Origin of the sequence: Bowmanella denitrificans, assembly GCF_039522935.1 — a bacterium.
GTDB classification, from domain to species: Bacteria; Pseudomonadota; Gammaproteobacteria; order Enterobacterales; family Alteromonadaceae; genus Bowmanella; species Bowmanella denitrificans.
The window spans coordinates 400323-457993 of the sequence record NZ_BAAAEI010000006.1 but is presented as its reverse complement, the minus strand read 5'-3'; the positions used below and the strand labels follow the sequence as shown (position 1 = coordinate 457993).

The 57671-nt window shown below is 50.6% G+C and carries 51 protein-coding genes (1 of these 51 only partly in view); 24 read left to right on the top strand and 27 right to left on the bottom strand.

Annotated features, from left to right (window positions below):
• The 4 genes in view from ABD028_RS05025 to ABD028_RS05010 are tightly spaced (at most 22 nt apart) and all read right to left on the bottom strand, a layout consistent with a single transcriptional unit that may run on beyond the window.
• Positions 1-1100 carry the 5' portion of a hypothetical protein gene (locus ABD028_RS05025; RefSeq protein ID WP_343842494.1) on the bottom strand. 124 nt of this gene lie to the left of the window's left edge, so 1100 of the gene's 1224 nt are visible here — the first part of the coding sequence; its start codon is at positions 1098-1100; its stop codon lies off the left edge, out of view.
• A gap of 1 nt (position 1101) precedes the next feature.
• Entirely contained in the window at positions 1102-1875 is a 774-nt protein-coding gene (locus tag ABD028_RS05020) for an outer membrane lipoprotein-sorting protein (RefSeq protein ID WP_343842491.1), read from the bottom strand.
• Between the two features lie 22 nt (positions 1876-1897).
• A complete protein-coding gene (locus tag ABD028_RS05015; RefSeq protein WP_343842488.1) occupies positions 1898-4216 on the bottom strand; it encodes an efflux RND transporter permease subunit in 2319 nt (772 codons plus the stop codon).
• Complete coding sequence (locus ABD028_RS05010) at positions 4213-4812, bottom strand: thioesterase family protein (protein WP_102797000.1); 600 nt, start codon at positions 4810-4812, stop codon at positions 4213-4215. The genes ABD028_RS05015 and ABD028_RS05010 overlap by 4 nt, the downstream gene beginning before the upstream one ends.
• Before the next feature lie 208 nt (positions 4813-5020).
• On the opposite strand from ABD028_RS05010, the gene ABD028_RS05005 reads away from it, so the two are divergent.
• The 4 genes from ABD028_RS05005 (at position 5021) to ABD028_RS23235 (ending at position 6688) form a co-directional block, all read left to right on the top strand.
• Complete coding sequence (locus tag ABD028_RS05005; RefSeq protein ID WP_343842485.1) at positions 5021-5602, top strand: GNAT family N-acetyltransferase; 582 nt, start codon at positions 5021-5023, stop codon at positions 5600-5602.
• Between the two features lie 16 nt (positions 5603-5618).
• Positions 5619-5984, top strand: coding sequence for a cupin domain-containing protein (locus tag ABD028_RS05000; protein WP_102796998.1), 366 nt, complete (start codon positions 5619-5621; stop codon positions 5982-5984).
• On the top strand, positions 5968-6123 hold the full coding sequence (locus ABD028_RS04995; protein WP_343842480.1) for a hypothetical protein: 156 nt from the start codon (positions 5968-5970) through the stop codon (positions 6121-6123). The genes ABD028_RS05000 and ABD028_RS04995 overlap by 17 nt, the downstream gene beginning before the upstream one ends.
• Before the next feature lie 274 nt (positions 6124-6397).
• Entirely contained in the window at positions 6398-6688 is a 291-nt protein-coding gene (locus ABD028_RS23235) for a GNAT family N-acetyltransferase (protein ID WP_425542061.1), read from the top strand.
• 14 nt (positions 6689-6702) lie between these two features.
• Here ABD028_RS23235 and ABD028_RS04990 read toward each other — a convergent pair whose 3' ends face one another.
• Entirely contained in the window at positions 6703-7125 is a 423-nt protein-coding gene (locus ABD028_RS04990; RefSeq protein WP_343842477.1) for a hypothetical protein, read from the bottom strand.
• A 260-nt stretch (positions 7126-7385) separates the two neighbouring features.
• Here ABD028_RS04990 and ABD028_RS04985 point away from each other — a divergent pair, with 260 nt between their 5' ends.
• Positions 7386-8363, top strand: coding sequence for a hypothetical protein (locus ABD028_RS04985; RefSeq protein WP_343842475.1), 978 nt, complete (start codon positions 7386-7388; stop codon positions 8361-8363).
• 51 nt (positions 8364-8414) lie between these two features.
• Here ABD028_RS04985 and ABD028_RS04980 read toward each other — a convergent pair whose 3' ends face one another.
• Entirely contained in the window at positions 8415-10181 is a 1767-nt protein-coding gene (locus ABD028_RS04980; protein ID WP_343842473.1) for a serine hydrolase, read from the bottom strand.
• A 229-nt stretch (positions 10182-10410) separates the two neighbouring features.
• On the opposite strand from ABD028_RS04980, the gene ABD028_RS04975 reads away from it, so the two are divergent.
• Entirely contained in the window at positions 10411-14478 is a 4068-nt protein-coding gene (locus tag ABD028_RS04975) for a response regulator (protein WP_343842470.1), read from the top strand.
• Here the strand turns inward: ABD028_RS04975 and ABD028_RS04970 are convergent.
• Genes ABD028_RS04970 through ABD028_RS04960 form a run of 3 tightly spaced genes read right to left on the bottom strand, consistent with a single transcriptional unit; the run spans position 14472 to position 18804 of the window.
• Positions 14472-15839, bottom strand: coding sequence for a S41 family peptidase (locus ABD028_RS04970; protein ID WP_343842467.1), 1368 nt, complete (start codon positions 15837-15839; stop codon positions 14472-14474). The two genes, ABD028_RS04975 and ABD028_RS04970, sit on opposite strands and share 7 nt — an antisense overlap.
• A 24-nt stretch (positions 15840-15863) precedes the next feature.
• A complete protein-coding gene (locus tag ABD028_RS04965) occupies positions 15864-18197 on the bottom strand; it encodes an efflux RND transporter permease subunit (RefSeq protein ID WP_343842464.1) in 2334 nt (777 codons plus the stop codon).
• Positions 18198-18204: 7 nt separating this feature from the next.
• Complete coding sequence (locus ABD028_RS04960; RefSeq protein ID WP_343842461.1) at positions 18205-18804, bottom strand: thioesterase family protein; 600 nt, start codon at positions 18802-18804, stop codon at positions 18205-18207.
• 385 nt (positions 18805-19189) lie between these two features.
• On the opposite strand from ABD028_RS04960, the gene ABD028_RS04955 reads away from it, so the two are divergent.
• On the top strand, positions 19190-19825 hold the full coding sequence (locus tag ABD028_RS04955) for a YitT family protein (RefSeq protein ID WP_343842458.1): 636 nt from the start codon (positions 19190-19192) through the stop codon (positions 19823-19825).
• A 28-nt stretch (positions 19826-19853) separates the two neighbouring features.
• Here the strand turns inward: ABD028_RS04955 and ABD028_RS04950 are convergent, their stop codons facing one another.
• A complete protein-coding gene (locus ABD028_RS04950; protein WP_343842455.1) occupies positions 19854-20402 on the bottom strand; it encodes a papain-like cysteine protease family protein in 549 nt (182 codons plus the stop codon).
• Positions 20403-20612: 210 nt separating this feature from the next.
• Here ABD028_RS04950 and gpmA point away from each other — a divergent pair, with 210 nt between their 5' ends.
• Positions 20613-21359 carry a 2,3-diphosphoglycerate-dependent phosphoglycerate mutase gene (gene gpmA, locus ABD028_RS04945; protein ID WP_102796992.1) on the top strand — a complete coding sequence of 249 codons (747 nt, stop codon included), beginning with the start codon at positions 20613-20615 and terminating at the stop codon, positions 21357-21359.
• Between the two features lie 73 nt (positions 21360-21432).
• Here the strand turns inward: gpmA and ABD028_RS04940 are convergent, their stop codons facing one another.
• From ABD028_RS04940 to ABD028_RS04895, 10 genes are all read right to left on the bottom strand, one after another.
• Positions 21433-22158, bottom strand: a complete 726-nt coding sequence (locus ABD028_RS04940) for a hypothetical protein (RefSeq protein ID WP_102796991.1) — start codon at positions 22156-22158, stop codon at positions 21433-21435.
• Between the two features lie 516 nt (positions 22159-22674).
• Positions 22675-23088, bottom strand: coding sequence for an alternative ribosome rescue aminoacyl-tRNA hydrolase ArfB (gene arfB / locus ABD028_RS04935; protein ID WP_102797091.1), 414 nt, complete (start codon positions 23086-23088; stop codon positions 22675-22677).
• 72 nt (positions 23089-23160) lie between these two features.
• The gene (locus tag ABD028_RS04930; protein WP_102796989.1) at positions 23161-23460 is read right to left on the bottom strand and encodes a YciI family protein; all 300 of its coding nucleotides are present in this window, start codon (positions 23458-23460) and stop codon (positions 23161-23163) included.
• A 6-nt stretch (positions 23461-23466) separates the two neighbouring features.
• Positions 23467-24033 carry a septation protein A gene (locus tag ABD028_RS04925; RefSeq protein WP_102796988.1) on the bottom strand — a complete coding sequence of 189 codons (567 nt, stop codon included), beginning with the start codon at positions 24031-24033 and terminating at the stop codon, positions 23467-23469.
• Between the two features lie 353 nt (positions 24034-24386).
• The gene (gene trpA, locus ABD028_RS04920; protein ID WP_102796987.1) at positions 24387-25193 is read right to left on the bottom strand and encodes a tryptophan synthase subunit alpha; all 807 of its coding nucleotides are present in this window, start codon (positions 25191-25193) and stop codon (positions 24387-24389) included.
• Complete coding sequence (gene trpB, locus ABD028_RS04915) at positions 25186-26379, bottom strand: tryptophan synthase subunit beta (protein WP_343842446.1); 1194 nt, start codon at positions 26377-26379, stop codon at positions 25186-25188. The genes trpA and trpB overlap by 8 nt, the downstream gene beginning before the upstream one ends.
• Entirely contained in the window at positions 26379-27752 is a 1374-nt protein-coding gene (gene trpCF / locus ABD028_RS04910) for a bifunctional indole-3-glycerol-phosphate synthase TrpC/phosphoribosylanthranilate isomerase TrpF (protein ID WP_343842443.1), read from the bottom strand. The genes trpB and trpCF overlap by 1 nt, the downstream gene beginning before the upstream one ends.
• 3 nt (positions 27753-27755) lie before the next feature.
• Complete coding sequence (gene trpD / locus ABD028_RS04905; RefSeq protein ID WP_343842441.1) at positions 27756-28763, bottom strand: anthranilate phosphoribosyltransferase; 1008 nt, start codon at positions 28761-28763, stop codon at positions 27756-27758.
• A gap of 4 nt (positions 28764-28767) precedes the next feature.
• Positions 28768-29364, bottom strand: coding sequence for an aminodeoxychorismate/anthranilate synthase component II (locus ABD028_RS04900; protein WP_343842439.1), 597 nt, complete (start codon positions 29362-29364; stop codon positions 28768-28770).
• Positions 29361-30950, bottom strand: a complete 1590-nt coding sequence (locus tag ABD028_RS04895) for an anthranilate synthase component 1 (RefSeq protein ID WP_343842436.1) — start codon at positions 30948-30950, stop codon at positions 29361-29363. Before ABD028_RS04895 ends, ABD028_RS04900 begins: the two co-directional genes overlap by 4 nt.
• A 247-nt stretch (positions 30951-31197) precedes the next feature.
• Here ABD028_RS04895 and ABD028_RS04890 point away from each other — a divergent pair, with 247 nt between their 5' ends.
• The 8 genes from ABD028_RS04890 to ABD028_RS04855 all read left to right on the top strand — a co-directional run bounded on the left by ABD028_RS04890 (position 31198) and on the right by ABD028_RS04855 (position 37136).
• A complete protein-coding gene (locus ABD028_RS04890; protein ID WP_343842433.1) occupies positions 31198-32040 on the top strand; it encodes a PHP domain-containing protein in 843 nt (280 codons plus the stop codon).
• Positions 32041-32128: 88 nt separating this feature from the next.
• On the top strand, positions 32129-32749 hold the full coding sequence (locus tag ABD028_RS04885) for an L-threonylcarbamoyladenylate synthase (protein ID WP_102796980.1): 621 nt from the start codon (positions 32129-32131) through the stop codon (positions 32747-32749).
• Positions 32742-33608 carry a segregation and condensation protein A gene (locus ABD028_RS04880; RefSeq protein WP_343842428.1) on the top strand — a complete coding sequence of 289 codons (867 nt, stop codon included), beginning with the start codon at positions 32742-32744 and terminating at the stop codon, positions 33606-33608. The genes ABD028_RS04885 and ABD028_RS04880 overlap by 8 nt, the downstream gene beginning before the upstream one ends.
• Positions 33589-34179, top strand: a complete 591-nt coding sequence (scpB, locus tag ABD028_RS04875) for an SMC-Scp complex subunit ScpB (RefSeq protein ID WP_343842425.1) — start codon at positions 33589-33591, stop codon at positions 34177-34179. The genes ABD028_RS04880 and scpB overlap by 20 nt, the downstream gene beginning before the upstream one ends.
• A 245-nt stretch (positions 34180-34424) precedes the next feature.
• The gene (gene rluB, locus ABD028_RS04870; RefSeq protein WP_102796978.1) at positions 34425-35270 is read left to right on the top strand and encodes a 23S rRNA pseudouridine(2605) synthase RluB; all 846 of its coding nucleotides are present in this window, start codon (positions 34425-34427) and stop codon (positions 35268-35270) included.
• Between the two features lie 65 nt (positions 35271-35335).
• Entirely contained in the window at positions 35336-36265 is a 930-nt protein-coding gene (locus tag ABD028_RS04865) for a DMT family transporter (RefSeq protein WP_343842423.1), read from the top strand.
• On the top strand, positions 36265-36558 hold the full coding sequence (locus ABD028_RS04860; RefSeq protein ID WP_343842420.1) for a DUF6122 family protein: 294 nt from the start codon (positions 36265-36267) through the stop codon (positions 36556-36558). Before ABD028_RS04865 ends, ABD028_RS04860 begins: the two co-directional genes overlap by 1 nt.
• A 92-nt stretch (positions 36559-36650) precedes the next feature.
• The gene (locus tag ABD028_RS04855; RefSeq protein WP_343842417.1) at positions 36651-37136 is read left to right on the top strand and encodes a VOC family protein; all 486 of its coding nucleotides are present in this window, start codon (positions 36651-36653) and stop codon (positions 37134-37136) included.
• Between the two features lie 94 nt (positions 37137-37230).
• Here the strand turns inward: ABD028_RS04855 and astB are convergent, their stop codons facing one another.
• Positions 37231-38568, bottom strand: a complete 1338-nt coding sequence (gene astB / locus ABD028_RS04850) for an N-succinylarginine dihydrolase (protein ID WP_343842415.1) — start codon at positions 38566-38568, stop codon at positions 37231-37233.
• 559 nt (positions 38569-39127) lie between these two features.
• Here astB and topA point away from each other — a divergent pair.
• Entirely contained in the window at positions 39128-41764 is a 2637-nt protein-coding gene (gene topA / locus ABD028_RS04845; protein ID WP_343844034.1) for a type I DNA topoisomerase, read from the top strand.
• Positions 41765-41844: 80 nt separating this feature from the next.
• Here the strand turns inward: topA and ABD028_RS04840 are convergent, their stop codons facing one another.
• From ABD028_RS04840 to ABD028_RS04820, 5 genes are all read right to left on the bottom strand, one after another.
• Positions 41845-42267 carry a hypothetical protein gene (locus tag ABD028_RS04840; RefSeq protein ID WP_343842412.1) on the bottom strand — a complete coding sequence of 141 codons (423 nt, stop codon included), beginning with the start codon at positions 42265-42267 and terminating at the stop codon, positions 41845-41847.
• 121 nt (positions 42268-42388) lie between these two features.
• Positions 42389-43156, bottom strand: a complete 768-nt coding sequence (locus tag ABD028_RS04835; protein ID WP_343842409.1) for a 3-hydroxybutyrate dehydrogenase — start codon at positions 43154-43156, stop codon at positions 42389-42391.
• Complete coding sequence (locus ABD028_RS04830) at positions 43156-44157, bottom strand: extracellular catalytic domain type 2 short-chain-length polyhydroxyalkanoate depolymerase (protein WP_343842408.1); 1002 nt, start codon at positions 44155-44157, stop codon at positions 43156-43158. The genes ABD028_RS04835 and ABD028_RS04830 overlap by 1 nt, the downstream gene beginning before the upstream one ends.
• The gene (locus ABD028_RS04825; protein ID WP_343844031.1) at positions 44154-45305 is read right to left on the bottom strand and encodes an E22 family MetX-like putative esterase; all 1152 of its coding nucleotides are present in this window, start codon (positions 45303-45305) and stop codon (positions 44154-44156) included. Before ABD028_RS04825 ends, ABD028_RS04830 begins: the two co-directional genes overlap by 4 nt.
• Before the next feature lie 50 nt (positions 45306-45355).
• Positions 45356-46651 carry a GntP family permease gene (locus tag ABD028_RS04820; protein WP_343842403.1) on the bottom strand — a complete coding sequence of 432 codons (1296 nt, stop codon included), beginning with the start codon at positions 46649-46651 and terminating at the stop codon, positions 45356-45358.
• A 250-nt stretch (positions 46652-46901) separates the two neighbouring features.
• Here ABD028_RS04820 and ABD028_RS04815 point away from each other — a divergent pair, with 250 nt between their 5' ends.
• The 7 genes from ABD028_RS04815 to ABD028_RS04785 all read left to right on the top strand — a co-directional run bounded on the left by ABD028_RS04815 (position 46902) and on the right by ABD028_RS04785 (position 55264).
• On the top strand, positions 46902-49160 hold the full coding sequence (locus ABD028_RS04815; protein WP_425542060.1) for a TonB-dependent receptor: 2259 nt from the start codon (positions 46902-46904) through the stop codon (positions 49158-49160).
• 96 nt (positions 49161-49256) lie between these two features.
• A complete protein-coding gene (locus tag ABD028_RS04810) occupies positions 49257-49901 on the top strand; it encodes a response regulator (protein ID WP_343842400.1) in 645 nt (214 codons plus the stop codon).
• A 51-nt stretch (positions 49902-49952) separates the two neighbouring features.
• Positions 49953-50444 (top strand): M23 family metallopeptidase, encoded by a 492-nt coding sequence (locus tag ABD028_RS04805; protein WP_343842398.1) that lies wholly within the window; start codon positions 49953-49955, stop codon positions 50442-50444.
• Between the two features lie 149 nt (positions 50445-50593).
• The gene (locus ABD028_RS04800; protein WP_343842395.1) at positions 50594-50968 is read left to right on the top strand and encodes a DUF6713 family protein; all 375 of its coding nucleotides are present in this window, start codon (positions 50594-50596) and stop codon (positions 50966-50968) included.
• A gap of 12 nt (positions 50969-50980) precedes the next feature.
• The gene (locus ABD028_RS04795) at positions 50981-51403 is read left to right on the top strand and encodes a MaoC family dehydratase (RefSeq protein ID WP_343842393.1); all 423 of its coding nucleotides are present in this window, start codon (positions 50981-50983) and stop codon (positions 51401-51403) included.
• Positions 51404-51786: 383 nt separating this feature from the next.
• On the top strand, positions 51787-53073 hold the full coding sequence (locus ABD028_RS04790; protein ID WP_343842390.1) for a GGDEF domain-containing protein: 1287 nt from the start codon (positions 51787-51789) through the stop codon (positions 53071-53073).
• A gap of 190 nt (positions 53074-53263) precedes the next feature.
• Positions 53264-55264 (top strand): ATP-binding protein, encoded by a 2001-nt coding sequence (locus ABD028_RS04785; protein WP_343842387.1) that lies wholly within the window; start codon positions 53264-53266, stop codon positions 55262-55264.
• Positions 55265-55277: 13 nt separating this feature from the next.
• Here ABD028_RS04785 and ABD028_RS04780 read toward each other — a convergent pair whose 3' ends face one another.
• Positions 55278-57479, bottom strand: a complete 2202-nt coding sequence (locus ABD028_RS04780) for an EAL domain-containing protein (protein ID WP_343842385.1) — start codon at positions 57477-57479, stop codon at positions 55278-55280.
• Positions 57480-57671: the final 192 nt, after the last annotated feature.

The following is a 57671-nucleotide window of genomic DNA, read 5'->3' as shown; positions in this document are numbered from 1 at the left end:
TACGTCAGTGCCAGGCGTACCAGACCATCACCAGCATTGCTGCCGTACCAGCGCATTTCTGACAGCCAGCGCTGGGCGGCAAAGTCACGGCGCAGGGTCAGTGACCAGATGCGATCCGTGGCGGGACGTACCAGGGTTTCTGCGGGCGACAGAACCTGATCCCACACTAGTTGCAAATTAACAAAGGTGTCCCACGGGCCATTGACATCGATGCCCAGTCCTGCCGCTAACTGATGATGTCGCGTGATACCAAGCTGGCCCTGATCATGGGTATTAAAATAACGGGAAGGGCTGAGTAGCAGCTCGGCACGCAGCACCGCCTCGCCTAATTGACGACTGGCCGACGCCCCCACCGTGCCACGCTTTTTGTAAAATGTATTCAACTGAGGTTGAGCATCGGGATTTTGTTGCCAACGGGCCAGAGGCTCAAAATCGTCGCCGTAGCGTGCCTGCACCGACCACTGCCATTCCTGGCTGTAACCTTCGTAACGCATGGCCACTAGGGGTGAACCCGCGGAGTTTGCCACTTTTGCTGTACTGGCGTTGGCCACATAAGGAAAGCCGAAACGCAACCTGGGCGCTTTAAACTCATACCTGTCACCCTGGTGGGGCAGCTTGTGAACCTGGGTTGTGGGTGCAACTAACCATTGCCATTGCCCCTGCTCGGTTGCTCTGGTGGCTGACAGCATCCACTGTCCCCTGGCACTGTCATCGAAGTTGCTCAGAATAAAACGGCTGAAATCCCGTGCAGTGACCTGCTCAAAGTTGACCAGATTATCCAGCTTACTCCAGCTATGTACTTGTTTACCCAATTGCCAGTTAAGACCTTGCCAGGTAAATGAAACAAAAGCTTCACGTAAATAGGCCGCCTGATGTTCTCCGCTGAGATTAGCTTGACTGTCAGACCAAAGATAACCGCTGAACCTCAGATCCAGACTGTCATCTAAGGAAATCGCCGCTTTGCCGTCCCATTGCAAGCGGCTTTCATACAAACTTCCGTCCGACATGCCGCTGTACAGGGATAAACGGTTATCGAACTGCACTGCTGATTCCTGAGCCTGCAATGCCAATGGCAGAAAACTGAGTAACAACAGGCGCATATTACTGCCTCAAACTGGTGACATTGAAGCGCTTAGGATCCATGTCTTTGCGGTACTCAACAGTCAGATAGTCAAAGCGACTGGCATGGCCGCTTTGTACATTGCTGACTTCAATTTGCTTGAGAGTCCAGAATCCATCAATCAGCGCTTTGTCAGTGACTTTCACCGTTTTCAGCGGCCTGTCCTGACGATCCCAGAACTCGACTTGTATGGGCAACCAGCTCTGTTCGTCTACTTTGGCAACAAAGCGACTAAAGCCAAGGGAATCCGCCAGCTCAGGGCTGACCGGAATGCCCTGCAGCAACCAGTACCCCTGTTCTTGTCCCAGCAGGCTGAACTGGTAGTCATGCAGTGGAAACTTCAGTTCACTTTTAACATCTTCGTAGCTGAATTCGCTGCCCATAAAGTGGTCACCGCGATCAGAGGCCGGAATGCGCCGCTCCCTGCGCAGCGCGGGTAAATACATCCATTGCTCGTCATCGTGATTTTCAAGTTGGTAGTCGAAGGTTAAAAATGCCGTGTCTTTTATTCTTTTTGGCGCGGTAAAGCGAATCAGGGTTTTACGAATCTGCTGATCCGTTGTTCGCCACACTTCCGCTTCGCGGCTCATCTTGTTGCCTGAAGGGTCAATTAAGGTCATGCGCAGCTGGCGTTTTACGTGCTGGCCGTCCGGGCGCTGCATGATTTGCTTGGCGACCTCCTGTGCCGTCATAGTCTGTGCCTGAATCGAGCCGCTGATTGTCAGCAGTCCGAGCATAAAAATAGTCAGTTTCATAGGTGTTCCTGTGTTCTTGTTATTACCAATTGATGGATAAGCGGCGTGCGCGATTTGTCGAACGGCGCAGTCGCCATCGGTAGGCCAGGGGGATCATCACTAGCGCGGCAAAAAAGCTGGTCAGGCAGGCAAGGGTGATCATCAGGCCGAAGCGTTGCAGGGTAGGGAGTGATGACACAAACAAGGTAGCGAAACCGCAGGCCAGGGCAGCACCATTAAAGAAACAGGCTCTGGCAGCACTGGGAAACTTATGTTTGATGGCCTCTTCCAGCGACGGGGTGTGCTTGAGGGCGAGTTGCAAGCGTTCAATAAAGTGAATGGCAAAGTCAATTCCCACCCCAATAGCAATGGCGGCGAACATCGACGTAGCTGGTTCAAGGAAGATCCCCTGCCAGCCCATGACCCCATATACCACCAAAATGGCGAAGGCCACAGGCGCCACACAAATCAGTCCGTCAGACAGACTGCGGAACAGCAAACTGGAAAATACCAGAACCAGTAACATAGAAATGCCAATACTACGAAAGTGGCTATCGCCCAGGCGGGTCATCCAGTGGTAGTCGACATTGACCCGGCCTGCCAGCTCTATGCTGACCCCTTGCTGAGTAAATAACCTTGGCAACTGGCCTTGCAGCGCTTCAACGATGCGTTTTTCTTCACTGAACAGATCGGTATTCAAGTAAGCCCGCACCAGCATCTGCTGATATTGGTTGTCTATCTTGTCAGCGTAATCAGTCGGCTTGGCTGAGGATTCAAACAGCAGCAGATATTGAGAAAAACTGTCTTCGTCGCCCTGAAAACGGGAGACCGACGCCTTACCTTCCAGTTGTGCCTGCAGCACGCCCAGTGGATCTAAAATAGACTGGGTTTTGTTCACTCCTTGCATGCTTTGCAAATAGTCCTGCAGTGCTGCGACTTCTTCAAGTAGTGTGCTATTCACCAGTCCCTGCGCACTGTCTGTGCTGATCAGAATGTCCAGATAAGCGCTTCCTGCATAGTGCTGGTTCAAGTGATCATGGGCGATGCGAATGGGTTCACCGGCGGTAAAGTTCTCTACCTGGGCACGGTCAACACGCAGGTGCATGGCACCAGCAGCGGCAATGAGCATGATCAGCAGTAGTATCGTCATGCTGATGCCAGGAGATCGCACTGTCGCCAACGACAATCGGGTCAGTGCTTTGCCCACCAGGTTGGCCCGGTTATCCTGGCGTCTGGCGAAGATACTGGTTTCTGGCAATCTGAGCAGGATCAATAGTGCGGGCAGGACTAACATGGTGAACAGCCAGGCGATAAGCACGCCCAGGGCGGCAAACAAGCCAAAATACTTTACCGGAGGCATAATGGACGCCACAGACAGGCCAATAAACCCAGCCAGGGTGGTAAGGGTGGTCAGTGTGATAGGGCGGGCCATATCCAGCATGGCCGCACCCACCAGCCTGCGCTGTGACCAGTTACCATGTTGTGCTTTGAGCTCATAGTAGGCGGTGAGTACATGGATTGCATCGGCCACCGCAATGGCCGTGATAACCACTGGCAAGGCACTGGTAATGGCATAGTAAGGCACATTGAACCAGGCCATGGTACCTATGGCGCCAAGAGCTGAGGCCAGTATCACCACTAACGGACCGGTCAGTGCCTTAAATTGTCTGAAGGCCAGATACAGCAACAATAAGATGGTGCCGACCACGACCGGCTGCATACGCCGTGAATCCGTGTCAATGTACTTACTGAGATAGCCGCCAACCGCTCCCTGACCGGCCACATAAATATGCTGTGAAGTAGTTTCAAAAGGTGCGACTGTCTGCAATAGCAATTGATAGGTTTCATCGGCCTTGTCTTGCTCTACCAGCTCAACCACCAAGGCCAGAGCACGTTGATCATAGGCAACCAGTGTGCCGATAAAAGGCGGCATCTGCATGGCCTTGCGGCCGATGTCCTCGGCTTGTCGAAGGGTGCTGATTTGCTCTGACAACAAAGGTGCAACCTGTAAACTGCTATCATCTGCCTGTATATGTGCTTCACTGACCAGGCTTTTTACCTGTCTGACATTGGCAAGTGCGGCAAACTGATGATGCAGGTTTAGGAGCAGATTCAGGCTTTGGGGGTTGAATATGGACCCATCTGCGCTGCTGATGGAGACCACAAGTGGGTCCTGCAGTCCGAACACCTGCCTGACTTTGTCGCGCGACAAAATAGATGGGTGATCGGCCGGAATAAAGGCATCCACTGACGTGTTCTTGACCAATTTATGCAGACCCGCTGCGCAGATCAGGATAAACAACAACCCCAGCAATAAGCAGCGTTTGGGATGCTGGATGGCAACAGTTAAGAATCTGCTCATCTGGGTTGATTTCCGGTCAGATAGTCAAATGCTGCCGCCTGGCTATGACGCTCAGCCACATGACTGAAACTTTGCTGTCCTACCAATGTGTCATCAGCATTCAGCCAGGCGGACACTTTGGGACAGTGAGCGGGACTTTGTAAGCCTGGTACTACTTCATCAATGATCGGCTGCGTGCCAGCCCAGCCTTTTTTACTGCGCAGGGCGGCGCGTGTCAGGCAACATGCCACTTCTTTGCCACACATGGTTTCAAACCTGTGCTCGATAAAGAACCAGCGCTCATCCCAGGAGGTGACTCGGGTCACCACCCGGTATTTTTGCCATAGTTTCAGGGCACGGCTATAGCGTATTAAGCTGCCGCCAAGTAATGCCCCCCAGCGGTTACGCAAAATGGCATTTAAGATCCTGGCCTGGCTCATCCAGTCCATACGCGCTACATCAGAAATCTGCAGGTAGCGACCGTTATTCATATGACCCAGCACATCGAGATCCCACGGCATCACGCGGAAATAGCTGACGATGGGTTCAAGTGGATGCTTCTGCTTGGTACGAAAACCTTTCAGCAGGGCCAGCAGCAGTCGTAAATACAGGTTCATTGGTTACTCCCTTGGTTCTACCGGCCTATGGTAATCAGGGTGGGAGCGGCCGGGATATCATCAATGGCGCATGATTTATCAGCCTGCTGACATTAATCAGATAAATGAGCCTTTGGCTCTCTGGCAATACATTTTGCGCGTATGTTGATAGGCCTGCTAATGCCATTTGATTAAGCTATTGATCAAAACAAACAGAGGAGCATCACTGATGCCAGACACTCCGCATTTGTATGGTGTGAAAGTGCGACTAAGGCCGATTGGTGAGGCTGATGCCGATGCCATGTTTGCGTCATTGCATGATCCCTTGCTGCAAAAGCTAACCGGCACTGAGCAAACCTTCAGTCTGCAGCAGGTCAGGGATTACTGCCGACGTGTGGCACAGGCCAGGGACAGATGGGACTTTATGATTGAATCCAGCGCACATCCGAACCGGTTGCTGGGTGAGGCCAGTCTCAATGAATATGACGCTGACGAGCAATCCGCCAATTTTCGTATTGCTTTATATGAATCCGGCCAATTTGGCCAGGGGCTGGGCGGCGAAGCGTCGCTGTTACTTATTCAGTTTGGTTTCACCCAACTGGGCCTGAAACGAATCAGCCTGGATGTATTGGCATTTAATCAGCGCGCCAGGCGCTTATATACAAAGTTGGGCTTTAAACAACGGGTAACAGCTTCACCACGCCCTGACGATGGCAAGGATTGGGTGGAGATGGACTTACTGGCAGAAGATTTTTTTGCTCAGGGAGCGCATCATAGCGACCTTCCCTTGTGGCGTTCAGTATTGGTTTAATCACAGGAACAATTGCATGTTGAATCAAGTCATCAATTTTGCTGAAAAACTGACATTATTTAATGAACATTGGTCGCCCAAGGTGGTGACAGAGATGAATGATTATCAGTTTAAGCTGGTAAAAGTGCTGGGGGAATTTGTCTGGCATGAACACCCAGACACAGATGAAGTCTTTATTGTACTCAAAGGTTGTCTGGATATTGAACTGACAGACAGTCTGGTTCATTTGCAGCAAGGCGAGATGTTTGTGGTCAAACGCGGGGTGATGCACCGGCCCGTGGCCAGACAGGAATGTCATATCTTGTTGGTGGAGCCTAAAGGGGTAATAAATACCGGAGAGGCTGGCGGGCAACTGACGGCCGCCAATGATGTTTGGATCTGAGTTGTGTTATCGCATCCGTCAAGCCGTTCCTGCTGACATTCCGGCTATGTCAGATATCCGGCTGTCGGTACAGCAAAACAAACTGGCAGACCCGGGGAAAATCACAGATGCCATGTATCTGGAGCATATTATGTTGTAAGGGCCTGTTCATCTTTCAAGTATGGATTTTGTTCAAATCCAGCCCCTTCTGGTCACGACGCCGGGCTGCAGGCCTAGTGGACCTAAGTCAAGGCCCGGCAACACAGAGCAGGAGGGGCTGGGTTGAACCCTTCGGGCAGCGCTTGTGGGCCCTTTCTACGGCGTTATTACTCACTTATGTAGAATCACTACACCACGTTCGCGCTGCCTTGTATAAAGGGCCCACAAACTGCTGCAAAATCATACTTGAAGGATGAACAGCCCCTAGAGCGCGGTTGGGTTTGCGAGGTGAATCAATCTGTGGTTGGCTTTATATAGTCAATAAGCTTAAGGCCGAAGTCTGGGCATTATTTGTTGCGCCCGACTTCCAAGGCCAGGGCATTGGCAAAGCGCTGCTAACCGAATTGGTGAGTTGGTGCCACCAAGGTGGTGTTACTTCTCTGCGTCTCAACACCGAGGATGGGACCCGTGCTGCCGTATTCTATGCTCTGCAAGGCTGGCAAAGAGGCCGGAAGACTGGCGACGAAGTGTCTTTTTCCTGCACTTTGACGACAATTCCCGGCTAATTTGCATACTATCTTCAGCAGTCATCAGGTCCGGTTGGTGGCCCGCCAGCCGGGCATACCCAGACCCACTCGGTTCGGCATGAACCTTCTACTACTTGCGTACGCTGCTCAGTGACAAAATATACCGACTGCGATAGCAGCGGTATCGCGCCATGAAATTGTACATATTCCCAGCGGCCTTCCTGGGTGCGTACTTTTTTGATTTTATGGGTTAAGGTTTGCTGCGGACAGACAGCTGGAGCAACCATGGTTTGCAGCACACTGGCCGGTACTGCGCGGATAATATCGTCTACATTGGCGTGAATGGTGCCCGAATAATGACAGTCGCGCTTCTCTACTTGTATTTCAATGGTTTCATAGTCGCATACCTGTTGTTCCTGCCATTCGGCATTGGCACTGCCGGCCAGCATGCTGGCAAATAAAATAACTTTGTGCATTTTTGCTTCCTTCCATATGATTTTGCTTAGCGCTGGCCATCTGCCATCGCCTGGCTATTACAGCAAACTTGCGGGCATCTGTAGGCAAGAGGTAGGTAACATGCAGCTTAAGCGACATACTTTGCTCGATTGAGCATGGGGCCAGTCCGAATGCAGGGTGAGACTGATCGACGGATGATAAATATGTCCCGAAATTTGATAGAGAAGAGATAGGGACGCTGGGTAACATGGACCTTCAAACGCCTGCCGAAGGAAAAATAATGTACCGCCTAGGCCTACCCCCCATATTTTTGATCGCTTGTCTGATTTTCGAGGGCAGAGCTGATGCTGCAGATAAGAAACACGTCACCGATGCCGTGGTGGATCTGGACTACAAAGCCAGTTTTACACCGCTTGCCTATGCCCATGATACTAAAGTGCTGATAGACAGGGTTCATCCAACCATATACCAAAATGAGGGTGATGAGCATGGTGCCCATGCCATGTTGGATATTTTGCAAAGAGATGGTTTTAGTTACGCCTATATAGACAAAGCCTTAGACGCTTCAGCCCTGAGCGGAGATATTCTGATTATCCATGGGCTACCGGATGTTAGTGAAACCTTGTCAAATGGCGCGACATTCTGGAAATCAGGGCTGTCTGCTCAGGAACTACAGGACATCGTGCATTTTGTGGATGGCGGCGGCGGACTCTTTCTAGTGCTGAGCCATCACCCTGGAGGCAGTGGCGCTAAGGCACTGCTGGATGCGTTGGGGGTGGAGTTTCGGGATGGCTATCTGTTTACATCGCTATTTCCCAGCTTTGTTTCTGCAGATGACCGATGTTCGCATTTTTTCGGTATGTCCGAAAAGGATGGGCTGCTGAATACCGCCCACCCGCTGTTAGCCATGGGAGAAACGGTGCGAAAAGTGGACTTTCTGTGTGGCGCAGCGGTGTTTCGCCAGCCCCAGGATGCAGTGCTGCGATTCCCGCCCGGCTCGGCCAATTTCAATCAGGACAATAGTTTTCATGAAAGCTCAGATTATTATGCTGGAATGCTGGCATTTGAATATGGCCGGGGCAGGGTGGTGATTACCACAGACCAGGGCATGTTCCGCAATTTTATTTTTACCTTTGATCACAAAGAAAAAGTCCATGTGACGATCAGCAGCCCGGATAATGATAACGCCAAGTTGTTTGTAAACACTATGCGTTGGCTGTCATCCAGGATTTCTGCTGCTATGCAAGCAAGCCCTTAGCTCTGACCTGGTTCGCTGCTTTAATCAGCGTGGATGCACCAAGTAACAGGCTTATGGACATATGGCCTGCAGGTCATCCGCCAGGTTCAGCATTGACAGTTTGTCATTATTAAAACTGTCCTGATAGCGATACAGCACTATGTCGTTGCCGGGAAACATCAGGTAGTTGTTCCCGTACCCCAGCATAAAAGGCACCATGGGGGCGCAAGTTGCAGATAACGGCATAGGCTGAGCCCAGAAACTATGATGATAACGGCGTCCCAGCGATGGCGTTGCATCGGCAGGTAAACCGGTATCCTGGTTAAAACTAAGGATCTCTTCTATCAGTGCAGATGACAGCAGTTGTTCGCCCTGCCAAATACCTTTTTGCTGTAACAACAAAGCCAGTTTGGCGGTATCCTGCTCGGTGGGATAAATGCCGACGCCCATGATGGGTATTGCTGTCTGTGCATCCGCTTCTGTGGTGTGCATCATCGCAAAGTGTGACATGCCGAGCCTGGCATAGACATCCTCCTGCATCATTTGCCATAACGGCCTTGTGTCTCCCATGCTGGCAAGATAGTGCTGCATCGCCACCGCCAGAACAAAAGTCACAGACGTGTTATAGCGCACTATTTCTCCCGGCCCCCAGGGATAATCGCCAAAGGCCAGGGCATGTCTAAGTTTGTCATTGCTGCTGCGAGCCAGACTGAACAATGTCATGCGGCTGTCGGGTTCGAAGTGTTCGTCTGCAAAAGTGGCAAGGGTATCTGCATCTGGGTAGGCATCACCGGTGCCCGTCGCCATAGACAAGGCCTGAGAAAAGGTCACCTGCTGCCAACCATGGTGTAATCCCCCTTGTGGAATGTGCGCGATGATTTTTTCGTGCAACACTTCTGCGCCATATACCTGTGCGAGCCTGAACAGGGTGAGGGCGGCCGCCATAGACTTGGAAACGGAATAGACACCGTGGCGCATGGCCTCAGGATAAGGAAACGGCCCGTATCGGGTATTTAGCGGCTTAGCGTAAAGCCGTCCCTGATAGATCAATCCGGTGGCAGACAGATTGTGCTCGGCAATGCTGCTGGTGTAAGCGGATAAAGACGCATCTGTGGCAATTTCTGCCAGTGATTGCCAGGCACCCCGCGGCAAGTTCATCTGTTGTTCCCATTGCCAGTGTGTTTTGGCACTTTGCATATCCAACTCTGTCTTGTCTGTCAGCGCCAGCGGCACGGTGCCCCAGAAATCCTGTTTTAACCAGTCCACATTTTCCTGAAAAATCTGCAGCCAGCCCTGACTGATCTGGCCGTCTTTATACAAAAAGGTCAGCACGCCATTGTGCGCATTGGCGTAGTAAGGATTGACCAGGGTCACGACTAACTGGCCGCGGCTCATACCCTGATCATCACGTTGCTGCCAGATACGTCCAGGGGAAAAAATGAGTTGCCAGAACTGCGCATTCTGATGCGTTGCCAAAATGCCGCGCTGCACCGGTATCAGCATGTCGCCCTGGCTGAATATATCCAGTTCAAAAGGCGGCAGTGCGCGATAACTCAGCGAGCCGTTAAACATTTCAGCGCCATTGGTAGCCAGCACCGTGCCCGGTGACGACAGCCTGGCAATCAAGGGCTGGCCATCTTTGGCATCAGATGGGGCTGATAAAAGCCGGGTCTTTACTGGGGCGGCGGGTAGCATCTCTGTACCCATCAGGCCAGCAAAGGTCAGTTGCGTCGGGACCGAAGTGCCGGCAGTCGGTGCAGGGGTGTCACTTGCGCCTCCACAACCCACCAACAATCGAACCGTAATCAGAATACCGACAATCAAATGTACCCGGTGCACAACATTCTCCTTATGCAGGCTTGGCGGACAGGGAAAAGCCATTTTAGGTATAGGTGGCTTCTGTGCGTAGTGTGCAACAAAGTGTTTGTGGCGAGAACAAGGTTGGCTTGTTTGCAGCATCCTATGCATGAATTCTGTTAAATGATGCGCGCTTGATGCCAGGGGCCTAAGGCCAAAACAGGTATGATGCCGGGCGGCTGTCAATACATGTGTGATTTGAGTATAAGTTGTGAATTGGATAACAAAAAACTGGCCGATAGGGCTTTTTTTTCTGGGCTGGCAGAGCCTTGATGTCAACCTTGCCATGGCCACGACAATGCGCTTTGAGCAAGTGGTAGAGGGGCTGACCAGCGAATACACCTGGCAAGTAATGGAAGACCGTAAAAGCAATCTCTGGATTGGTACTATGTCGGGCTTGAATTGGTATGACGGCAAGCATCTGGTGCCTATGTTGCAGGGCAAGGGTTTTGTTGCAGGATTGGACGACAATCTGATAAGAGGGTTACATCAAACCCGTGATGGCAGTATCTGGGTGATGACGCAAAAGGGGGCCAATGTACTCAGGCCTGGAGCAGCGGCCTTTCGCGCAGTGCCGGATTCAACACCAAGCGGTGAAGCCTACCGCCAGGTATATGAGATGGACGATGGCACCTTATGGTTAAGTTCAACACGACATCTTTGGCATATACGTCAGGAGGATCTCAGCGTACTGGCCAAAATTGACAGTCGGGAAATGGGCGAGGTCCTGCATTTTTTGCCCTGGCATAACAAACTGTTGTTGTTCAGTTTAAAAGGGGCATTTCTATGGCAGCCCGGGGAAACGGATTTTACCCCGCTGATGCAGCCTGCTTCCCAAGCCTATCCGGCATTTAATTCTGTACTTGCTCTGAATAGCACACAATATCTGCTCGGTAGCCTGGGCGAAGGGCTGTGGTTATGGTCATTTGAAGGTCAGCCTCAGGCTCCGGTCAGGTTAATCAGCGGTCTGCCTGAATTGGATCAGGCCGCTATATTCGGATTGGCACAAGACAGAAATGGCCTGCTATGGATTGGTGCACAAGGCGGGTTGTTCAAAGCCGGTCTGCAGGGCGGTCAATTGGACGCTGCTCTGGCCATTACCATGTTGCTACCTCAGGGTGAGGCCAGGAATATCTCAGATTTGCAACTGAATACTCAGGACGAACTGCTGTTAGCCACGGAGCAGGGCGTATTGATTGCCTCGGTACATCAATTGGCTTTGCATAGCCTGGCTGAACCTCTGCTTGGCAAAGCCAGTGTCAGTGCGCTGGCGCAGTGGCAGGACGTGATGTGGGTGGGAACCCATGACAGCGGTGTACTGGTGTTGGACAAACAAGAGCAGCAGGTAGGGCATTATCAGGTAGGTGATAGGCAATTTTCATTACCTTCCAACAGGGTGCAGGACATGTACCTTGATCAGTATGGAATGTTGTGGATAGCCACCGATAAGGGGCTGTCCTCGCTGAATGTGCATAGCGGCGAATGGGTTACAGCCTATCCTCTGGAAGCGCATGTAAAGTGCCGCAACTATAAGCGCAGTGGTATACTGTCTATTGCACAAGACCGGGACAGAAACAGGATGTTGTTTGCCGGTACCGGCCTGCTGCATGTTCTTGACAGAACAACGGGGCAATTTAGCACTATTCAGTCACAAGGCGACAATACCCCTATTCCTTGTGGGCAAATGGTGGATGTTGAGGTGGGGCATGATGGCCGCTATTACCTGCTTGCGATCAACCGTGGCGTGGTTCTGGACGCTGATTTTACTCATAGTGAGGCGTTTTGGCTGGACAACACATTACCTAACGCTGCAGTGGCTTTTGTGTCATTTTCTCGCAGACTGGATAATGCATGGTGGTTGCAGGGAGGGCGGGGAACTCTGGCGCTGGAAACAGGTAATTTACAACTACAGGAAGTGTTTCCCAGCTTGTTGCAGGACCGAATGACCGTCAGTGGTATTTCTGATGTCTCTGGGACTTGGCTGGGTTCTACGGCAGGACTGGTTCATATTGATACTACTTCAACGCCACGGCCCAGGATTTACAGTCGTGCTGATGGCCTGGCCACCGATAAATTCAACTTGCATGCCGCTTACCAGCTAGAAGATGGCCGCTTGGCATTTGGCAGTGAACGAGGTTTGTTGGCGTTTAAACCGGACAACCTGGCTGCACAAGAGCCAGAGCCGCAACTTGGTGTTAGCTATATGGCTGCTCGTCGTGATGGTCAAGCCAATCAGGTTATGCTGCATTTTGCTGACCCTGGCAGGCACGCTGCCTTGTTGCTGGAAGCCGATACGGCAGGTTTGGAGTTTTGGTTAAGCGGTGGAGCACAGCGTTACAAAGCCGACTATCAGTACCAATACAGGTTGGCTGGCTATCAAGCCGAGTGGGTGACATTACCTCGCCAAAGTAATCGGATTAACCTCAGTTATCTGCCTTCAGGCAACTATCAGCTTTTTGCCCGGTTAGTTTCACCCACTGGCATGCACAGTAGTGACCAGCAGTTGCTGGAATTTCGGGTATTGCCGCATTGGTATCAACGTTGGTATGCCTGGTTACTGTTTTCAATCATCATGCTCTTCATTTTGTGGTTGGTGGTCAAGTATCGCACTGCAAGTATGCAACGACGTAATCAGTTGCTGCAGCAACAAGTGGCTGAGCAGACTGCCAACCTAAGCAAGCAGAATCGTCAAATTGAACTGCAGCGTCAGAGTTTGGCCCAGGCGCTCAGTTACAAAGAGGAATTACTGGCTAACATTGCCCATGAACTTAAAACTCCCCTGACCTTGATGTTGGGAGTGATCGGTGGTGAAAGCCTGTCAGCGTATCGCCCGTTAAAAAAACTGATTCACCGGGTCAGTTTGTTACTCGACAGAATGTTGGACCTATCCAGTGGTCTCAATCAGGCACAAAAAACACAACCTCAACATTGTTATCGCTGTGAGGAATTTGTTGAGTTTTACTTTCATACTTTCGCCGCGTTGTTACCGACAGGGCGTTTGAATCTGGCTGACAATGCACCTGCTCTGGTATGTATTGAGCAGGATGGGCTGGATAAGATCATTACCAACTTGCTTAGTAATGCTATCAAATATTCATCCTCCGGCAGCAGCATTGAGGTAAGGGCTAAGATAGACTCCGGTCATTGGCAATTCAGCGTAAAAAATCAAGGGCCGGGCTTGGATACCCAGCAATTGGACAGCTTGTTTCAGCGATTTATCCGCGCCAATGAACGGCAGCAATCCTGTGGTCTGGGGTTGGGTTTACCTTTAGTTAAACACTTGGTGGAAGCCGCCAACGGGCAGTTGCAGGTACAATCTTCGCTCCAAGGGCCAACCTGTGTATTGGTGTCTTTACCCGTGGTGGTTGCGGACGCGACGGGCTTGCCAGCCCTTGGGGTGGAGCAGGATGAACCTGTATCCCGTTATCGAAATTGGTTTTTTGCCGAATTGGAGGCAGAGCCCCCTGAGCCCAAAAACGTCGGAACAGCCCTACAAACTGACCATGATGTGCTGGTCTATTGTGTGGACGACAACCCACAGCTTTTGCAACAGCTAAGCCAGCAATTGGGCCAACACTTTCATTTGTGTTGTTTTGATGATGCGCACCAGGCCATCGAGCAGGCGAAAATCGCCATTCCAGATGTTATTTTGTCCGACCTGATGATGCCGGGCATGAATGGTTTAGAGCTTATAGAACAAATAAGAGCGGATGAACTGTTGTCACATATTCCAGTGATTCTGCTGACTGCCAGGAGTGATGCGCAAAGCCGTAAGGAGGGATTGGCCAGATTGGCTGATGATTACCTATGTAAGCCCTATGATCCGGCGCTGTTGGCTGCCAGAATCGACAACCTGATTGGCATTCGTCGTTTGCTTAAGGCCAGTTTTAGCCTGTCATCAGTGCCGCCAACCGATAAGACGGTGAAGATATTGCTTAAAGGCTGTGCGCCGGGGCAACACCAGTATATGCAGAAGGTGATTCAACTGGTTAAGGACAATCTGGGTGAAGAAGAGTTTGGCGTAAAACAACTGAGTGAATTACTGTGCTTATCTGAATCCCAGGTCAGGCGAAAGATCAAAGCCATCAGTGGTTATTCGCCTTTGGAAGTTATTCGTATCATCCGCCTGGAAGCGGTAGCGCAGATGATTCGTCAGGGATTGTCGCTAAAGGCCATCACGCAGGACTGTGGTTTTGCCAGCCAGTCCCATATGGGGGCGTGTTTTAAAGCGTATTTTGGCCTGACGCCTAACCAATACAGACAGAATGCCGGTCAGTAGACCGGCAAAGGAATTGCCAATTGCCGAAGTGCTTCGCTTAGTACAGGGTCGTCGCCTTCACGTATATTGGTCAGGCTGGGGCGAACCAGTACGTCGGGCTGTATACCCACCCCTATGTATTCCCGGCCATCAGGATAGGTATCATGTTTTGTTGAGACCCTCGCTCGCCCGCCGCCCGGCAAGGAAAAATAATAAGGCTGACCAGTAGAACCATGAGTGGGTTCACCGACAAACAGTATATGTGGAATATTGTCTGCCATGATCAGAAAATCCTCTGCAGCCGATGCCGTATGCTTACCAATTAACACCATGGTAGGCGCCTTCAGTTTCTGCCCGGCTGCTGGCGTGCGCAAGGTGGCAGATTCCTGGTGTATAGCGCGTAGGCTGTGAAAATCCTTATATTCATCCCTGACACTGCCCCAAGCGCGATAGGCGGCAATGTGTTTGGGGGTTTGCCAGGCCGTGCCATAAAAGGGCTGTTCGGTAAAATGTGCTAAGATTTCGGCGGCAATTGAACCACTTCCACCGCCATTTCTGCGCAGATCAAGGATGATGCCACTGGCTTTTTGTAAGATGCTTAGTTTGCTCTTAAATGCCTCAACAATCTCAGGGCGAGAGAAGTAATTCAGCGCAATATAGACCACGCCATTTGCCATCATTCTGAATTCCATCAGCGGTTTATCCCGCAGTGGCTCAGCCCAGGAAATTTGCTGATCCTCGGGCAGGTATTGGCTGTCAATTGTGATATGGTCACCGCCCGGTGTCACAAACCCCAGGGCCACCTGTCGGTTCCGCTCGCCAACCAACAGGCCCAGGCCGTGATTTCTCGGGCTTGTTACCGCCATGTCCCAGTATTTATGCGGTGCAGAGGTCGATATCAGCGGAATAATATGTTGTTCGACCAATGTTGCCACAGGAACGCCGTCGATACTTAGTAGTTCGCTGCCGATAGGTACCTTTTTTGCTAAATTTGCTGCAATGTTATCCACTATGGCCCGATGCTGCAGTTCGACAAGCGTCATTGGCAAACGGCCTAACACATTACGTTTCAGATCTTCCGGCAGATAAATATTGGTGTGACCATCCTTTAGCAATGCGCAGAAACGCTGCATTTCGCGATAGTACGCGAGGTCACTTTGCGTCGCCATGATTGTGGGCAAGGCTTGCTGATATGCTTTATCCCAATCCAGATCGGGCACATGTTGCCAATGGCCAAAGTTATAAGTCACTTCCCGCCAGAAATGTGACAACCCGAAAATCTTCTGCTGGGTTGAGATTGTTGAAGATGAATAGGCTTGTGTTGACAACGTCATGACTAATGTCACATAAATAAGGCGCATTAGCCTTGTTGAAAATAACATCTTAGGTCCCTCTGTTTAGCATTTTTATAGTGATTCAGGTGGCAGTGGTGTTTCAAACTGCAAATCAGATGAAGCCGGTTGTTGTGCATACCAACGCCAGGCCATTGGTACCCACACAAGAGCCACGACAAAGCTCGTCACGCAGGCCAGGGTAATCATCAGGCCAAAACGTTGCAGGGTCGGCAGCTCACTGAAAAATAAGGTGGCAAAGCCGCATGCCAGTGCGGCCGCATTAAAAAAGCAGGCCCGGCAGGCACCAGGAAAACGTTGTTGGAGTGTCTGCCATAATGTCAGGCCTTGGTATTTGGCGGTTTGCAAACGCTCCAGCAGATGAATCGGAAAATCAATCCCCACACCAATGGCGATGGCGGCAAACATGGAAGTGGCAGGCTCGATAAGGATGCCAAGCGTACCCATTACTCCGTACATGATCACTATGGTAAACAGCACCGGCACAGCAGCTATCAGGCCAAGAAGGGCGCTCCTGAACAAGCAGCCGGCAATCACACTGACTAATGTCAGGGAAATTGCGATACTCAGGAAGTGGCTCTCTGCCAGACGTTTCATCCAGTAATAACGCACATTGACTCGCCCCCCCAGTGTCCAGCTCAGTTTGCTGTCTTTAAGCAGCTGTGGAAGAAAGTGTTGGGTAGCGTCCACAAGCTGACGCTCCTGACTGGAATAATCGCTGTGCAGATAGACTCTGAGCAAAAGGTGTTGATATTGATTATCAATTTTGTCCGCCAGACTCTGACGGCTTGATGAGGCCTCATACAGAAAAAGGTATTGGGCCAGTGCCTGGTCATCTGGTGGGAAAGAGCGGCGCTCATTTGGGTTTAGAATCTGATGCAGTTTGGTCAATGGGTCTGTAATTGACAATACTTTGCCGACTTGAGGCTGTTGTTCCAGGAAATGCTGTAAAGTGGCGACTTTTTCCATCACCTGAGGTATTAACAAGCCCTCTGCCTGTTTGGTACTGAGCATAATATCCAGATATGACGCCCCGGCATAATCATGGTTTAAGTGTGTATGCGCCAGACGTATTGGCTCGTCTGCCTTAAAATTCTCAATCTGGGAGCGATCAATGCGTATCTGTGATGCGCCCCACAGTGCAGCAAGCAGGATCAGCAACAGCGTGACAGTTACCATTTTGCTATACCGGATGGAAAGCGCTGCAAAATGGGTTAACTGGTTACCGATGCGGTTGCTAACGGTAGCATTGGACAACTGGAACGTTTTTGTTGCTTTTGGGGCCATTAAGACCAGTACGGCTGGCAGCAATAAGAGGGTAAACACCCAAGCCAGTGCGACACCCAGAGCGGCAAACAGGCCGAAGTATTTAATTGGCGGCATAGTCGAAGCGAAGGCCAGCCCGGCAAAGCCGGCGATAGTGGTAAGAGTGGTCAGGGTGATGGGTTTTGCCATATCCAACATGGACTCGGCCACCAATTCAGCCGCAGGCGTATGGGCCGATAACGCTCTTCGTTCGTAATACGCGGTCAGTAGGTGAATAGAGTCAGCAACGGCAATAGAGGTAATGACTATGGGCAATGCCCCGGTAATGGCGAAGTAAGGCACCCCTGACCAGGCCATTAGGCCAATAGTGCCTAACGCAGCCCCAATGACAATCAACACCGGACCGGGCAGGCTCTTAAGCTGACGAAAAGCGAAGAACAATAACAGCAGAATAGTGGCTAGCATAATCGGCTGCATTTTGCGTGAATCAGCGTCGATATAACGACTCAGGTAACCACTGATGGCACCTTGCCCGGCCACATGCAGCTGTAATCTCTCATGCTGGTATGTTTCGACCAGCGCCAGAATAGCCAGGTAGGTCTGATCGGACTTCTCGCTATTAAGCATTTCTACCACTAAGGCGGTAGCACTGCCGTTGTGGCTAATCAATGTACCCTGAAAGGCTGGCATCTGGGCGGCGTGCTGTTGAATCTGCGTTGCCTGTTCCTGACTTGTTACGGGGTTTTCAAGCAATGCTTCAACATAGAGTTGTTCCTCATCGCCATTCACATAAGGTTCGGTGACCAGGCTGCGTACTGACGTGACGTTATCCATCATGGTCAGGCGCTGATGTAATTCACGCACCAGGTTGAGCGCCTCAGGGTAAAAAATATCCCCTTGCGTATCCTGCACGGAAATCAAAATAGGATCTTGTAAACCAAAGATTTGACGTATGGTTTCCCTGGCCTCAAGGGAGTGATGCTGATCGGGGATAAAGGCATCCACTGAGGTGTTTTTAACCAACCTGGTCAGGCCCAAAGCCAACAGGCCTATCAATAGCAGCCCTGCTAGCAAGGCAACTCGGGGTTGTTGGATGGGAAAACGAATCCAAATTTGCTGCATAAAGACCTCAATGACGCGAGTTTACGGCGGTGGCTGTATCGTGGTGGCTGTCATTTGCACTGTCTGCGGGGTTGATTGGTTGCGTGGCCTCTGACAGGGCCTGATCGGCTTTCATCCAGGCACAAACCGTTTTATTGGCTATTGGGCTGCACAGGCCAGGGGCTACGCTGTTAACGATATCTGAAGTGCCCGCCCAGTCCTTTTTGCAACGCAGGGCGGCACGGGTAATACAGGTTGTAATGACTTTGCCGGACAGGGTTTCAAATCTGTGTTCGGTGTAAAACCAGCGTTCATCCCAACACAGCACTCTGGACACCACCAGATAACGGCTGAATACCTTTAGTGCCCTTACGTGACGCACCAGGCTGCCACCTAAAACACCACCAAAGCGACGCTTAAATATAATGTGTGCTGCATTGGTCCTGCACATCAGTTCAATTCGCGCTACATCTGAGATCTGTAGATAGCGACCATTGTTCATATGTCCATATGCGTCCAAATCCCAGGGCCACACCCGGTGATAGGTAACGCCTTCATCTAAAAGGTGTAACTTGCGCCCCAGTAACCCTCTGAGCACGGCCAACATCAAACGTAAGTATAAGTTCATGGCAGATCCCTTTTATTTATCAGATTCCGGCTGTCAGCATAAGAAAATGACTGGGCGCTGACTGTCGAAAACAACGCATCCTTTGTCGAATATCCCGCGAATCGATGTTTTATGCCGGTTAGAACCAGGCAAAATGAATTATCTATATGAAATTTTTAGGTATTTCTGACTTATTGAGTTGCGCTAAGGCAACCGGCTCAGCCGGTTTTTTCATTCTGGCTACATGCTGCTTACCAACAGTTAAAGAGTCGTAAAGTCCACCTTACTTTTTACACTTTGCCGGGCTGTATGATGTGTTTATTGATACTCATCAAAGCGAGGTAGGGCAGGTAAAATACAATGCCAGCTTGTTTCTGCTATTTGTTCTAAAAGCCAAGGAAATACCATGCCCCTGCCGTCACATAAAATCTATGAAGATGCCATTGCCCTGATGGTGGCGGCACTGTTTGTGGCGATTGGCTTACTTTTTTTTAAAACTGTAGGACTGGTAACAGGAGGCACATCAGGTCTGGCCCTTATCGGCGCATACCTGGGGCCTGTCGGTTTTGGTGTGTGTTTTTTCCTGTTGAATCTGCCGTTTTATTATCTGGCCTGGCGGCAACTGGGCTGGCGATTCACTTTTAATACCTTTTTAGCGGTGTCACTGGTTTCAGTTTTTACTGATTATCTGCACCTGGCCTTAAGTATTGAACAGGTGCATCCGGTCTTTGCGGCGGTGGCTGGTGGTGGGCTGATTGGTACAGGTTTGTTAATTCTGTTTCGTCATCAGGCCAGTTTAGGTGGATTGGGGATCCTGGCTTACTACCTGCAACAAAAATACAAGCTGCGGGCTGGTACATTTCAATTAGTGGTGGATTGCCTGATTCTGGCATTGGCAGCACTTTGCTTTGATTTGCAGGCAGTATTTTACTCGGTGTTGGGGGCCGTGGTGGTCAATTTGCTATTGACCATCAACCACAGACCTGGTCGTTACCAGGCCGTGGTAGAAATGGCGCAGCAGGCCAAGTTAAGTCAAGCTTAGTAAGGTCCGGCTGCCCAGCATGGATTGTTCACTGCCTGAATACCGTTAACACCACATTGCCTGTTACGCCCACTGCCGGGTGATATGAACCGTCGCTTTCGATAAAACGTACACCATAGCCCGGATCTGCGACAATAATCCGCCCTGAAGTAGCGTCCCGGTCAACCCCGACCACCACATGTCCGCCGCCGCCAGCCCAGTAGACGCCGATAATCATTTCATTTTTAGGTTTCACTTCCGCCATTTTGTCTTTTAAGGCCTGAGTCGTGTTCGCCTCCCAGATATAACTGGAATTTATTGCAGGTCTCAGGCTTTTCAAAGCCTGAACCATAGGATCCGGGGCGGTTGGTGTGGTAGTGAAGTTATGCCCGGTCTGGGTTACGACGCCGCCGCCGCCCAGCGAACTGGTGCCCCCTTCGGCCAATGACACATAGGCTCTGGTTGTACCTTCGCCAGGGTCAACGCCATTGACATAAATACCCATCATTCTGATACAAGCTGGCGCACAGGAGTTATCCTTTTGCTGGCGTAAAATTTGATACCATTTACCTGTTACTGCCGATCTTTCGTTAGCCATATCCGTCAATCCTTCTGTTAGATAAACCATACGTACCATTTGTCCGAATTAGAGCTTGGCAGACAGATGCCAGAATGGCAAAAATGCCAGGTCCTTTGCTCTGGATTTTTAGGTCCGAATCAAAGAAGATAGCAGGCCTTGTTTGAGGCAGTGAGGCCTGCGGGTAAAGCTGACCTTTTCCATTAGTCACCAAGGGTTGAATCTATTCCTATGTATAAACTAGTTCTTATTCGTCATGGCGAGAGTCAGTGGAACCTGGAAAACCGCTTTACCGGCTGGCATGATGTGGACCTGACCGAAACCGGTGTGGCCCAAGCTGTCAATGCAGGTAAACTTCTGAAAGACGGCGGCTTTGAGTTTGATATTGCCTACACCTCTGTGTTACTGCGTGCTATTAAAACCCTGAATCTGGCACTGGAAGAAATGGGCCAGCACTATCTGGCGGTTGAGCGGCATTGGCGCTTAAATGAACGTCACTATGGTGCCCTGACTGGGCTGGATAAGGCCGAGACTGCCGCCAGACATGGTGAAGACCAGGTGAAAATCTGGCGTCGTAGTTTTGATGTCCCACCACCTGCGGTTGAGTTGGATAGTGAGCATTTTCCAGGTCATGATCGTCGTTACAGCCATGTGGATCCTGCTATCCTGCCGCGTGCTGAAAGCCTGAAGCTGACCATAGAGCGTGTATTACCCTATTGGCATGATGTGATTCGCCCCAGTATCCAAAGTGGTAAGCGAGTGATCATTGCTGCGCACGGCAATAGCCTGCGTGCCTTGGTTAAGTATCTGGACAATATGTCTGATGAAGCGGTGCTGGAACTGAATATTCCTACCGGTGTGCCGTTGGTATATGAACTGGATGCAGAATTTAACCCTGTTTCCAAGCAGTACCTGGGTGATCCTGAAGCGATTAAAGCCATGATGGACGCCGTGGCCAAGCAAGGCAAAGCCAAATAACCAACACAACCTTTAATGCCCAGTCGCTAAGTAATGGCTGGGCATTAACAACTTTGTTGATTGCCTCAACTGTTTAGTGCGGCTTAAATGCCGGCAATTTGCGGCGGATGGTGCTCTGCAAAGCAGGGAGTAGCTTGGCATGCTTGTTATGAATAACATGATGCATGCTCAGCTTTTTCACCTCAATCAGGTTAAATTCTGCCTTCAACTGCCTGACTTCTGCTTTCGTTGTTCCATACAGCAGAAAATCTACCCGGCCATTTCTCAACATGCTGAGTGAATCGGTCAGGCTGCTCTCAAAGAACAATTGTGACTTCACGCCCATTGTCTGAATCGTTGCTATATCACCAAGGTTGGTGAAAATGGCGTTATCTTGACTCTGTAGCACCGACAAATCACAAGTGTCTTTGCGTTTACAAAGCAGCACCAGGTCGGCCTCATAAATGGCGGGCTCAACAATGACGAGGTTCTTGTGGGCCATGGCATTCTCTTTTACCAGTAGTACCGCAGCGTCGGTTTCTCCTCGTTCCAGTAAGGTAAATTCATCAACACTGGGCACGGCTTGAGTGGTAACGTCAATGCCAAGATCCTGATACACGGTGGTAATAAAGTCGATAAAAGGCTGCTTCTGGGAATGCTGAATATGTGTCAGCAGCATTTTTTGTGACGCTGGCGTCAGCTCGGTAGCGATGGACATATAAGGGATCAGCAAAGCCAGGCCGATTATCCACTGCCAGCGGTTAAATGCTGAATGTAGCCCAGTGTGCCAAGACCAATCTTTGCGTTGTAACGCACTCATTTTTAACCATCCTGCCTTAGCGGCTGCTTATACTTTCGAGTATAGATTTTGTTCAAACCCAGCCCCTTCTGACCACGACGCCGGGCTGCTGGTCTAGTGGGCGCAAAGCGCAATGCATTGCTGACAGAAGGCATGGCGGATGCGCCTGTGCAGCAACGACTCTCCTGGTGGAGTGAATGCGTGGCAGGTTCATTGCATCAAATATGAATGTCAATTTCAAAACGCGGATGTTTGGCTAGGTGCCAAAATTGGCGATAAGTATAAAGATAACTGGTCCGATCACAATGCTCTGCAGGGGCTGACTCTGGTCAAATCGCACAGATATACAGCCTGATACTTTTAGCATCTGAATCCATGCTTAGCTACTGGATTAACCGCCTGTTTTGTCGGCATTTATATGCTAAGAATTCAAAACAGGTATCAGACTGTTGCAGATTGCCCCAATATTGGGCATGAAATCCAATACGAATTTTCTGCCTATACAGCTGGCACTAATTAGTGGTGGAGGTATGCGGATTAGTAATCCACTTTCCCTCGTAAGCTTTTTTTCGCCCCAGCTTTCTTTTTGCCTTCCACCCGGCGTTTTTGCGAAGCCTTGGTGGGCTTGGTGGCGCGGCGTGCCTTTTGGGTTTTTCCAGCACTTTGAATAATCTCAGTCAGTCGATTCAGGGCGTCCTCACGATTTTGTTCCTGGGTACGATAATTCTGCGCCTTGAGAATGAGGATGCCGTCATTGCTGATACGGCTGTCAGACAGTGTCAGCAGGCGTTCCTTGTAGAAGTCGGGCAGCGAAGAGGCGCGGATATCAAAGCGTAAATGAATGGCGCTGGACACCTTATTGACATTCTGGCCACCGCTACCCTGAGCACGGATGGCGGTCAGTTCCACCTCGGCAGGATCTAATTGTACGTTTCGACTGATTTGTAGCATGTCATTGGTTTTCAACTGAAAGTGATCAGATGGCGTCATACGCTGACGAGGGCCATCTGTAAACTGGCAGCTTTAAGGCAGTACCTTTTTATAAGGTTTAACGATAGTACGCTGATAGACACCGGCAGCCATATAAGGATCGGCATCGGCCCAGGCTTGGGCTTCCTGCAGACTGGCAAACTCCGCTATTACCACTGAGCCACTGAAACCGGCTTCACCAGGGTCCTCACAATCAATGGCCGGGCAGGGGCCCGCCACCAATAACCGCCCCAAGTCTTTAAGCGCCTGTAGACGGGCCAGATGGTCTGGCCTGGCGGCTTTGCGCTTTTCCAGACTGTTGGCCACATCTTCGGAGAAAAATACATACCACATGGCTAGTTATCCCTGCTTGTTATCGTCAATTTGCTCGTCTTGTTTTTGCTCTTCCGGCATATAACGGTAAGCATACATAATGGTCAGAATAGTGAACACCAGGGTTACACCGGTCATACCAAATACTTTAAAACTCACCCAGGTGTCCTGACTGAATTCATAGGCCACGTAAATATTCAGTACGGCACTGGCGACAAAAAATACCGCCCATCCGGTGTTGATACGCTTCCAGATCGTTTCGGGTAGTTCCATGGCGCTGCCGAGCAGCTCTTTTAGGGCGGGGCGCTTCATGATTTGGCTACCAATCAGAATGGCCGCAAAAATCAGATAAACAATGGTGGGTTTCCACATAATAAAATGTTCGTCATGCAGGGCGATGGTCAAGCCGCCAAACACCACAATCATGGCAAAAAACACCCACTGCTTTTTGGGGATTTCTTTGGTCCGTAGGTAGGTCACCAGCATTTGCACTGCAGTAGCGGCCATCAGCGCGCCTGTGGCCCAGAAAATATCGACAAACTTATAAACCAGGAAGAACACCAGCAGGGGCAGAAATTCCATCAGAAATTGCATAGTCGCGTATACCTCTTTATCGCAATGCTGGGATAGTACCGATTTTTACTGTGGCTGGACAGGGCTAGGTAGTGACTTTCTTCAGGCGCCTTGGTGTTCTTCATAGGGTTTTGCGGTCAAATCCAGCTCTTACCACGAAAAACACGAAAATCTCTCTCGCAGAGCCGCCAAGAACGCTGATTTTGCAATAAAATACTCAGAAAAATTTGTGTATTTCTTCGTGCCCTCCGTGTCTCTGCGATGAAAACACTTCAATTCAAAATATAAATAACCACAGAGGCGCAGAGAACACCGAGATTACAATAGGTTAAACTGTATTCTCGGCGGCTCTGCGGTGAATCTATCTTCGGTTATTAGCGGTTGGTAGCGGCTTTCATGCCAGCCACAAATTCGGTTAAACGGGTGAGCATCATGGCTTTATTTTCCAGGTGCTGTTCAATAATTTTCACCGTGGCTGAACCGGCAATCGCACCTGCCGCGCCAGCTTCAATGGCGGCTTTAACCTGTTCCGGTTTGGAGATACCAAAGCCCAGAATCGGCCGGGCCGCACCTACCTCATGAAGCTTGCTTATCAGGTTGGATGCTGGCATATCGGCGGCTGTTTCTGTTCCGGTGACACCAGCACGGCCTAACAGATAGGTGTAACCGCTGGAAAGTTCACCAATTTGTTGCAGGGTCTGCTCTGATGCATTGGGGGGGGCGATCAGTATCTGGTGAATACCCTGTGCTTTGGCAGCGGCCATAAACGGCTCACCTTCACGAATGGGCACATCTGCGACCAAAATGGAATCCACCCCAGCTTCGGCACACTGACGATAAAACTCATCAATTCCAGGCGCCAGTACCAGATTGCTGTAGAGCAACAAGCCGATGGGGATCTCGCGGTGGCGCTCCCGAATGCGGCGGATAATGGCCAGGCAATCCTTGGGGCTGACACCTTTATCCAGAGCACGAATGGCGGATTTTTGAATTGTGGGGCCGTCGGCAATAGGGTCAGAAAAAGGGATACCCAGTTCCAGTGCATCGGCGCCACCTGCTATCAGGGCTTCAATCACCTCCAGACTGGTTTCCATATCCGGATCGCCCAGAGTCACGAAGGGCACAAATGCGCCTTGCTTGTCGTTGTCCAGGCGCTGGAACATCTGTGCATATCTATCCATTGTGGGAATCCCCTTTTAAAAACTGCTGTACATGGGCCAGGTCTTTATCACCGCGGCCTGACAGGTTAACGACAATTAAGGTTTCTTGTTCTGCCGCGTCGGCCATATTCAGCGCATGGGCCAGCGCATGGGACGATTCCAAAGCAGGAATAATGCCCTCTTTGCGGGCCAGGATCTGAAAGGCGTTCAGCGCTTCTTCGTCGGTGACTGACTCGTAGGTAGCGCGGCCAATATCATGCAAGTAAGCGTGTTGGGGGCCTACTGCCGGGTAATCCAAACCAGCAGAAACGGAGTAAGATTCTTCAATCTGCCCTTCCGGTGTTTGCATAATGTAGCTGTAGGCACCGTGCAATATCCCCTTGGTGCCTTTGGCAATCGCCGCACCATGTTCGTGGGTATGCAGGCCTTTGCCGGCAGGCTCAACACCGATTAACTGCACCTCTGGGGTGTCAATAAAATCCGCGAAGGCGCCAATGGCGTTGGAGCCGCCGCCAACACAAGCTACGACTGCATCGGGCAAGCGACCTTCTTTTTCCAGGATCTGGGCGCGGATTTCTTCGCTGATCATCTTGTGGAATTCCCGCACTATGGTGGGGAAGGGGTGCGGGCCGGCAGCCGTGCCAAGCAAATAGTGCGCATCCTGATAACTGGCAGACCAGTCGCGCAGGGCCTCGTTGACCGCGTCTTTCAATGTCCCGGAGCCGGCATTGACCGGAATAACCTCAGCGCCCATTAAGCGCATACGAAATACATTAGGTGCCTGGCGTTCAACATCTTTGGCGCCCATATAAATACGCGCCTTCAAGCCAAGCAATGCGCAGGCAAGGGCGGTGGCCACACCGTGCTGACCCGCACCGGTTTCGGCGATCACCTGGGTTTTACCCATGCGCTTGGTTAGCAGCGCCTGCCCCAGCACCTGGTTGGTTTTATGGGCGCCGCCGTGTAACAGATCTTCACGCTTCAGATACAGGGTGACCTTGGGATTGCTGACCAGATTGCGGGTTTTGGTCAATGGTGTGGGGCGGCCGGCATAGTCATTCAGCAGGCTTTTGAATTCCTGTTGAAACTCCGGGTCCTGCTGGGCGTCAATAAATGCCTGTTCCAACTGGTCGAGGGCCGGGATCAGCAGCTCTGGAACATACATGCCGCCATAGTCACCAAATTTGGTGGATAAATGTTTGCTCATTAGTAGTCTCTTAATTGTGCGAATAGTTGCTGTAATTTGTGTGGATCTTTTACCCCAGGGCGACTTTCTATACCGGAGTTCACATCCAGTAGCCCAACACCTGTGGCAGCGGCCTGACGGATATTGTCTGGGTTGAGCCCGCCAGCCAGGGCAATGTGGGACTTATCTTTAACGTCGCTTAGTATGGTCCAGTCAAACTGTTGACCTGTGCCACCAAAGTCATTGCCGACCTGACAGTCGAGCAGATATTTATCTACATTAGGGTTGTGCATGGCGGGCAGCATATCCGTTACGCCCAGTGCTTTCCATAATTGGCAAGCATGGGGCAAGATGCTTTTCAGGGCGGCAATATAGTCATCGCTTTCCTGACCATGCAATTGCACGGCGCTTAAGCTCAGACTGTCGGCAAGCCTTGCCACCTCCTCTAAGGGCGAGTTAACAAATACGCCGACATAATCAAGTGGCACCTGTTCCACCAACTGCCTGGCCTGGGTTTCGCTGATACGACGCTTAGATTGTTCGGCAAATATCAGCCCGCCGTAACTGGCGCCACTGCGTTTTACCGCCTGAGCGTCCTGGATATTGGTCAGGCCACAGATTTTTATGTTGCCAAACAGCAGTTGGTGCACTGCCAGGGGCAGATTCTGCTGCGCCATTAATGAGCTGCCCACCAAAAAGCCATCCGCCAAAGGGGCCAGGCGTAATACATCCTGGTGAGTATAAATGCCGGACTCAGAGATAATCAGGGCATCTGCAGGCAGTAGCGGGGCCAGTGCCTCGGTGGTCGCAAGGTCGGTGGTTAAATCACGCAGGTTGCGATTGTTAATGCCAATGATCTTGGCACCCAGATTGGTGGCGCGATGTGCCTCTTCCTGATTAGACACCTCGGTCAGCACATCCAACTGATAGTGGGCGGCGAGTTCCGCCAGTTCCAGATAACTGGCATCATCCAGTACCGACAACATCAGCAGAATCGCATCGGCATGATAATAGCGAGCCAGGTGTACCTGATAAGGGTCGATAAAGAAATCCTTATTCAGCACGGGCTGGCTGACCCGCTCGGTCACATAGCTTAGATAGTCGTAGCTACCCTGAAAGTATTTTTCATCCGTCAGCACTGAAATAGCGGCGGCATGGGGTTGGTAGGCGGTTAAGATCTCATCCAGGTCAAACACCGCTCTGATTAATCCCTTTGAAGGCGACGCCTTTTTACATTCGAAAATAAACCCTGCCTGCGGCTGGTTTAAAGCCTCATACAGGCTTTTGTCTGACGGGGTCAGGTTGTTGACAAAGCTTTCCAGTGGCAGGGCCTGCTTGCGGGCAATCAGCTCCTGACGCTTATCTGCAACAATTTTTTCCAATACGTTGGCCATCTGTTACTCCTGGCTGATTGTTGCGCTGCGCTGAATCAGATCGAGCGCCTGGCGACCTTGCATCATATCCATGGCCATCTCTGCTCCCTGGGCAAAGCTATCCACTTTACCCATCAACATCAACAGCGCACCGGTATTGATTGCTACAGCCTGACAATGGGCGGGCTGCCCGTTGCCGCTCAGTAGCGCTTCAATCATGTTTTTATTTTCTTGTGGTTCACCGCCGGTAATGGCACTGATAGGCTGCTCGGGCAGGCCGAAATCGGCCGGAGTCAGCATTAATTCCTGGATCTCGCCATGTTCCAGCCTGGCAACCTGACTGGGTCCATGCAGGGCAAATTCATCCAGCCCGCTGCCATGCACCACCAGGGCCTTTAGATAACCCAGCAATTTTAAGGTTTCGGCAAAGGGCCGTACCAGCTCGGGCAGATACACACCAATTAGCATATGACTGGGCTTGGCCGGGTTGGCCAGCGGGCCAAGCAAATTGAACAGGGTGCGGGTTTTTAGCGCGGTTCTGACCGGCATAGCATGGCGAATGCCGGCATGGTAGTTAGGTGCGAATAAAAAGCACAGACCCGATTCATCCAGGCAGCGACGCGCTGTATGCGCACTCATGGTCAGATTCAGACCAAACTCTCGAAACAGATCCGCCGAACCGGATTTACTCGACACGCTGCGATTGCCGTGCTTGGCCACTTTAACACCACAGGCCGCTCCCACAATGGCACTGGAGGACGAGATGTTCAGGGTGTTAAAACCGTCGCCTCCGGTCCCGACAATATCGGCAAAGGCGTAGTCGGGACGGGGAAAATCCGCCGCATGACTGACCAGGGCTGACGCTGCTCCGGCTATTTCTGGTGGAGTTTCCCCGCGCACTTTCAGTGCGGTCAGCACTGATGACAAAACGATCGGGTCCATATTGCCCTGCATCACCTGGCTGAACAGGCCGAAGCTCTGTTCCTGACTGAGTGGCTGCAAAGCGTATAGTTTTTCCAGCAGTTCCTGCATCTTGTTATCCTTTTGCTTGGCACAGATAGTCAATGCTTTGGGTCAGCAATTGGCTACCTTGCGAGGTGAGAATGGACTCAGGGTGAAACTGAAAACCCAGCATCTTATCCTGCGCCTGATACACAGCCATAGGCACTTGGTTGTAGCTGGCCAGGACATCTAATCCATCTGCCAGTTGAGTGGCCATCAGTGAATGGTAACGGGCCACAGGTAACGGGTGGGGCAGATTGGCAAACATTTTGTCCCGGCAATGCTCGATGGATGAAGACTTACCGTGCATTACTTCTGCGGCCCGGCCCACCTTGCCGCCATAATGTTCAACAATGGCCTGGTGACCCAGGCAGATGCCCAATACCGGAAAGCGCCCTTGTACCCGTTTTAATAGTGCCGGCATACAGCCTGCCTCGGCCGGCGTTCCCGGGCCAGGCGATAACATCAGCAGCGCATCGCCAGCACAGGCCAGCATCTGCTCATACACAAAGTCGGCCTGCAAATGGTTGCGATAGACGGTCAATTCAAAGCCCAGGCAACGCATTTCATCCACCAGGTTGTAGGTGAAGGAATCAAAGTTATCGAGCAAAAATACATGAGGCTTGTTCATGCCAGCTTCTCCTGGTGGGCGTCCACAATTGCACGCAATACCGCCTGGGCTTTACTGCGGGTTTCATTTGCTTCACTTACAGGGTCTGAGTCGTACACCACTCCGGCACCAGCTTGCACATAGGCGGTGCCACCCCTGACAAAGGCGGAGCGAATGACAATACAAGTGTCCATATCGCCCTGACTGTTAACATACCCCACCGCGCCGCCATAACTGCCGCGCCGCTGCTTTTCAACCCTGCGGATCAGCCTGGCGGCCGACACTTTAGGCGCGCCCACTAAGGTACCCATATTCATACAGGCCTGATAGGCATGCAGGGCATCCAAATCGGGGCGTAACTGGCCTACCACCCGGGAAACCAGGTGCATCACCTGGGAGTAGCGGTCTACTTTCAGCAAGTCTTTAACAAAGCGGCTGCCGGGCACTGATACCCGGGCGATGTCGTTACGGGCCAGGTCGACCAGCATCAGGTGCTCGGCCTTCTCTTTTTCGTCTTCACGCAAGTTCAGCTCAATGCGGCTGTCCAGATCCCTATTAATCGTACCGTTGGGGTTAAAGCCCCTGGGACGGGTGCCCGCGATGGGGTACACCTCCACCTGTTTGCTTTGGCTGCAATACTTCAGCGCTGATTCAGGGGAAGCACCAAAAATACAAAATGCCTCATCCTGCAGGAAAAACATATAGGGGCTGGGGTTTTGTTGTTTAAGTTTGGCGTAGGCAAGATGCGGATCGGGGCAGGGCAGACTGAAGGTTCTGGAGGGCACAACCTGAAAGATATCGCCAGCCAGAATATGTTCCTTCAGTGCCAGCACATCCTGTTGGTAGGCTTCATCACTCTTGTCTACCGCCAGCTGCTCGCGGCTGACCCTGGGCACCGCCTGCTGCTGATACTGCTGGCCTTGTTGCAACTGCTGATGAAGGTGTTCCAGACGCTGGCTGACAGCAAAATAGTTTTGCGCCACATTTTGACCAGAGAATACACTGCCAATAATCTCAGTGTTTTGCGTTTGATGGTCAATCAGGATCAGGGTTTCAGCCAGGTAGAACACAAAATCCGGACAGCTATTGGCCCCTTCAGGCACCTCTGGCAGATTTTCAAAACCGCCCAGCAAATCGTAGGCAAACGCGCCGCCTAAAAATACCGCATGAGGGTGCTGACGCAGCGGTTGTACCCAATTAAGCAGGGTACGCAAGCTGTCAAATACCGATTTGGCTTTCAGGCGGCTGTCTTCATCCAGGTGCTCATCGGCGGCTGCGAAAACCAGGGTCAGAACATTGTCACCGGATTGTTGCACCTTAGTGGCCTGACTGTGGCTGACCAGCAGCGGCAATAAGGCCTTGCCGTTATCGGTGAGCGCTTCGATAGTGACCGTTTGCCCGTTACAGGTTAATTTTAATGCGGCGTCTACCAGTAGCAGGCTTTTCAAATCGTCTTTACTGTCGATTTCAGCCGATTCCAGCAATAGGCTGTTAGCCTTGTTGTGGCACAGAATCTGGTAAAGATTCAGTGGATCTGCCTGATATCGGCTCTGAACAATCAGGGTCTCGACTTTCCCTGGCTGGTCACTTAGTTGCGCTAAACTCATGTTGCCATTCCAATAGTATAAAAACAAAAAAGGCCCGCAGATGCGGGCCTTCAGAATGCTTTTCCAAGCACAAACGCACACAGCCCGCTAGTTCGGGTTGTGCCACCACCAAATGATGTTGATTGCGTTAATGTTCATGGAATCTTTGCCTGAATTAAGTACGCTGTGCGTACCAAATTGTTATAATCTCGATGCTTTATAGAAGAAAACAAAATAGATGTCCTGTCAATAGCTAATGCGGGAAAAGATGAAAATAGATTTGCACAGCCATACTCACCACTCGGACGGTGCCTTGTCACCCAAAGAACTGGTGGACCGGGCGCACAATATGCAACTGGATGCGCTGGCCATTACCGACCATGATACGGTGGCGGCCATTGATGAAGCTCGCAGTTATCAGCAAAGTCAGAAACGGCCGCTGTGGATTATTGCCGGCGTAGAGATATCCACCCGTTGGCACGGCTTTGATATTCATGTGCTTGGCCTCAATCTGAATCACCAGGATGCAGGCTTACTTGCCCGTCTTGCCACGCAAAGCCAGGCCAGGGAACAGCGGGCGCAGGAAATGTCTGCCAAATTGGCAAAAGCCGGTATTGAGGGCATTTATGCTGACGCAAAAGCCCTGGCTGGAGTGGGACAACTGACCCGCTCTCATTTTGCCAGGGCACTGGTTAAGCGTGGCGCGGTAAAAGACCATGAAGAGGCCTTTAAGAAATACTTAGGCAAAGATAAGCGGGCTTTTGTTAAACCGCAGTGGCCGGAAATTCCCGAGGCCATCAGTTGGATACGTGAAGCGGGCGGCAAGGCGGTGTTGGCTCATCCGGCCCGCTACGATCTGTCGGCAAAATGGCTGCGCCGGTTGCTGGTGTTTTTTGCGGAGTCCGGCGGCCAGGGGATGGAAGTAACCCACCCGCAATTGGCCCCGGATTTAAAACGACAACTGGCCAGCTATGCCATGGAATATGGCCTGGAAGCCTCGGCAGGCTCGGATTTTCATTTCCCTGGCCGCTGGACGGAGCTGGGCCGCAATCTGCAATTTGACTCACAACTTACACCGGTATGGAACGACTGGCAACGTCCTGCGGCTTAAGCAAGTGGCTGTTTAAATGCGAAAAACCATTTGCCATGCCAGGCACTTATGCCACCATTAGGGAATAAAGTCCTTACTGAGCTGGTAAATGAGTCAGTTTTTCTATGTCCATCCGGATAACCCCCAACAGCGTCTGATGAAACAGGCTGCAGATATGGTTAAAAATGGCGCGGTGGTGGTGTATCCCACTGACTCTGGCTATGCCATAGGTTGTCATCTGGATGATAAGCAAGCCCTTGAGCGTATTATCCGCATTCGGGAGTTGGGTAAAGAGCATAATTTTACCCTGATGTGCCGGGATATGTCGGAGCTGTCAGTGTATGCCAGGGTCGACAATCAGGCATTCCGCCAGATTAAAAACAATACGCCGGGTGCCTATACTTTTATCCTAAAAGCCACCAAAGAAGTGCCTAAGCGCCTGCATCATCCTAAACGTAAAACCATCGGTATTCGGGTGCCGGACAATCGGATTGCCCTGGCGCTTTTAGAAGAGCTGGGCGAACCCCTGATGTCCACGTCGTTGATTCTGCCGGGTAATCAGCTTGCCGAATCCGATCCGGAAACGATCCGCGATATGCTGGAAAAACAGGTGGATTTGATTATCAATGGCGGCCATCTTGGCGAACATCCCACCACGGTCCTGGATCTTTCCGAAGGGGAATGCATTGTGATCCGTGAAGGTGAAGGGGACGTGTCAGCCTTTGTCTGAAGCTCTTGATAATCAGGCCGAGCCAATAGGAAAAACGCCGGTGCAGCAGCCGCTGCCACTGGCGTTTGTGCATGGCGAGGCGGTGATTGAGCGCCCGGAAGATTTGTATATTCCCCCTGATGCGCTGGAAGTCATTCTGGAAAGCTTTGAAGGTCCGCTGGATTTATTGCTGTATCTGATCCGCAAGCAAAAATTTGATATTGCCAGTCTGCCCATATTGCAGATCACCCGCCAGTATATGGAATACGTGGATCTGATGACCGACCTTAAGCTGGAACTGGCCGGTGAATACTTGTTAATGGCGGCGATACTGGCCGAGATTAAATCCAGGGTGTTGCTGCCTAAACGCGAAGATGCAGCAGATGACGAACAAGACCCCCGTGCCGAGCTGATCCGCCGTTTACGCGAATATGAAGCCATCAAGCAGGCGGCTCAGGAACTGGATGGGTTACCAAGGCAGGAGAGGGATTTTTATCTGGCTGAGGCCAGGCCCAGTGATAACTGTCAGCCCATTCGAATTCTGCCTACGGTGACCTTGCAAGAACTGGTACTGAGCTTTCAGGATGTGCTTAAGCGTGCCGCCGCCTTTGAACATCATCAGATTCAACGCGAGGCGTTGTCAACCCGTGAACGGATGAGTGCGATTCTGGCCAGGCTGGATGGTGAGCAGCAGTTTGTACCCTTTCAGGCACTGTTTAGGCTGGAAGAAGGCCGTGCTGGCGTGGTGGTTACCTTTTTGGCGGTGCTGGAACTGGTTAAAGAGTCGCTGATCGAATTGGTTCAGGCCGCTCCTTATGCACAGATTCATGTAAAAGGCAGGCCAATGCAGGAGGATGCCTATGGCGCGGATATCGGATGAGCAGCTAAAACAACTGGTGGAAGCGGCCATTTTTGTGGCCGACGAGCCACTGAGTCTGGAACGCTTGCAGGAAACCGTACTGCTGGATATTAAGGTCAGCCAAAAGCGCCTCAAAGCCATTTTGGATGAACTGCAACTGGATTATCGTCCGCGCGGGGTACAACTGGTAAAAGTCGCCAGTGGCTACCGTTTTCAATCCATGGACAGTCTGGCCCCCTGGTTGTCTAAACTTTGGCAGGAGCAGGCGCCGCGCTATTCAAGGGCTTTGTTGGAGACCCTGGCGTTGATTGCTTATCGTCAGCCCATTACCCGCGGTGAGATTGAAGATGTGCGCGGGGTATCGGTCAGTACCCATATCGTTAAAACCCTGACCGAACGCGGCTGGATTAAAACCGTCGGCCACAAAGAAGTGCCGGGCAGGCCTGCCTTATATGCCACCACTAAAGCCTTTTTGGACTACTTTTCTCTGGGCGGGCTGGATGAATTGCCATCCGAGATAGATTTTGCCGCCCTGGCGCAACTGCCCATCGACGAGCTACCTTTGCCTGATGAGAGCGAGCAGCAGACATAAACAGCCAATACACTATGCATAGAGAATTTTACCGCAGAGACGCTGAGAACCCAGAGGGAACAGGGTTCATCTAATGAAATATCTGCGTTCTCAGCGTCTCGGCGGTGAATAATACAGTAGGTCTTTGCCATCAAGCGCTATCAGGCTATAGCAAGTTTAACGCTGGTGCCGGAAACGGGACGCGAGTAGAATAGCCGCCTTTTTCAGACTAATGTTGAAACAGGCATAATAAGGGCAAAACGCACGTGAGCGAAAAACTGCAAAAGGTACTGGCCAACGCCGGTATCGGTTCCCGTCGGGAGATGGAAAAGTGGATCACTGAAGGACGGATTTCCGTCAACGGCCAACTGGCTACCCTGGGGCAAAGGGTGAGTGCAGAGGACAAGGTTCGGGTGGACGGTAAGCTGGTGGATATCCAGACCGAAAAACCCATCTGTCGGGTGTTGATGTATAACAAGCCGGAAGGTGAGCTTTGCAGTCGTAGTGACCCTCAGGGGCGTGCCACCGTATTTGACCGTCTGCCGAGAATAAAACAGGGCCGCTGGATTGCCGTTGGCCGTCTGGATATCAACACCAGTGGCTTGTTGTTGTTTACCAATGACGGTGAACTTGCCAACCGCCTTATGCATCCCAGTCACGAAGTAGAACGCGAATACGCGGTAAGGGTGTTTGGCGAAGTAACCGACGATATTATCCGGCGTCTGAAAAACGGCATCAAGCTGGAAGATGGCGATGCCAAGTTTACCAGTATTCGTCGTCATCAGGGCGATGAGGAAAGCATGAACCAGTGGTTCAACGTAACCTTAAGTGAAGGGCGCAACCGCGAAGTGCGGCGCATGTGGGAGTCTCAGGACGTTAAGGTCAGCCGCCTGATCAGGGTGCGCTATGGTGATATTGAGCTGGCCAAGCGTTTACCTCAGGGTGCCTGGGTGGAGCTGCAACTGAAAGATGTTAATGCACTGCGCAAGCTGGCGAAGTTGCCCGCCGAAAAAGAAAGCCTGCTTGCGGTGGATGATAAAAAGCGTCTGGATCATGTGCGGATTTCCCGCATGCGCCGCGCGGTACGCAAGCACCAGATTAATAAAAAGTAATAAGCCATCGGCTTTATCCTTAAGGCCGCGCTTCAGCGGCCTGTCTAATCCCTGTTGGAGCTGTTATGCAAACAGTTGTTGTCAGACATTGGTATGGGTTTGGATTGTCTTTGCTGACCGCCGTGCTTTGGGGAATGCTGCCGGTGGCGTTAAAGCTGTGCCTGGAAGTGATGGATGCCATCAGTATTACCTGGTATCGCTTCAGTGCCGCCGCCCTGGTGGTCGGGCTGATGTTGTATAAAAGCAAAGCGCTGCCGCCGCTGCGGGCCATCAGTCGCAGCAATAATCTGCTGATTGCGGCAGCAGCCATCGGCCTGATTGCCAACTATGTGTTGTATTTACAGGGCTTGGATTATCTGAACCCGGAAACCGCTCAGGTTGTGATCCAACTTGCACCATTTTTACTGATGGTGGGGGGGATCCTGCTATACAAAGAGCGCTTTAACCGTCTGGAAACCCTGGGTGCGTTGATTTTGCTATCCGGCTTGATGCTGTTTTTTAATGATCGTCTGCCGGTGCTGTTTAGTTCGCTTGGCCAGTATACGCTGGGGGTGATTCTGGTGGTGATTGCTGCTATCACCTGGGCCTGGTATGCCCTGTCGCAAAAAGTGCTGCTTAAAGCGGTTACGGCCAAACAACTGACCCTGATTTTATACTGTGCAGGCAGCCTGGTATTACTGCCTTTCGCTGATTTAAGCTCAGTCATACAGCTGAACAGCTTGCAGGTCTTTGCGTTACTGTTTTGCTGTGCCAATACCGTGGTGGCCTACGGGGCGTTTACCGAAGCATTGAATATCTGGCATGCCTCTAAGGTCAGTGCTGTTATTGCCCTGGCACCGCTATTTACCTTTACCAGCATGGAAATGGCGGTATGGGTATGGCCGGCGCATTTTTCCGCCAGTGATCTGGATAAATGGGCTTATATCGGCGCTGGTATGGTGATGCTTGGCTCGATGCTGGCCGCAGCCGGAAAAGCCAAGGCACAGCAAGCCTGATGCTGCATATTCTGCTGCATTTTGCCATTCCATTGGCGCTGGCACTGAGTCTGGCCGGTAAGGCCTGGCAACGTGCCTTTATATTGATGGCGTTGACGATGCTGGTGGACCTGGATCATCTGCTGGCCACGCCCATTTATGACCCGGATCGTTGCAGTATCGGTTTTCATCCCCTACATCAATGGCCCTGGTTTATTCTTTATGCGGCATTGATGTGGTTGCCCAAGACTCGCTGGATTGGCGTTGGTCTGGCGGTGCATATGTTGCTGGATTGGCAGGACTGCTATTTCTAAAAAATCACTGTCTTACTATGTCGAAATGGTCGCTCTTCATTCGTCTAACAGATGACAAAGCTTACAATCTGTTATCAACAGGAGAAAAGATTATGACCATGACGGCCAGAAACACAGTATGCCTTTGGTATAACCACAATGCCGAGGAAGCAGCAAGATTTTATGCTGACACCTTTCCTGATTCATCGGTTGTTGCCGTGCATTACGCTCCAGGGGATTATCCATCAGGTCAGAAAGGGAATGTCCTGACCGTAGAGTTCACCGTGCTGGGTATTCCCTGTTTAGGGTTAAATGGCGGCCCGGGAATGATTCACAACGAATCTTTTTCCTTCCAAATAGCTACCCAAGATCAGGCAGAAACGGACCGCTACTGGCACGCGATTATCAGCAATGGTGGGCAGGAGAGTATGTGTGGCTGGTGTAAAGACAAGTGGGGAATTTCCTGGCAGATCACCCCTGTGGCGCTGACCAAGGCTTACACCAGTCCAGACCGCAAGGCCGCCAAGCGAGCGTTCGATGCCATGATGACCATGAAGAAAATTGATATTGCTACTATTGAGGCGGCTTTTCGCGGCTAACTAAGAAGCGGAAAAATTAATCGGTAATTGAGTGTTCGAATAGCCGACGATACAGTAAAACAAGGGGGCGTTTGGTGCCCCCTGGTCTATCTAACTAGCGCTGGAAGGGGTAAACCGAGCCCAGTTTCATAATTTGGGTGAGTTCGTCGAGCGCACTGCGGGATTCTGTCAATAGTTGCGGGTCACGCAAATCATCGAAGGTCAGCTCGTCCCGGTAATGCTTGTCTACCCATTGGTTGAGGCGGCTAAACAGGCTGTCATTTATCAGCGTATTGGGGTTAACTGCATCTACTTCCTGGTCAGTCAGGGCAACACGTAACCTTAAACAGGCCGGACCGCCGCCGTTACGCATGCTTTGTTTCACATCGAAGAAGTGCACTTGCTTAATTGGTGTGCCGAGGGTCAGCAACTTATCCAGATATCTGGATACCGCAGGATTCTCCTGACACTCTGTCGGTGCGATGATAGCCATTTCATCATTTGGCAGGCTGATTATCTGTGTATTGAAAAGATAAGTCTTTACGGCATCTTCAACACTGACATCCTGAGTGTCTACCTGAATAAAATGCAGTTTCTCTTCACCATACTTGCGCTGAATCTCGTCAAGGGCCGACTGGGTATTGAAAAAGGCCTGCTCGTGATAAAACAGCACGTTGCGGTTGCCCACGGCAATCACATCATTGTGGAATACACCCTGGTCAATAACATCAGGATTTTGTTGCACATACACCACGCCTTCATCACTCAGGCCGTGCAGTCTGGCAATGGCCTGACAGGCCTCTAATGTCTGACGGGCCGGAAACCGTTTAGGGGCAGGTTTGCTGGCATCAAAGGCATAACGGCCAAATACAAACATTTCCACCCCCGCATGGCCATAATCGCTGCATAAACGCGTATGGTTAGCGGCACCTTCATCACCAAAATGTTCATTGTCCGGCAGGTGACTATGATGTTGAAAATAACGCTCATCCGCGAAAGTTGCCTTAAGAATGCGCCCTGTGACTTCGGGTTCTAGCGAGCGGTGGAACTTATTGGTTAAATTGGCCGGGGTGAAATGTACGCGGCCATCAGCAGTATCGGCACTGGGTGATACCGTTGCGGCGTTGGCGGTCCACATGCTGGAGGCCGAACAACAGGCCAGGAAGATGGCCGGAGCCTGCTTAGCCGCTTTTTCCAATACCTGCGCGTCGGTACCGGTAAAACCCAACCTGCGCAGGGTCAGAATGTCAGGACGCTCCTGTGGCGCCAGAACACCTTGTTGCATGCCCATGTCGGCCAGCGCTTTCATTTTTTTCAGGCCTTGTTTGGCGGCTTGTTTGGGGCTGCTGTTGGACTTGGCATTGTTCAATGAGGCCACGTTACCGAAGGACAGGCCAGCGTAATTATGTGTAGGACCCACCAGTCCATCGAAGTTTACTTCAAACTGTTTCATGGTCTTTTCGATTCCAAAAGAGGGTTATGTTTTCCTGCTTTGATTTCGCTTCGGCAGAATGCTGGCAGGAGACCGGGGCCACTATACGGCTTTCTCCGGTGACTGCCAAATCAGCCAGGGCGCCAGTCTGCCGCGGCTGCCTTAAGAGTTGCATAAAGCCACTGTCATCGCGCATAACTAACATTGCATCTTCTGACTATTCAATAGTTTAGACCTTAGATGACGAATAACTCTGCAGAGTAAAAAAATTTAAAGATAATTCTGAAACCTGGTTATTTTGGGCAGAAATCAACAGGTGATTGGCAATTTCCTGTAACCAGCACTTGCGTTATGGTCCCGGGTTAACGAGAATCGCCCCCATTGATAAAACATGCCTGACGAATGCTAGCCCCTTGAATAACACTCAGTTGGCTACATAGTGACAAACGTGCGGAAAGGAACTAAATCTTGTTTTCCGCCAATATTGTGGATATATGTAAAAAACATCCCGCGTTGCGCAGGCGCACCCATTGCTTCCTTTGGATAGGAAGCCAGCATGAAAATAAAGAGCAAAGGTTATATGGCAAAGTCCCTGGTAATAGTCGAGTCCCCTGCAAAAGCCAAAACAATCAATAAGTACCTGGGTAATGATTTTATTGTTAAGTCCAGCGTCGGGCATATTCGAGATCTGCCCACCAAGGCGTTGGGTAAGGTGCCGGCTAAGAAATCCAGCAAAGAACTGAAGGCCATGTCCGATTCCAAGCGTGAGGCTTACTTGCGCCATCACGAGTACCTGAAGCTGGTGGACAGAATGGGAGTGGACCCGGAAAGTGACTGGGAAGCTCATTATGAGACGCTGGCGGGTAAGGAAAAAGTGGTCAGCGAATTGAAGAAGCTGGCAAAAAATGCCGACACTATCTATCTGGCAACGGACTTGGACAGAGAAGGAGAGGCCATCGCCTGGCATTTACGTGAGCTGATTGGCGAAAAAGACAAAACCTTTAAACGGGTGGTGTTTAACGAAATCACCAAAAATGCCATTAAAGATGCGTTTTCACATCCTGGTGAAGTGAATATGGACAGGGTTAATGCCCAGCAGGCTCGTCGTTTCCTCGACCGCGTGGTGGGTTTTATGGTGTCACCGCTGCTGTGGAAGAAAATTGCCCGGGGCTTGTCGGCGGGTCGGGTGCAATCGGTGGCCGTGCGTTTGGTGGTGGAACGCGAACGCGAAATTAAAGCCTTTGTGCCGGAAGAATACTGGGACGTGCATGCTGATTTGCACAGCACAGCTAAGCAGGCGCTGCGTATGCAAGTGGTTAAACAGGCTGGCAATGCCTTTAAACCGGTTAATAAAGCACAAACCGAAGCAGCGATTGGACTGCTGGAGAAAGCCCGCTACGAGGTCATCAGTCGCGAGTCCAAGCCGACGCAAAGCCGTCCGTCAGCCCCATTTATTACCTCGACGCTGCAGCAGGCCGCCAGCACGCGCCTGGGCTTTGGCGTGAAAAAGACCATGATGATGGCGCAGCGGCTGTATGAAGCTGGCCATATCACCTACATGCGTACCGACTCCACCAACCTAAGTGGTGAAGCGGTCAGCGCCTGTCGGGATTATATAGAAGATAACTTTGGCAAGGCCTACTTACCCGATTCTGCCCTTCGTTATGGCAGCAAGGAAGGTGCCCAGGAAGCCCACGAAGCTATTCGTCCTTCCAATGTGCAGGTCAAGTCTGATTCTCTGTCAGATATGGAGCGTGATGCGCAGCGTTTGTACGAGCTGATTTGGCGCCAGTTTGTCGCCTGTCAGATGACACCGGCTAAATACGATGCCACCACCATTCGGGTACAGGCAGGCGAATTTGAACTTAATGCCAAAGGTCGGGTATTGAAATTTGATGGTTGGACACGCGTACAACCACAGGTCAGGGGCAAGGGCGATGACGACCTGACTTTGCCAGATGTTAAAGAAGGCGAAGTTCTGGCATTGGATAAACTTGACCCAAGACAGCATTTTACCAAGCCACCAGCGCGCTTTAGCGAAGCTTCCCTGGTTAAAGAACTGGAGAAGCGTGGGATTGGCCGACCTTCCACCTACGCCAGCATTATTTCTACTATTCAGGATCGTGGCTATGTGCGTCAGGACAACAAGCGTTTCTATGCTGAGAAAATGGGGGAAATCGTTAATGACAGGCTACTGGAAAACTTCCAGGACCTGATCAGCTATGACTTCACTGCCAATATGGAACAGCATCTGGATGAAATTGCCGAAGGCAAGCTGTTCTGGAAACAAGTTCTGAATGAATTCTATGGGGATTTTTATCAGAAGCTGCTTCAAGCTGAAAAGCCAAGCGAAGAAGGCGGAATGCGCGCCAACGAAGCGGTACTGACCGATATTGCCTGTGCTAAATGTGGCCGGCCAATGACTATTCGTACCGCCAGCACAGGTGTGTTTCTGGGCTGTTCTGGCTATGCTTTGCCGCCCAAAGAACGCTGCACCCATACCATGAACCTGACCTCTGGTGATGAAGTGGTCAAGGTGGACGACGATGAAGAACTGGAAACCGAAGCGTTACGGGCCAAACGTCGTTGCGATCTGTGCGGTACCGCCATGGACAGCTATCTGATTGATGAAAGCCGCAAGCTGCATGTTTGTGGCAATACCCCATTATGTAAGGGCTTTGCCGTAGAGCAGGGTACTTTCAAGGTGAAAGGCTATGATGGCCCGCTGATTGAATGTGACCGCTGCGGTGCCAATATGGAACTGAAGAATGGCCGGTTCGGTAAATACTTCGGTTGTACCAACGAGGCCTGCAAAAATACCCGTAAACTGCTGCGTAATGGCGAAGTGGCACCGCCGAAAGAAGACCCAGTGGATTTACCGGAGCTGCCCTGTACTAAGTCGGATGCCCATTTTGTGCTACGTGACGGTGCGTCAGGAATTTTCCTGGCCGCGCATAATTTCCCTAAATCCCGCGAAACCCGGGCACCCTTTGTGGAAGAGTTGGCCAGATTCCGGGACAGACTGCCGGAGAAGTTTTTCTATCTGGCTGATGCACCCAAGCAAGATCCGGATGGCAATAAGGCGCTGGTGCGTTTTTCACGTAAAACCAAGCAGCAGTATGTGATGACAGAGACATCTGATGGCAAAGCCACCGGTTGGAGTGCCTGGTATAAAAATGGCAAGTGGTCTGCTGAGGATAAGCGCAAGAAGGCCTAGCTCAGAAAGTGGGGAGATACTGCCGACCAATTGATGGGTCGGCAGTGACCGACCCATGCAGGTGGATTTGGCATACTAAGCTATTGATGTTTTTGAATAGCGGTCAGCTTGCCGTCAGCTTGCACGTAGAATACGTCATCTTGCAGACGAAAAATGTTTTCCGGAACCAGAGCTCGATATTCCTGTTGCTGCGCATTCAAAATAGTGATTTCATCAACGGTGCGACCGTAAAGTTCATCAGCAATATCGCCGCCAATAAAAAGCCCGAAGGTGCTGCCCACATCTCCGTCCACTTTATGGCCAACCGCCATGCCCAGTGCTGCACCTGCCAGGCCATGCTTCCAATCTGCGCTGAGTTTAACCTGCCGGATATTCACAACCTTTGCAGTAAATGCATTATCTTGGGTTAATGCCTGGCTTTCACTCAATATCGTAGGGGTGCTCTCACAGGCACTCAAAAAGCAAACCAGCATGCTGGCAATCATTAGGTTAAACAGCCTCATATATTCCTCTCATCAGTTAGGCGACGTGGAAATAATGCGGAATTTAGCGGGGTTTGACTGTATGAAAGTGTTGGTAAAGTGTTAAGTCAGCAAAACAGGGCTGTCCTTGCCCAATATTCTGTTATCTGGCCGTCCAGCCGCCATCCAAAACCAGTGTTTGACCACAGATATTGCGCGCTGCATCAGACAGCAGAAATTCAGCGCAGCCAGCTAATTCACCAATGCCAATAAAGGCCTTTTTGGGCATGGGTTCAAGCATGATTTTATTTACCACATCGGCTTCGCTCATATGGTTTTCCCTGGCCTGGGCTGCAATCTGTTGCTCCACCAGCGGCGTTTTGACATAAGAAGGGCAGAGGGTGTTAATGGTAATGTTCTGCTCCCCCAGTTCCAGTGCCATGGTTTTGGCAAAACCAAGCAAGCCATGTTTGGCAGCCACATAAGCTGATTTAAAAGGCGAGGCCACCAAGGAGTGAATTGAGCCGACATTGATAATCCGGCCAAAATTTTGCTCCCGCATAGCAGGCAGAAAAGCCTGGGTGAGCAGTGCCGGGCCCACTAGCATCACGTTGATCAACTGCTGCCATTTGGCGGCAGGAAAATCTTCCAGGCGCGATACATGCTGAATGCCGGCATTGTTGATTAATACATCCACTTTTAACGGCGCAAGACGTGCCGTCAGCGCCGCAATCTGCCCGGCATCTGCTACATCCAGGGCAATGGCGCGGGCGCTGATACCTTGCTCTGCAAGCTGTAGACAGGCATGCTCAGCGGCCTGCAACTTTATATCGGCAATAATGAGCTGGTGCCCCATGGCACCCAAATGCTGGGCAATGCCCAGCCCAATACCACTGGCACCACCGGTAATAAAGATATTTCGTTGTTGCATTATTGTTCTCCAGCCAGTTGCCTCACCATCTGGGCGACGGCCTGAATTTGTTGGCCTGCTTTGGTGGCGTATTTGTCATCGGTGTAGCCCCACCAATCCCAGCAAGCTTGCGGATTTAATGGCATTAAGGTGGATTTTCTGGTTTGCGGGTAAAGCACAACAGTATGATGGGTGTCGGCCCATTGATTGATACCGGTGAGTCTGGCGTAGTCATTCCCCACCGCCTCAACGTTCTGATTACAGCCATGAAAACTGATATGCAGTTGGCATGTTGCACCTGCTGCACAACTTGATGGTACGTACAGGAAAGCTTGGTCTGCCAGACCTGAAGCTGCTTCACCACCTAACTGCTGCTGATTGATGGCCAGTAACTGACCCGGCTTTGCATCACCGCCCTGTCTGGCTAGTGCAGCGATATAATTCAGCATCTCTGCTGCGGCGTTATAGCCACAGTTGCCAATGAAAGGTGGTTCAGATTTGTCGCAGGCCGTGCCCTGTGCCTGGGTGGGGAAATGATGGGCAAAGGCTTTGTCCTGAACAATATGCACATTTTGTTCACCTACCCAGTCCTGGTACTGTTTAGCCAATGCATCTGCAACGGGTTGGATGATTTTTTCGTCCAGCGTACCGCGTAGCAGCCAGACTTTGTCACCTTTAAGGCCTTGCGCAGCATCCACCAAGTTGTCGGCCCGCCAGCCATTCAGCGTTTTTTCGATCTCGGCCAGTGGAATATCGCCATCCTGTTTATTAACGCATTGGCCAAGAGCGGTGAGTATGCTGTTTCTTGCACAATAATAGGGCCCCGCCGCAATGATGCCGACGCCAGATACCCAGTTGCTGTGGGCGATATGAAACTGATTAGCCATATAGCCACCGCTGGAAAGCCCGGACAGTGTTAATTGTGTGGTATCCAGGTTCAGCTTGGGCATGTCGGCCACTGCGTGGGTGCTGGCTAACAGCAACGTGGCCAGGCCCAGCGAATTAAGTAGGGTTTTGTTCATAATGCTTCCTGAGTTAAAAAGGCCTGAATGTCTTCAGCGGCCTGGCTGATATTGGTTACACCGTCCAGATGCCCCATTGGCCCGACAATCAATCCTAGGTTTGATGTCTTGCCCGCCTTAAGTAAGGCCTGATGCGCCTGTTTGGCAAGATAAGGCATCAGCAGCAGATCGTGGCTGGCAGGAATAAACAGGGTCCTTGCTTTTACCTGCTGCATGGCCTGGGCAAGAGGCTTATCCTGTCCGGCCAGAAACAACTGACTGGCGCGGATCAGATACAACATGTGGTTGGCATCGGTGATGGTGGCACGTGTGGCAGCCATATCCCGCAGCCAGTTCACCACCTGATGGGACTGACGGATATCGTTAAGCGGTGCCGCTTCTAATGGGTTGTGATCAGGGTTACTTTGATTGAAAAAATCAGGGTAGAGCGCCTGCTGGGTCAGCAGCATCAGCGCGGCAGTCAGTCCGGCCATGGGTGGTTCACCGGCGTAGTAATTGCCCTGTTGCCAGTTGGGATCGAGTTTAATCGGTTGTGCCCAATGCTCCAGAGCGGCAACTGTCCATGCATCTGACTGACCAGCGCCTATCACCGAGATCATTCTTGGTACCCAGTCTGGGTAGGCGGTTGCCCATTCCAGTGCTTGCATGGAGCCCATGGATGCCCCGGCTACGGCATACAGGGATTGAATTCCCAATGATTCCAGTAAGGCTTTTTGCACATTGACAAAATCCCTGATGGTGACCACCGGAAAGTCCAGCCCCCAGGGTTTTCCGGTGTCTGGATTGATACTGGCAGGCCCGGTGGTAATCACTTTGGGGTCATGCACATTGAAGTTCACCAGAGTATCCACACTTAAGACAAAGAATCGACGGGTATCGATAGCTTTGCCCGGCCCTATGATGGCGTCCCAGTAACCAACGGCTTCATCGGATGGCGCATATTTACCGGCGGCATGCGAACTGCCCGAGAAGAAATGGGTAATCAAAATGACATTAGATTTGTCGGCGTTAAGCTCTCCATAGCTTTCCCAGCCAACTTGCAGCTGTTTAATGGTTTTACCGCCAAAGGTGGTAAATTCCGGTATTTCAAATCGTTGCTTGTGGGTTATCAGGTCAGATGCCTGAACCTGCGGTATGATTAAAAACATCAGGGCTATCCAGTATTTTCCTTGGGGCAGTATGTTTTTCATGATGCGTCCTACAGCCAGTTAAATAGGGCCACAGCCATCGCCAGACCTATCAGTGGCACCACCACCGTAAGGGCACCTACCGCCCAGTAAGCGCGCTGATGGGTTTCATTACAAATGGCGCGGATGGTGGTAACGACATAACCGTTATGGGGCAGGGAGTCGAGTGCACCGGACGAAATCGACACAATGCGATGCAATTGTTCCGGGTTAACACCCTGGTCAAGATAGTGTGGTGCTATCAGCGGCAGCGCGATGGCCTGTCCGCCGGAGGCCGAACCGGTCAGGCCAGCCACTACACTCACCGCCACGGCAGCACCGATCAGCTCATTACCTGGCAGACTGGTCATCACCTCAACCGCCGATTGAAATGCCTGGGTGGACTTGGCAATAGTGCCGAACCCCACGACGGCTGCGGTGTTGCCTATGGCCACCAATGCACCGGTGGTTCCCACACTGATGGCGGCGCCAAGATTATGAAAATGTTTGAAATTTATCGCCATCAGGCTTAACACGCCGCCGCCAAGGGCCACAATCAGCGCCATCTGCTGCAGGCTTTCATGCAGGGTAAAAGACAGAACCAATACAACAACTAGCGGCACGACGCCTGTTAATGGATGGGGATAATCACGCTCAGCAATTTCAGGATCGCCCGCATGGCTTTCAAAATGTTCCCCGCGGCTGACGGCCTTGGCAATCATATGTTTTAGCCAGTAAAAGCCCATGGTGGCCATAAACAGGGCAACTATCAGACTGACTTCCCAGGCCGCAAAAGGGGAGGTACCCAGATATTTGATTGGGATCCAGTTTTGAATTTCCGGTGAACCTGCCGAGGTCATGGTGAAGGTCACAGAACCAAAGGCCAAAGCGGCGGGAATAAAACGCCGCGGTAAGTTAGCATCTTTAAACAGACTCAGTGCCATAGGGTAGACAGAAAAGGCCACCACAAAGACACTGACACCGCCATAGGTCAGAATGGCACAGGCCAGCACCACCGCGACCACCGCATGTTGCTTGCCCAATTTGTTGATTATCCAGCGTGCGACGGCATCGGCTGCGCCGGTATCTTCCATAAACTTGCCGAACAATGAACCCAGCAGGAACATAAAAAACCAGGCAGCAATAAAACCAGAAAAGCCATTCATATAGGTAACCACAAAATTACCCTCGCCGATAAACACCGGCAGGCCGCTGGTCAGCGCCACAATAAGGGCGCATAAGGGGGCGGCAATAAACAAATTCATCCCGCGAATGGTCAGGATAATCAGCAGCACTAAGCCGCCCACCAGACCTGTCAAACTCAACATAAGCTGTCCTTTAATTTACTCCGGGCCTTAGCCCGGTTTGTTAACGCTGGAGTGCGCCGGTTGACGCCAGACTCCTGTGACCTTTGTTAAGCAAATACAGGACCTCTGCATTGTGAGCCAGCAGAGCGGATGCGCCCATAGTACTATGGTACAGAATACCTTTTGGTCACTTTGTTCTAGAGTACCCATGACCTTGTTAACAAATGCAACAAAAAATAAACAACTCTGTATTGCTCAAGCACGAGAAGGTATGAATATGAAACGCCCGAATAAAACAGCCTGTACCCTGGCAGTGGCTGCTGCACTAGCCAACTTAGCCACTTATGCGCAGGAACCGGACAAGGTGGCTAAAGGACTGGAACGCATTGAGGTAACGGCCCGTAAAACCGTTGAGAGTCTGCAGGAAGTGCCTGTTGCGGTCACCTCTATTGGTGCCACGGAGTTGGCGGAAAAAGGTATTTCAGTGCTGACTGAAGTGCAGCAGTTTTCTCCTAACACCACATTGCAAACCAGCCGCGGCACGAACTCAACCCTAACAGCCTTTATTCGTGGGGTGGGGCAGCAAGACCCTTTATGGGGGTACGAACCAGGTGTTGGCATTTATGTGGACGATGTGTATATGGCCCGTCCACAAGGCGCGGTACTGGACTTGTTAGATGTACAACGAATAGAGGTACTGCGGGGACCGCAAGGTACGCTGTATGGTAAAAACACCGTGGGCGGTGCGGTTAAGTATGTGACCAAAGAAATGTCCGGTGGTGCTGAATTCAATGCGCAGGCGACATTGGGCAGCTATAGCCAGCGAGACATCAAACTGACGGGCCAGATACCCCTGGTAGAAGACAAACTGTTTCTGGGTTTTGGCTATGGCAACCTGAATCGGGACGGTTATGGCAATTTTTTGGTGGCACCGAATGGCCAAGACCAGGAAAACTACAACAAAGACATCAAGGCAGCCCGGTTGACATTAGAGTTTCATCCTGCTGATAACTGGTTTATGCGTTTGAATTGGGACAAAACCACCGACGATTCCAACGCCAAAGGCGGTTATCGTTTGGTACCCAGCCTGTTGACCGACGCCCCCATTCCAGACAGCAAATATGATTCTTACACCAGCTTGCCGACCTGGAACAAGGTTGAACTGGAAGGCCTCAGCTTGACGGTAAACTGGGATGTTAGTGATGCGTTATCGGTTAAATACATCGGAGCCTCAAGAAAGAGTGACTCACCGACCAACATCGACTTTGACAATACTGGTATCAACCTTTTTGATGTGCCAGCGGTGTATGATGATGAGAATACCAGTCACGAGTTGCAGGCAAATTATCAGGGAGAGAGCTTTACCCTGGTGAGTGGCTTGTATGCCTATGATAGTGAATCCTGTGGCTTGTTTGATGCGATTCTTGGCGGGTTAGGTGTCACCCTGGAAACATCGGGTTGCAATAACAGCGAAGCATATGCCGCTTACGTGCAAAGCAGTATTGATATGACCGACAAGCTGTCGTTGACACTGGGCGCCCGTTATACCCGTGAAGAGAAGCAAGCCACTGTGTTTTATGGCTTCCTACCCGGTGCCGCCTACCCTTACAGTGGTTGGGTCGATGGCTATACCAGAGCCGATGGTACTGGGGTACCCATGAGTCTGGGTGTGGATACCGATGGTGACGGCGTGTTAGATGCACCGAAAAAGGCCAGTTGGAATCGGTTTACCCCGCGCGTGGGGCTGGAATACCAACTGGACCGTGACACCATGTTTTACGCCAGCTACGCGCAGGGTTTTAAGTCCGGTACCTTTAACCCCAGAGCCAGCACCAACGAACGAGCCGCTGACCCGGAAATTGCCGATTCTATTGAGTTGGGTATGAAGAAAGACTGGAATCAGCAGTGGCGAACCAACATTACTCTGTTTTGGTTGGATCACAAAGACCGACAATACATAGTGGTGGAAGCAGACCCTAATGACCCTACCATATTGGGGCAGAACCTGGGCAATGCGGCAAAATCCAAAGTCCAGGGCCTGGAAGCAGAAGTCACCTATGTTGCCACTGATAATCTGACGTTTGATCTGGCGCTTGGTTATCTGGATGCCGACCTTGAACAGGATGAAAGCATAGGAACACCATTGGTTGGGCTGTCAAATACACCAGATTATACCCTTGCCTTGTCAGCTAAATACGTTATGGATACAGACTTTGGACCGGTTATGTTTAACGGTGGTTATTACTACCGCGATGAGTATATCCTATTTGAAGACAATGCCATCCTCAAACAGGACGGGTACGGTATGGTTAACCTCAGTGTCAGTTGGGAAAGCCTGGAAGGCAATTGGTATGCAGGCTTGCATGCTAAAAATCTGACCGATGAGGAATACATGGTGGGTGGCTATTCTTTTGTTGGCGGCATAAATCCGGATGGTGGCTACTTACCCGGTTTTGGTGGCGATACCACATTGGCAGCATACTACGGTGATCCCAGAACGGTCAGCCTGACCGTTGGTTACCGATTCTAAACAGGCACAGGATATCAGGGGCGGGGAACCGCCCCTTCTTGATCTGACTGACAACCTGAAAGATAGTAAAGGTCTATGGAGCCAGGTATTACCAATATGACCCAACCAATCAGAGCGGTTATTGCCGACGATCACCCGTTATTTCGCAGTGCTATGAAGCAGGCGTTATTAAATAGCCTGGGTGGTGACATTCTGGAAGCCGACAGTCTGGACAGCACCCTGACATTATTGGCCCGCTACCATGATGTAGAACTGGTGCTGTTGGATTTGAATATGCCTGGTAATCAGGGCTTAACAGGCCTAACCAGCTTGCGAAATGGTTACCCGGGAGTGCAGGTGCTGATTGTGTCCGCGGAAGAAAATCCGGACACCATTCGTCGTGCCCTGGATTTTGGTGCCAGTGGCTATCTGCCAAAGTCTGCGCCGCTTGAATGCATTGAGCAAGCAGTGGCATCGGTACTGGACGGCGAACAATGGGTGCCGGAAAACCTAAAAGCTGTGCTGACCCAAAATTCAGCCAGTGCGGAGCGGGATTTTGCCGATCAACTTAGTCAACTTACCCCACATCAGTTTAAAGTGCTGAAAATGGTGGCCGACGGTCTGTTAAATAAACAAATTGCCTGGGAGCTACAGGTTCAGGAAACCACCATTAAGCAGCATGTTTCTGCTATTTTGCGTAAGTTGAACGTAATTAATCGTACTCAGGCGGGGGTACTGTTTAAGCAGTTTATGCAGCAATAACGCTATTCGGGAAGGGAATGTCAGGATGTTAAAGGTTAAAAAAGTGTTTTATTGCTGTTATTGCTTCTGGGGGCAGGCTTTTTTATACCTGAGCCGGTGAAAATTCCGGTCAAGGGCGCAAGCAAAGCAGACTGGCATCCACAGTCGTTCTGGTATGAGCCTTGGGGGTTATCCGGCGTACACAAAGGTATTGATATCTTTGCCGAAACTGGCCGTGCTGTAATCAGCAGCACAAATGGCATTGTGTTATACACAGGTACATTCAGCCGGGGTGGCAACGTCGTGGTGGTATTGGGGCCCAAATGGCGTTTTCACTATTTTGCGCATTTAAGCAGTATAGAGACAGCGCCGTTGCGTTTTGTCGGTGTGGGTGACCTGATAGGCAAAGTGGGGGATAGCGGCAATGCTAAGGGTAAAGCGCCGCACCTGCATTACGCCATTTTACGTCTGCTCCCGGTGCCCTGGGCCATTGACGGTGCAACTCAGGGATATAAAAAGGCGTTTTTTGTTGACCCGCATACTTATTTGTCCGGCGCTGACTAAGAGCGGCTGGTATCGTTGTTTATTCCGCTTATCTATGTTTCGGGGCTTGGAATGTTGAAACTGCGGTTGGCGTCGTGACTGTTTATTATCAAAAGAGATATAGTTAAGCGAATGCTAAGAATGGTAGAAACCAGCAACGGAAATGTGGGATGCGCTTAGATAATGTTTATTTAATGACCCTGAGCCTGCTAATTTTTCACCAAATAGATGCGGCTTATTGGCAGGAATGGCAGATGTTTCATCTCCCTGGCGGTACTCAGGGCTATCTGGTATTTAACATTGCGGTGTTACCCTTTTTGCTAATTGGGTATGCCAATGTTATCAAGGGACATAAATCAGGTTTTTTATGTTCTTATATCTGTGCTGGTCTTGGTGTGCTGACCGGGTTGATTCATGCCACTTTTGCCCTGTTTGAATCGCAAAGATTTAACCTGCCATTGTCTATGTTGATTATAATGCTGTGCCTGGTGTCGGGAATGATTCAACTGGCTGTGACCTGGCGTCATGCTGGTTCAAAAACATAGGATATGGCCATCATGGATACGGTACTTTACCCAGGTTATCGCTTTTTTAAGACGTTGACCTTAGCAGAAGAAGATATCCGCCAAGGGGCATTGGCCTGTGGAGATATGAACTATATTCACCATGATGCCGAGCGAGCTGCAAAGACGCGCTTTGGCGGGCTGATTGCCAGTGGTAGTGCGATATCTGCTTTGTTTTCAGCTATGCTTCCCAGCCATTTCTCTGTATTCAGCCCCATGCTGGGTTTAGAAATGAACTTTAAATTCTCCGCACCTATTCTTGCCGGTCAGACAATCACGATGGAATGGCAGATTGAGCAGATTAATCCAAAGGCAGGCGGCAAGAAAACGCTGACGTTAAAAGGCAAGATCGTTGATCTGGAGGGTAATGTTTTGGTATTGGCTGCAGCCACAATAATGTTGCTCCCCTCGCTGTAAACAGCACGTTTTGTTTGTCATTGCTCTTTGAGCTGTCAGGGAGAATCGTCAATGGAGAATTAAATCGCGTCTTACGACTGGAACGGTTTTCAGCGTGTTGAATCTGGTATTGTACTTCCTCAAATTTTAATAAGGGACAGATGCGCTGTGGTATGAGCCGATAGATATAGTCACAATAACGCCGTATGCTATAAATAGTAGCTTCTTTGATGTGTTGTAGCCTTAACGTGACCTGGTTAAAATTACAATTCTTACCTCATAGTACGCAGGCATATATTGCCTTATTTCTATTGGTTCTGTTCGGGTGTTTTTTAGGGATCTGGACGCGCCCGATAGGTTTGCTTGCCAGTGTCTGGCCCGTTAATGCATTGATGCTTGGTTTTATGCTTAGAGTGCCGGGTACCGCGAACTGGCGAGGTTGGTTAACCGGTGCAGCCGCATTAATGATGGCGGATTTATTGACTGGCTCAGGCTGGATCCAGGCGGGTATTCTTAATAGTGCTAATTTGATTAGCATCTGGGCGGCTTATCTGATTTTGTCACGCGTCTCTGACCATGTTCTGGGACTGCACCATCCCATCTCTATATTGTATTTGCTGTTAGCCGCAGCCGGTGGCGGGGCCGCTGCGGGTCTGGTTGGGATGCTGGCTAATCCCTATTTGTTTGATGGTAGCATGCTCAGCGGCTTTACTTTCTGGTGGATAACCGAAGTGGTTAACTATGTGGCCATTCTACCTATTTTTCTGACGGCGCCGATAAAACGAGAGGACTCAGCGGGATGTCACTGGCAGTTTAGAAAACAAGACATCCTGCCTGCTTTGGCTGTATTGCTGTCATGTCTGGCTATGTTGACTATTGGTGGGCCAGGTGCCGTCGCTTTTCCAGTTCTGGCGCTGCTTTGGTGTGCGCTGGTGTATTCGGTATTTCCCACCGCTATCCTAACCTTGTTGTGTAGTTTACTGGCGCTGCTGACACTCTCCGATAGCGGCTTTCATCACAATGTGTCTGGTATTGATGATGCTGCGCTGTTCTCGATCCGACTGGGTGCGGCGGTGGTGGCCATTGCACCTGTTATGTTGTCTATCGTCACTAATCATCGTAATGAACTGATGGCGCAGTTACGTTATGTGAGTATGCATGATGCATTAACAGGTGCAGGTAATAGAGCTGCATTTTGCCAGGAAGCGGAGCGGATTTTGGCGCAGAACCAATTTCCGCATGGTGTACTGATGATTGATTTAGACCATTTTAAGCAGGTGAATGACCGATTTGGCCATGCAACAGGTGATCAGGTGCTCTGTGAGGTTGCCCGGCGCATTCAAAACTGTTTGCGCCCAACGGATCAACTGGGTCGAATGGGGGGTGAAGAGTTTGCTGTGGTGCTCAATGACTGTCAGGTACAAGTTTGCAAAGAAATTGCCGAGCGAATCCGTTTGGCTGTTGCCACACAGCCCGTTACGCTTAGCGATAGCCGACAGATTAGTGTGACAACCAGCGTAGGTGTCAGTTTCGTTGATAAAGGCCAGAGCAAAAGCCTGGAATTCTTGCTGGCAGAAGCTGACGGCGCACTTTATCAAAGTAAGGAAAGTGGCCGAAACTGTACGCGCTTGGCCGATACGCTGGATAACACTCAGGTAAATGAGGCTAAACCAGCTAAACAGAATGCCTGAGGGGTGGGGTTTCTTACCGATTCGAATATTTGTTTTTTTATTGCTTTTCACTTGTTATTTCTTTTGAATTACTGCTTATCATTGTGTTAGCCGAGGACGCAATACACTGGCTTTGCCGACCAATTGCCTTAAGGCTGTTCTTATGGAAAGTGGGCGGGGGCAAGCACCTCACTGAATTAGGATACCGATAATGATAGCGCGTTTGATGCTTGTGCTTGTTTTGCTTTACTCTGGTTCGGCAGTGGCCATTGGCGAGAATGAATTTGATGCACTCCGGCACAGCTTACGCGACCTTTTCAGCCACTCACCGCTTGAAGCCGTTACTGAGGTAAAGGCGCAACTGGGGGCGCCCGAAGGTCAATTCAGTGTGGATCAGCAAGTCCAGTTACTTAATTACCAGGCCTGGTTTCTGGCCGAGTTAGATCAGTTGGAAGAGGCGATTATCACGCTCGCCAGGATGAAAGAGTTGCTGAGTGAGGCGTCCGATCCTTTTCTTAATTACGCTTACCATAATCTGACTGCTTATACATTCGAAAAGGCTGGGTTATATGAACAGTCCTTGCAGTCACACCAGCAGGCTCTTGCCCTGGCCAGGGAGTCTGATCGGCCGCGATTTGTGCATCAGAGTCAGAACAATATTGCCGGGCTCTACCTTGAGCTGGGACGTTGCGCCGAAGCCGCTACGTTATTGCAGGGCTATCTGACCTACCTGCAGACGCATCCCGATCCACTAAGTCAGTCGATTGCCCTGATTAACATGATCAGGGCGGCGATTTGCCAGAATCAACTGCAGGTCGCTCGAACCTTGTTGATTGACGCTCAGGCAATCCAAAAAAAGCACCAGCTCAAGCAATACTTGCTGCGCACCATGAAGCTGCAGGGGGAATTACAGATGCGCAGCGGTGAGCTTGCTAAGGCACAAGCGTCGTTTGAGGAGGCGTTACAAGGCTTTGCCGGGGAAGAGCTCAAAGATCCTATGCTCGAAACACTTTTTTTGCTCATCGAGTTGCATTTAACAAAAAGCGAGCTGACACAGGCGAATAATCGATTAGTACAGGCCAGGCCGTTATTGGAATCGCTGCAATCTGAAAGGTTATGGCTGAGATATTATCAACTGCAGCGCCATCTTGCCGAAGTGAACGGCGAGTATCAACAGGCGTTGGCTGCTTCTGATGCGGTGGCAGTCGCGAACAAGAATGTGATGGCGCGGCAAAACAGCATTAACCTGGCCTTTGTTATGGCACAAATCGATCTGGCCGACCGCGAAGCACAGATAGTCCGTATGAAAGGGGAGTTAGCCCTGGAGGAAGCAGAAGATAGAGCGTTTCGTATCGAGGTGGGTATTGGCGCAATTGCGGTGTTGTTATTGTTATCTTTGAGTTGGTGGTATATCGCCAGTATCCGGCGCAAGAAAGATAAACTGACGATGGCCCTGCATGAGCTGCGTGAAACTCAGCGGCATTTGGTGGAGTCAGAAAAAATCGCCGCATTGTCAACATTGGTGGTGGGGTTAGCACATCAGTTGAACACACCATTGGGCTCTATAACCACCTCAGTTAGCTGTTTTGATAATCAGTTGGATATGCTCAAAACACAGTTTGACGCTAAAAAAATCAGCATTAAGCAAATGCAGGATTTTCTGCATCAATCGCGGGAAATTTGCATGGTGATTCAAAAAAGCACCGGCAGGGTGGTGGAGATGGTGGAAAAATTTAAAGCCATTTCCGCGTCCATGGAAAAATCTGAACCTGAGGCCCTGCAACTTAAGGCTTTTCTTGGTAAAAAAATTCCCTTGATTGAAGATTACAGTAAAGTGCCAATTCTACTGCAGGGTGAGGATGTGCAGGTGGTAACCTTTCCTGATACCTTGTTAAAGGTGATTTACCTGTTAGTGGAAAATGCCATGGAGCATGCCTTTGCTGATACCGAAGCGCCACAAATCTGCATCAGGCTAAGCCAGGATGACAGGTGGGTATACCTTGAATTCAGGGACAACGGTTGCGGCGTGGCAAAGGAACACCAGAGTAAGATTTTCACGCCCTTTTATACCAGTAAGCTGGGGCAGGGTAAGCTGGGGTTGGGCTTAAATGTGATTTATAACTCGGTTTTTCATATCCTGACCGGCCGTATAGAGCACAAAGGGCAGGAAGCCGGTATGGTATTTGAGATCCGCTTACCGAAGCATAGTTAATCTAATGCTGTGGTTATACGAGCTGAGCGGCATTGGCGGTCCAGTATGCCAATGGCATCGGCTTACCCAGCAGATAACCCTGAAACCTGTCACAGCCCATAGATATCAGTAAATCCAACTGTTCGTTTGTTTCTACTCCTTCGGCTATGGCTTGCAAATTAAGTTTTGTTGCAAGTTCCAGAGTGGCTTGGACTAATTTCAGGTGTCGCTGAGAATGAGGGATACCATTAATAAATTCACGATCTATTTTCAGCGTCGAAGCTGAAATATCAATGAGTTGTGACAACGAAGCATGACCAGTGCCAAAGTCATCGATAATCACACACACACCTAGCTGGGCCAGACAAGTCAGGCGTTTGCGGGTTTCATCATGACTGGCCATGGCTGAGGTTTCGGTAATCTCCAGTTCCAGGCGCTGGCGTAGCATACTGCTTTCGGTATAGTAGCGAAGTAGCCTGGCATAAAAGTTGTCATCCAGAATTTCTGGTCCTGCCAGATTGATCGCCAAAGGCACGGCCTTTAACTGGGGTGGCCAGTGACTTAGCATTTCAATGGCTTTGCTCAGGACCTGACTGGAAAATTGTACATGCCAGTCATGTTGGTCAATCTGCGGCAGAAATTGCTGTGGGGTGAGTACCGTTTGGTTTGCTTGCTGGCGGATCCTGGCCAACGCCTCATAACCAATGACCTCACGTTGTACGTTAAATTGCGGTTGTAACCAGAGCTCCAGGGCGCGTTCATCCAGATATTGTTTCACCTTGTCGCGAAGCAAACTGTTCTTATGAATAGAGCGGCTGTAGATCTGTTCGTATTCCACCACCGGATGCTTGCTGTCTGTGCGACTCAGAGCGATAGCGCACTCTTCCATCAGCAGGTTGGCAGGGCTGCCCTGACGGTGTTGACTGATACCGGCACGCCAGTCCAGTAGCAAGTCAAGGTAACCCTCGTTGATCGACAGGCTGATAAAACCGGGTAATTGCTGGGTTAGCCAACTCGAAGGCGCAATATGATGAAACAGTTCAGACGGCACCGCCAACATCAGTTTTGCGCCGGGGAAGCGGTAAAAATGGACTTGCTGGGGTAGTTTGCGGCGTAATTGCCGGGTGAGTTCAATCAGTAACTGATCGCCAATATCCAGGCCATGTTGAATATTGACTTCCCTGAGGTTTGTCAGTTTCAGCAAAAAGAGCGCTTTTGGCCGCTTTAAGCGTAAAAAGGCCCGTTCATACCAGAAGTTGTGATTACGCAGCCCAGTCAGGCTGTCGAGAAAGTACAAGCGTTTGAAGCTATCCTGCTGCGAGATGTTATGGCAGTGGATGAGTTGCTTTTTATGATGGACGAGACTGGCTGGTTGCAATTCATAATGATCATGGGGTGGCACCTTGAGTTTACCGCGGATTTTCTTGTTGGCACTTAGGGGCTCGTCAAACTGAAATAGTTGTTGCAGCGAGTTTCGCTGACCACCGGCTTGTTTAATCAGATCACGGGCCGCCTGATTAGCCTGTAGTATTGTGCCATGCTGATCGCAAAAAAAAGACGCCGTGCCACCATTGTCAAAAATCTCCTGATAGCGATTAACCACAGCGGCAAGCTTGCTGCTTTGTCGTGCCAGAACCTCGGATTGCTTATCCAGGGTGGTCAAAAAGCGCATCAGCGCAAGAGGTAAGCAAAAATTGAAAAACAGAAACACCAGCGAGCTGAGATAGGTATGAGTTTGCGGCAGACTGATATCTATGTCGAATAGTTGTGGCAGTGGGGCGTTGCGTATTAGTAAGGCATAAGGGATCAGGTTCAGCATCATGGCGACAAGTGCCGCTTTGTTGCTGAAAAACAAACGCACGAATAACGGCAACGTGAAAAGAAACAGTAATCCGAATTTTGCTGCTTCAAAGTCCGGCACAAACAACAAGATTGAGATACAAGCCAGCACCACCATCAACAGCAGACCCGCTGCGGCCAGATGGGTTAGTGATTTTCCCATGCATAGGATGGCAACGAGCAGCACGAAAAAAGTCGAGGTAATGGCCAGTACAAAGGGCATGTCCAGTGAGTAGGCTACGTAGGATGAATGGGTTAATATCAGTAGGGTCAGTATCGTGCCGCTAAGCAAAATGACTCTGAGGGCACTGAGCTTCCATGTTCTGTTGTCGGAGTCGGTAAAATGTCCCTTTTCCAATAACAAATAGTGCTTTATTTGTTGATACAAGAAGTTCAAATTTGTAATTCCAACCTGTCATGACGACTAAACAGACAGAGCTGTAAACGATTACACAAGCAATGCATCTGTGCAACAGTTTAATAAGGTACTAGCCCGACTTTGGTTACTTTTCTGTTAGTCTTTTTTCGTAGGCTTTTCTTTGTTTTGTCTTACTTTTAATCTTCGCTAAATACAAAAGTAACTAAAAGT

Bases quoted from the DNA above. Each gene is read 5' to 3' on its own strand.
- ABD028_RS05020 (WP_343842491.1), bottom strand. From the start codon at position 1,875: ATGAAACTGACTATTTTTATGCTCGGACTGCTGACAATCAGCGGCTCG.
- ABD028_RS05015 (WP_343842488.1), bottom strand. From the start codon at position 4,216: ATGAGCAGATTCTTAACTGTTGCCATCCAGCATCCCAAACGCTGCTTA.
- ABD028_RS05010 (WP_102797000.1), bottom strand. From the start codon at position 4,812: ATGAACCTGTATTTACGACTGCTGCTGGCCCTGCTGAAAGGTTTTCGT.
- ABD028_RS05005 (WP_343842485.1), top strand. From the start codon at position 5,021: ATGCCAGACACTCCGCATTTGTATGGTGTGAAAGTGCGACTAAGGCCG.
- ABD028_RS05000 (WP_102796998.1), top strand. From the start codon at position 5,619: ATGTTGAATCAAGTCATCAATTTTGCTGAAAAACTGACATTATTTAAT.
- ABD028_RS04995 (WP_343842480.1), top strand. From the start codon at position 5,968: ATGATGTTTGGATCTGAGTTGTGTTATCGCATCCGTCAAGCCGTTCCT.
- ABD028_RS04990 (WP_343842477.1), bottom strand. From the start codon at position 7,125: ATGCACAAAGTTATTTTATTTGCCAGCATGCTGGCCGGCAGTGCCAAT.
- ABD028_RS04985 (WP_343842475.1), top strand. From the start codon at position 7,386: ATGTACCGCCTAGGCCTACCCCCCATATTTTTGATCGCTTGTCTGATT.
- ABD028_RS04970 (WP_343842467.1), bottom strand. From the start codon at position 15,839: ATGTTATTTTCAACAAGGCTAATGCGCCTTATTTATGTGACATTAGTC.
- ABD028_RS04965 (WP_343842464.1), bottom strand. From the start codon at position 18,197: ATGCAGCAAATTTGGATTCGTTTTCCCATCCAACAACCCCGAGTTGCC.
- ABD028_RS04960 (WP_343842461.1), bottom strand. From the start codon at position 18,804: ATGAACTTATACTTACGTTTGATGTTGGCCGTGCTCAGAGGGTTACTG.
- ABD028_RS04955 (WP_343842458.1), top strand. From the start codon at position 19,190: ATGCCCCTGCCGTCACATAAAATCTATGAAGATGCCATTGCCCTGATG.
- ABD028_RS04950 (WP_343842455.1), bottom strand. From the start codon at position 20,402: ATGGCTAACGAAAGATCGGCAGTAACAGGTAAATGGTATCAAATTTTA.
- gpmA (WP_102796992.1), top strand. From the start codon at position 20,613: ATGTATAAACTAGTTCTTATTCGTCATGGCGAGAGTCAGTGGAACCTG.
- ABD028_RS04940 (WP_102796991.1), bottom strand. From the start codon at position 22,158: ATGAGTGCGTTACAACGCAAAGATTGGTCTTGGCACACTGGGCTACAT.
- arfB (WP_102797091.1), bottom strand. From the start codon at position 23,088: ATGCTACAAATCAGTCGAAACGTACAATTAGATCCTGCCGAGGTGGAA.
- ABD028_RS04930 (WP_102796989.1), bottom strand. From the start codon at position 23,460: ATGTGGTATGTATTTTTCTCCGAAGATGTGGCCAACAGTCTGGAAAAG.
- ABD028_RS04925 (WP_102796988.1), bottom strand. From the start codon at position 24,033: ATGCAATTTCTGATGGAATTTCTGCCCCTGCTGGTGTTCTTCCTGGTT.
- trpA (WP_102796987.1), bottom strand. From the start codon at position 25,193: ATGGATAGATATGCACAGATGTTCCAGCGCCTGGACAACGACAAGCAA.
- trpB (WP_343842446.1), bottom strand. From the start codon at position 26,379: ATGAGCAAACATTTATCCACCAAATTTGGTGACTATGGCGGCATGTAT.
- trpCF (WP_343842443.1), bottom strand. From the start codon at position 27,752: ATGGCCAACGTATTGGAAAAAATTGTTGCAGATAAGCGTCAGGAGCTG.
- trpD (WP_343842441.1), bottom strand. From the start codon at position 28,763: ATGCAGGAACTGCTGGAAAAACTATACGCTTTGCAGCCACTCAGTCAG.
- ABD028_RS04900 (WP_343842439.1), bottom strand. From the start codon at position 29,364: ATGAACAAGCCTCATGTATTTTTGCTCGATAACTTTGATTCCTTCACC.
- ABD028_RS04895 (WP_343842436.1), bottom strand. From the start codon at position 30,950: ATGAGTTTAGCGCAACTAAGTGACCAGCCAGGGAAAGTCGAGACCCTG.
- ABD028_RS04890 (WP_343842433.1), top strand. From the start codon at position 31,198: ATGAAAATAGATTTGCACAGCCATACTCACCACTCGGACGGTGCCTTG.
- ABD028_RS04885 (WP_102796980.1), top strand. From the start codon at position 32,129: ATGAGTCAGTTTTTCTATGTCCATCCGGATAACCCCCAACAGCGTCTG.
- scpB (WP_343842425.1), top strand. From the start codon at position 33,589: ATGGCGCGGATATCGGATGAGCAGCTAAAACAACTGGTGGAAGCGGCC.
- ABD028_RS04865 (WP_343842423.1), top strand. From the start codon at position 35,336: ATGCAAACAGTTGTTGTCAGACATTGGTATGGGTTTGGATTGTCTTTG.
- ABD028_RS04860 (WP_343842420.1), top strand. From the start codon at position 36,265: ATGCTGCATATTCTGCTGCATTTTGCCATTCCATTGGCGCTGGCACTG.
- ABD028_RS04855 (WP_343842417.1), top strand. From the start codon at position 36,651: ATGACCATGACGGCCAGAAACACAGTATGCCTTTGGTATAACCACAAT.
- astB (WP_343842415.1), bottom strand. From the start codon at position 38,568: ATGAAACAGTTTGAAGTAAACTTCGATGGACTGGTGGGTCCTACACAT.
- topA (WP_343844034.1), top strand. From the start codon at position 39,128: ATGGCAAAGTCCCTGGTAATAGTCGAGTCCCCTGCAAAAGCCAAAACA.
- ABD028_RS04840 (WP_343842412.1), bottom strand. From the start codon at position 42,267: ATGAGGCTGTTTAACCTAATGATTGCCAGCATGCTGGTTTGCTTTTTG.
- ABD028_RS04835 (WP_343842409.1), bottom strand. From the start codon at position 43,156: ATGCAACAACGAAATATCTTTATTACCGGTGGTGCCAGTGGTATTGGG.
- ABD028_RS04830 (WP_343842408.1), bottom strand. From the start codon at position 44,157: ATGAACAAAACCCTACTTAATTCGCTGGGCCTGGCCACGTTGCTGTTA.
- ABD028_RS04825 (WP_343844031.1), bottom strand. From the start codon at position 45,305: ATGTTTTTAATCATACCGCAGGTTCAGGCATCTGACCTGATAACCCAC.
- ABD028_RS04820 (WP_343842403.1), bottom strand. From the start codon at position 46,651: ATGTTGAGTTTGACAGGTCTGGTGGGCGGCTTAGTGCTGCTGATTATC.
- ABD028_RS04815 (WP_425542060.1), top strand. From the start codon at position 46,902: ATGAATATGAAACGCCCGAATAAAACAGCCTGTACCCTGGCAGTGGCT.
- ABD028_RS04810 (WP_343842400.1), top strand. From the start codon at position 49,257: ATGACCCAACCAATCAGAGCGGTTATTGCCGACGATCACCCGTTATTT.
- ABD028_RS04800 (WP_343842395.1), top strand. From the start codon at position 50,594: ATGCGCTTAGATAATGTTTATTTAATGACCCTGAGCCTGCTAATTTTT.
- ABD028_RS04795 (WP_343842393.1), top strand. From the start codon at position 50,981: ATGGATACGGTACTTTACCCAGGTTATCGCTTTTTTAAGACGTTGACC.
- ABD028_RS04790 (WP_343842390.1), top strand. From the start codon at position 51,787: ATGCTTAGAGTGCCGGGTACCGCGAACTGGCGAGGTTGGTTAACCGGT.
- ABD028_RS04785 (WP_343842387.1), top strand. From the start codon at position 53,264: ATGATAGCGCGTTTGATGCTTGTGCTTGTTTTGCTTTACTCTGGTTCG.